43 protein-coding genes, 1 tRNA gene, 3 rRNA genes and 1 pseudogene (1 of these 48 running past the window's edge) are annotated in these 57,671 nt (G+C 42.4%); 22 read left to right on the forward strand and 26 right to left on the reverse strand.

The window, feature by feature from the left end:
* Nucleotides 1-96: 96 nt before the first annotated feature.
* The 6 genes from rrf to J5A56_RS05975 all read right to left on the reverse strand — a co-directional run bounded on the left by rrf (nt 97) and on the right by J5A56_RS05975 (nt 9,345).
* Nucleotides 97-209: ribosomal RNA gene (gene rrf / locus J5A56_RS05950) — 5S ribosomal RNA — on the reverse strand.
* A gap of 214 nt (nt 210-423) precedes the next feature.
* Nucleotides 424-3,325, reverse strand: a 23S ribosomal RNA gene (locus J5A56_RS05955).
* Nucleotides 3,326-3,764: 439 nt separating this feature from the next.
* A 16S ribosomal RNA gene (locus J5A56_RS05960) occupies nt 3,765-5,295 on the reverse strand.
* The 16S, 23S and 5S rRNA genes sit together here, the layout of an rRNA operon.
* A 482-nt stretch (nt 5,296-5,777) precedes the next feature.
* Complete coding sequence (locus tag J5A56_RS05965) at nt 5,778-7,451, reverse strand: AMP-binding protein (RefSeq protein ID WP_021672200.1); 1,674 nt, start codon at nt 7,449-7,451, stop codon at nt 5,778-5,780.
* A 137-nt stretch (nt 7,452-7,588) separates the two neighbouring features.
* The gene (locus J5A56_RS05970) at nt 7,589-8,143 is read right to left on the reverse strand and encodes a helix-turn-helix domain-containing protein (RefSeq protein WP_021672201.1); all 555 of its coding nucleotides are present in this window, start codon (nt 8,141-8,143) and stop codon (nt 7,589-7,591) included.
* A 725-nt stretch (nt 8,144-8,868) separates the two neighbouring features.
* On the reverse strand, nt 8,869-9,345 hold the full coding sequence (locus J5A56_RS05975; protein WP_036920033.1) for an arginine repressor: 477 nt from the start codon (nt 9,343-9,345) through the stop codon (nt 8,869-8,871).
* Nucleotides 9,346-9,678: 333 nt separating this feature from the next.
* Here J5A56_RS05975 and J5A56_RS05980 point away from each other — a divergent pair, with 333 nt between their 5' ends.
* Nucleotides 9,679-10,407, forward strand: coding sequence for a Bax inhibitor-1/YccA family protein (locus J5A56_RS05980; RefSeq protein ID WP_081691295.1), 729 nt, complete (start codon nt 9,679-9,681; stop codon nt 10,405-10,407).
* A gap of 365 nt (nt 10,408-10,772) precedes the next feature.
* Nucleotides 10,773-11,726: a M48 family metallopeptidase gene (locus tag J5A56_RS05985; RefSeq protein WP_036920035.1), complete on the forward strand. Its 954-nt coding sequence runs from the start codon at nt 10,773-10,775 to the stop codon at nt 11,724-11,726.
* Nucleotides 11,727-11,867: 141 nt separating this feature from the next.
* Here the strand turns inward: J5A56_RS05985 and J5A56_RS05990 are convergent, their stop codons facing one another.
* The 4 genes from J5A56_RS05990 to rpmH form a co-directional block, all read right to left on the reverse strand.
* Nucleotides 11,868-12,863: a D-alanine--D-alanine ligase gene (locus tag J5A56_RS05990; RefSeq protein ID WP_021672206.1), complete on the reverse strand. Its 996-nt coding sequence runs from the start codon at nt 12,861-12,863 to the stop codon at nt 11,868-11,870.
* A gap of 163 nt (nt 12,864-13,026) precedes the next feature.
* The gene (locus J5A56_RS05995) at nt 13,027-14,124 is read right to left on the reverse strand and encodes an RluA family pseudouridine synthase (protein WP_021672208.1); all 1,098 of its coding nucleotides are present in this window, start codon (nt 14,122-14,124) and stop codon (nt 13,027-13,029) included.
* Between the two features lie 6 nt (nt 14,125-14,130).
* Nucleotides 14,131-14,910, reverse strand: a complete 780-nt coding sequence (locus J5A56_RS06000) for a PASTA domain-containing protein (protein ID WP_021672209.1) — start codon at nt 14,908-14,910, stop codon at nt 14,131-14,133.
* 217 nt (nt 14,911-15,127) lie between these two features.
* Nucleotides 15,128-15,283 (reverse strand): 50S ribosomal protein L34, encoded by a 156-nt coding sequence (gene rpmH / locus J5A56_RS06005; RefSeq protein WP_004361653.1) that lies wholly within the window; start codon nt 15,281-15,283, stop codon nt 15,128-15,130.
* A 218-nt stretch (nt 15,284-15,501) separates the two neighbouring features.
* Between rpmH and efp the strand changes: the two genes are divergently transcribed.
* The 4 genes from efp (at nt 15,502) to cdaA (ending at nt 19,468) form a co-directional block, all read left to right on the forward strand.
* Nucleotides 15,502-16,068 carry an elongation factor P gene (efp, locus tag J5A56_RS06010; RefSeq protein ID WP_021672210.1) on the forward strand — a complete coding sequence of 189 codons (567 nt, stop codon included), beginning with the start codon at nt 15,502-15,504 and terminating at the stop codon, nt 16,066-16,068.
* Nucleotides 16,069-16,426: 358 nt separating this feature from the next.
* The gene (locus tag J5A56_RS06015) at nt 16,427-17,254 is read left to right on the forward strand and encodes a hypothetical protein (protein ID WP_021672211.1); all 828 of its coding nucleotides are present in this window, start codon (nt 16,427-16,429) and stop codon (nt 17,252-17,254) included.
* 471 nt (nt 17,255-17,725) lie between these two features.
* Nucleotides 17,726-18,568, forward strand: coding sequence for a dihydropteroate synthase (gene folP / locus J5A56_RS06020; RefSeq protein WP_021672212.1), 843 nt, complete (start codon nt 17,726-17,728; stop codon nt 18,566-18,568).
* A 120-nt stretch (nt 18,569-18,688) separates the two neighbouring features.
* Entirely contained in the window at nt 18,689-19,468 is a 780-nt protein-coding gene (cdaA, locus tag J5A56_RS06025) for a diadenylate cyclase CdaA (RefSeq protein ID WP_036920052.1), read from the forward strand.
* Between the two features lie 216 nt (nt 19,469-19,684).
* Here cdaA and J5A56_RS06030 read toward each other — a convergent pair whose 3' ends face one another.
* A complete protein-coding gene (locus tag J5A56_RS06030) occupies nt 19,685-21,430 on the reverse strand; it encodes a GNAT family N-acetyltransferase (protein ID WP_036920037.1) in 1,746 nt (581 codons plus the stop codon).
* 562 nt (nt 21,431-21,992) lie between these two features.
* Between J5A56_RS06030 and pta the strand changes: the two genes are divergently transcribed.
* Both pta and J5A56_RS06040 read left to right on the forward strand, forming a co-directional pair.
* Nucleotides 21,993-23,042 (forward strand): phosphate acetyltransferase, encoded by a 1,050-nt coding sequence (gene pta / locus J5A56_RS06035; protein WP_021672215.1) that lies wholly within the window; start codon nt 21,993-21,995, stop codon nt 23,040-23,042.
* A gap of 111 nt (nt 23,043-23,153) precedes the next feature.
* On the forward strand, nt 23,154-24,359 hold the full coding sequence (locus J5A56_RS06040) for an acetate kinase (RefSeq protein ID WP_021672216.1): 1,206 nt from the start codon (nt 23,154-23,156) through the stop codon (nt 24,357-24,359).
* Between the two features lie 381 nt (nt 24,360-24,740).
* Here the strand turns inward: J5A56_RS06040 and J5A56_RS06045 are convergent, their stop codons facing one another.
* From J5A56_RS06045 to J5A56_RS06065, 5 genes are all read right to left on the reverse strand, one after another.
* The gene (locus J5A56_RS06045; RefSeq protein ID WP_021672217.1) at nt 24,741-25,505 is read right to left on the reverse strand and encodes a UDP-2,3-diacylglucosamine diphosphatase; all 765 of its coding nucleotides are present in this window, start codon (nt 25,503-25,505) and stop codon (nt 24,741-24,743) included.
* A gap of 132 nt (nt 25,506-25,637) precedes the next feature.
* Nucleotides 25,638-25,958 (reverse strand): metal-sulfur cluster assembly factor, encoded by a 321-nt coding sequence (locus tag J5A56_RS06050; protein ID WP_004361640.1) that lies wholly within the window; start codon nt 25,956-25,958, stop codon nt 25,638-25,640.
* Nucleotides 25,959-26,427: 469 nt separating this feature from the next.
* Entirely contained in the window at nt 26,428-27,126 is a 699-nt protein-coding gene (gene radC / locus J5A56_RS06055; protein WP_021672220.1) for a RadC family protein, read from the reverse strand.
* A 74-nt stretch (nt 27,127-27,200) separates the two neighbouring features.
* Entirely contained in the window at nt 27,201-27,587 is a 387-nt protein-coding gene (locus J5A56_RS06060) for a four helix bundle protein (protein ID WP_021672221.1), read from the reverse strand.
* Between the two features lie 131 nt (nt 27,588-27,718).
* A complete protein-coding gene (locus J5A56_RS06065) occupies nt 27,719-28,759 on the reverse strand; it encodes a glycosyltransferase (protein ID WP_021672222.1) in 1,041 nt (346 codons plus the stop codon).
* A gap of 288 nt (nt 28,760-29,047) precedes the next feature.
* Here J5A56_RS06065 and J5A56_RS06070 point away from each other — a divergent pair, with 288 nt between their 5' ends.
* From J5A56_RS06070 to J5A56_RS06085, 4 genes are all read left to right on the forward strand, one after another.
* Nucleotides 29,048-29,827 (forward strand): DeoR/GlpR family DNA-binding transcription regulator, encoded by a 780-nt coding sequence (locus tag J5A56_RS06070; protein ID WP_036920040.1) that lies wholly within the window; start codon nt 29,048-29,050, stop codon nt 29,825-29,827.
* Nucleotides 29,828-29,861: 34 nt separating this feature from the next.
* A complete protein-coding gene (locus J5A56_RS06075) occupies nt 29,862-31,061 on the forward strand; it encodes a 1-acyl-sn-glycerol-3-phosphate acyltransferase (RefSeq protein WP_021672224.1) in 1,200 nt (399 codons plus the stop codon).
* 6 nt (nt 31,062-31,067) lie between these two features.
* Nucleotides 31,068-31,757, forward strand: coding sequence for a hypothetical protein (locus tag J5A56_RS06080; RefSeq protein WP_432757716.1), 690 nt, complete (start codon nt 31,068-31,070; stop codon nt 31,755-31,757).
* Between the two features lie 177 nt (nt 31,758-31,934).
* Entirely contained in the window at nt 31,935-34,559 is a 2,625-nt protein-coding gene (locus J5A56_RS06085; protein WP_081691296.1) for a thiol protease/hemagglutinin PrtT, read from the forward strand.
* Between the two features lie 320 nt (nt 34,560-34,879).
* Here J5A56_RS06085 and kbl read toward each other — a convergent pair whose 3' ends face one another.
* Nucleotides 34,880-36,067, reverse strand: a complete 1,188-nt coding sequence (kbl, locus tag J5A56_RS06090; protein ID WP_021672227.1) for a glycine C-acetyltransferase — start codon at nt 36,065-36,067, stop codon at nt 34,880-34,882.
* Nucleotides 36,068-36,247: 180 nt separating this feature from the next.
* On the opposite strand from kbl, the gene J5A56_RS06095 reads away from it, so the two are divergent.
* Complete coding sequence (locus J5A56_RS06095; protein WP_021672228.1) at nt 36,248-37,201, forward strand: NAD-dependent epimerase/dehydratase family protein; 954 nt, start codon at nt 36,248-36,250, stop codon at nt 37,199-37,201.
* Between the two features lie 398 nt (nt 37,202-37,599).
* On the opposite strand, the gene J5A56_RS06100 is transcribed toward J5A56_RS06095, so the two are convergent.
* Nucleotides 37,600-38,433, reverse strand: a complete 834-nt coding sequence (locus J5A56_RS06100; RefSeq protein WP_231370819.1) for an SPFH domain-containing protein — start codon at nt 38,431-38,433, stop codon at nt 37,600-37,602.
* A 432-nt stretch (nt 38,434-38,865) separates the two neighbouring features.
* On the opposite strand from J5A56_RS06100, the gene glpA reads away from it, so the two are divergent.
* The 6 genes from glpA to J5A56_RS06130 all read left to right on the forward strand — a co-directional run bounded on the left by glpA (nt 38,866) and on the right by J5A56_RS06130 (nt 46,431).
* Nucleotides 38,866-40,464, forward strand: coding sequence for an anaerobic glycerol-3-phosphate dehydrogenase subunit A (glpA, locus tag J5A56_RS06105; RefSeq protein ID WP_021672231.1), 1,599 nt, complete (start codon nt 38,866-38,868; stop codon nt 40,462-40,464).
* A 116-nt stretch (nt 40,465-40,580) separates the two neighbouring features.
* Nucleotides 40,581-41,831 (forward strand): glycerol-3-phosphate dehydrogenase subunit GlpB, encoded by a 1,251-nt coding sequence (gene glpB / locus J5A56_RS06110; RefSeq protein ID WP_021672232.1) that lies wholly within the window; start codon nt 40,581-40,583, stop codon nt 41,829-41,831.
* Between the two features lie 4 nt (nt 41,832-41,835).
* Nucleotides 41,836-43,092, forward strand: a complete 1,257-nt coding sequence (gene glpC, locus J5A56_RS06115) for an anaerobic glycerol-3-phosphate dehydrogenase subunit GlpC (RefSeq protein ID WP_021672233.1) — start codon at nt 41,836-41,838, stop codon at nt 43,090-43,092.
* Nucleotides 43,093-43,157: 65 nt separating this feature from the next.
* Nucleotides 43,158-44,648 (forward strand): glycerol kinase GlpK, encoded by a 1,491-nt coding sequence (gene glpK, locus J5A56_RS06120; protein ID WP_021672234.1) that lies wholly within the window; start codon nt 43,158-43,160, stop codon nt 44,646-44,648.
* A gap of 36 nt (nt 44,649-44,684) precedes the next feature.
* The gene (locus J5A56_RS06125) at nt 44,685-45,431 is read left to right on the forward strand and encodes an MIP/aquaporin family protein (protein WP_036920044.1); all 747 of its coding nucleotides are present in this window, start codon (nt 44,685-44,687) and stop codon (nt 45,429-45,431) included.
* A 46-nt stretch (nt 45,432-45,477) separates the two neighbouring features.
* Complete coding sequence (locus J5A56_RS06130; RefSeq protein WP_021672236.1) at nt 45,478-46,431, forward strand: HAD family hydrolase; 954 nt, start codon at nt 45,478-45,480, stop codon at nt 46,429-46,431.
* Nucleotides 46,432-46,597: 166 nt separating this feature from the next.
* Here the strand turns inward: J5A56_RS06130 and J5A56_RS06135 are convergent, their stop codons facing one another.
* Nucleotides 46,598-47,500: a hydrogen peroxide-inducible genes activator gene (locus tag J5A56_RS06135; protein ID WP_021672237.1), complete on the reverse strand. Its 903-nt coding sequence runs from the start codon at nt 47,498-47,500 to the stop codon at nt 46,598-46,600.
* A gap of 647 nt (nt 47,501-48,147) precedes the next feature.
* Between J5A56_RS06135 and ahpC the strand changes: the two genes are divergently transcribed.
* Together ahpC and ahpF are read left to right on the forward strand one after the other, a co-directional pair.
* Nucleotides 48,148-48,714 carry an alkyl hydroperoxide reductase subunit C gene (ahpC, locus tag J5A56_RS06140; RefSeq protein WP_021672238.1) on the forward strand — a complete coding sequence of 189 codons (567 nt, stop codon included), beginning with the start codon at nt 48,148-48,150 and terminating at the stop codon, nt 48,712-48,714.
* Between the two features lie 127 nt (nt 48,715-48,841).
* Nucleotides 48,842-50,395 carry an alkyl hydroperoxide reductase subunit F gene (gene ahpF, locus J5A56_RS06145; RefSeq protein WP_021672239.1) on the forward strand — a complete coding sequence of 518 codons (1,554 nt, stop codon included), beginning with the start codon at nt 48,842-48,844 and terminating at the stop codon, nt 50,393-50,395.
* A gap of 215 nt (nt 50,396-50,610) precedes the next feature.
* Here the strand turns inward: ahpF and J5A56_RS06150 are convergent, their stop codons facing one another.
* The 4 genes from J5A56_RS06150 to J5A56_RS06165 all read right to left on the reverse strand — a co-directional run bounded on the left by J5A56_RS06150 (nt 50,611) and on the right by J5A56_RS06165 (nt 54,215).
* Nucleotides 50,611-50,811, reverse strand: coding sequence for a helix-turn-helix transcriptional regulator (locus J5A56_RS06150; RefSeq protein ID WP_021672240.1), 201 nt, complete (start codon nt 50,809-50,811; stop codon nt 50,611-50,613).
* A complete protein-coding gene (locus J5A56_RS06155; protein WP_021672241.1) occupies nt 50,801-51,292 on the reverse strand; it encodes a hypothetical protein in 492 nt (163 codons plus the stop codon). The genes J5A56_RS06150 and J5A56_RS06155 overlap by 11 nt, the downstream gene beginning before the upstream one ends.
* A gap of 136 nt (nt 51,293-51,428) precedes the next feature.
* On the reverse strand, nt 51,429-52,022 hold the full coding sequence (locus tag J5A56_RS06160) for a hypothetical protein (RefSeq protein ID WP_021672242.1): 594 nt from the start codon (nt 52,020-52,022) through the stop codon (nt 51,429-51,431).
* Nucleotides 52,023-52,337: 315 nt separating this feature from the next.
* Nucleotides 52,338-54,215: a heavy metal translocating P-type ATPase gene (locus J5A56_RS06165; protein WP_021672243.1), complete on the reverse strand. Its 1,878-nt coding sequence runs from the start codon at nt 54,213-54,215 to the stop codon at nt 52,338-52,340.
* Nucleotides 54,216-54,437: 222 nt separating this feature from the next.
* Here J5A56_RS06165 and dusB point away from each other — a divergent pair, with 222 nt between their 5' ends.
* The gene (gene dusB, locus J5A56_RS06170; RefSeq protein WP_021672244.1) at nt 54,438-55,394 is read left to right on the forward strand and encodes a tRNA dihydrouridine synthase DusB; all 957 of its coding nucleotides are present in this window, start codon (nt 54,438-54,440) and stop codon (nt 55,392-55,394) included.
* A gap of 98 nt (nt 55,395-55,492) precedes the next feature.
* Here dusB and J5A56_RS06175 read toward each other — a convergent pair.
* The 3 genes and pseudogenes from J5A56_RS06175 to J5A56_RS06185 form a co-directional block, all read right to left on the reverse strand.
* A tRNA-Pro gene (locus tag J5A56_RS06175) sits at nt 55,493-55,565 on the reverse strand.
* A 75-nt stretch (nt 55,566-55,640) separates the two neighbouring features.
* Nucleotides 55,641-56,962, reverse strand: a pseudogene (locus J5A56_RS06180) (UDP-N-acetylmuramoyl-tripeptide--D-alanyl-D-alanine ligase).
* Between the two features lie 274 nt (nt 56,963-57,236).
* A protein-coding gene (locus tag J5A56_RS06185) for a ComEA family DNA-binding protein (protein WP_021672246.1) crosses the window boundary here: on the reverse strand, nt 57,237-57,671 show its final stretch. Its footprint extends 537 nt past the window's final position; 435 of the gene's 972 nt are visible here — the last part of the coding sequence; the start codon falls outside the window, past its right edge — the gene reads right to left on this strand; the stop codon is at nt 57,237-57,239.

Genomic DNA, 57,671 nt, shown 5'->3' on the forward strand with positions numbered 1-57,671 from the left:
CCCTTTCAACACATCATCAACACCTAACATTCAACACCCAACAACAAACAACAAAAAAAAAGAGTCCTAAAGATTTCTCTTCAGGGCTCTCGTAAAAGAAGGCGGCTACCTACTCTCCCGCATTGCATTGCAGTACCATCGGCGCAAGCGGGCTTAACTTCTCTGTTCGGAATGGGAAGAGGTGGGACCCCGTCGCAATAACCACCTGATATAACTCTCAACTGACATGTCTTGTTTTCTTTGATATCATAGTTCGTTTTGTTTGTCACTCATCTTTTGATAACAAAGACTCGTCTGTCAGCCGTATAAGGTGACGTATTTCCACAAGCAAAACATATAGAACTGAACTTCTCTTTGGGAAGATTACACAGCTCAAAGTCTGAGTCACCGGTCCCCGCACTCCAATATCGGAGGCGGGAGACCCGAAGAAAGTTTCGGGCAATTAGTAGTGCTCGGCTTTGACGTCACCGTCTTTACACCTACACCCTATCAACGTCATCGTCTATGACGACCCTTATGAGGAGTTCTAATCTTGCGGCTGGCTTCGCACTTAGATGCTTTCAGCGCTTATCCAATCCAGACTCAGATACCCAGCGGTGCACCTGGCGGCACAACTGGTAAACCGGAGGTCTGTCCAACACGGTCCTCTCGTACTAGTGTCAGCACCACGCAAAACTCCAACGCCCACGATAGATAGAGACCGAACTGTCTCACGACGTTCTGAACCCAGCTCGCGTGCCACTTTAATGGGCGAACAGCCCAACCCTTGGGACCTTCTCCAGCCCCAGGATGTGACGAGCCGACATCGAGGTGCCAAACCACCCCGTCGATATGAGCTCTTGGGGGGGATCAGCCTGTTATCCCCGGAGTACCTTTTATCCTTTGAGCGACGGAGTTTCCATACACGTCCGCCGGATCACTATGCCCCAGTTTCCTGCCTGCTCGGCATGTCTGCCTCCCAGTCAAGCGCCCTTATGCCATTGCACTCTATAAGGTCGGTTACCAATCGACCCGAGGGCACCTTTGGAAGCCTCCGTTACGCTTTTGGAGGCGACCACCCCAGTCAAACTACCCACCAAGCAGTGTCCACGCTATCTGCGTGTTAGACCTCAGACAGCCAAAGGGCCGTATTTCAAGGATGGCTCCACGAATGCTGGCGCACCCGCTTCAAAGCCTCCGGCCTATCCTACACATCGGATGACCAAGGTCAATGCTAAGCTGTAGTAAAGGTTCACGGGGTCTTTTCGTCCCATCGCGGGTAATCGGCATCTTCACCGATACTACAATTTCACTGAGATCATGGTTGAGACAGCGTCCAGATCATTACACCATTCGTGCAGGTCGGAACTTACCCGACAAGGAATTTCGCTACCTTAGGACCGTTATAGTTACGGCCGCCGTTTACCGGGGCTTCAATTCAATGCTTCCCATTGCTGGTGACATCTCCTCTTAACCTTCCGGCACCGGGCAGGTGTCAGGCTGTATACCTCATCTTTCGAGTTTGCACAGCCCTGTGTTTTTGTTAAACAGTTGCCTGGACCTATTCTCTGCGCCTCATATTGCTATGAGGACCCCTTATCCCGAAGTTACGGGGTCAATTTGCCTAGTTCCTTAACCATGAATCTCTCAACGCCTTAGTATATTCTACCCGACCACGTGTGTCCGTTTGCGGTACGGGTCGTATGAACATTAAGTTTAGCGGATTTTCTCGGAAGTATGATTACCTGCACTCAACTCTTCCCGAAGGAAGTGTTGTACTTTCGTGGTTCAGCTCAAGTGGTGGATTTGCCTGCCACTCTCATAACCTACACACTTAAACGCCCTATTCCGTCAGGGCGCGGCAGTGTCACTGCTCCGTCTCCACATCACTGAACATACGAGTTGCGGAATATTAACCGCATCTGCCATCGCCTTCGCCGTTCGGCTGAGACTTAGGACCCGACTAACCCCGGGCTGATTGGCATCGCCCGGGAAACCTCGGTCTTTCGGCGAAAGGGAATCTCACCCTTTTTATCGTTACTTATACCTACATTTGCTTTTCCATAAACTCCAGGATCAGTTACCTTCACCATTCAACGTCGATGGAATGCTCCCCTACCGATACTTTTAATATACATTACTATCCCGCGCCTTCGGTATCTGACTTATACCCGATTATTATCCATGCCCAGACCCTCGACTAGTGAGCTGTTACGCACTCTTTGAATGAATGGCTGCTTCCAAGCCAACATCCTAGCTGTCACGGGGACCAGACTTCGTTAGACTAACTTAGACAGAATTTCGGGACCTTAGACGGCGGTCTGGATTCTTCTCCTCTCGGGGACGGACCTTAGCACCCGCCCCCTTACTGCACGATTGCTGTCCATAAGCATTCGGAGTTCGTCAGGTCTCGATAGGCGGTGAAGCCCTCTTGACCTATCGGTCGCTCTACCTCTTATGGAGATCATCGCACGCGGCACCTAAATGCCTTTCGGGGAGTACGAGCTATCTCCAAGTTTGATTGGCCTTTCACTCCTACACTCACCTCATCGGGAAGCTTTTCAACGCTTATCCGTGCGGTCCTCCATCCGGTGTTACCCGGACTTCAACCTGGGCAAGTGTAGATCACTTGGTTTCGCGTCTACCCCATCTGACTTGACGCCCTATTCAGGCTCGCTTTCACTGCGGATGCGCGTCTCATGACGCTTATCCTTGCCAGACATGGTAACTCGTAGGTTCATTATGCAAAAGGCACGCCGTCACTGCGCAAGCAGCTCCGACCGCTTGTAGGCGCATGGTTTCAGGAACTATTTCACTCTCCTAATAGGAGTGCTTTTCACCTTTCCTTCACAGTACTCGTTCACTATCGGTCTCACGGGAGTATTTAGCCTTACCGGATGGTCCCGGCGGATTCGCGCAGAATTTCACGTGTTCCGCGTTACTCAGGATACCACTACGTCTCGTCATGCTTCGGGTACGGGATTATCACCCTCTATGATTGTTCTTTCCAGAACATTCTCCTCACAATCTAAGTACGACAGCGTGGTCCTACAACCCCTGCTAAGCGTTGCCACAAAGCAGGTTTGGGCTGTTCCCCGTTCGCTCGCCACTACTAGGGGAATCATTATTTATTTTCTCTTCCTAAAGGTACTAAGATGTTTCAGTTCCCTTCGTTAGCCTCACTACATTTGTAGTGATAACAGGTCTTCAACCTGATGGGTTGTCCCATTCGGAAATCCTTGGATCAAAGGTTATTTGCACCTACCCAAGGCTTATCGCAGCTTATCACGTCCTTCATCGCCTCCGTGAGCCAAGGCATCCGCCATGCGCCCTTTCTTACTTTCTTCGCCTTCTCTGTAATTCCTTACAGAGAATGTAGCTCATACTTTCAGCTGTTGTGTGATTCTAAAAAATTTGAAGTTGAAAACTTCAATAATTAGAATGCTAATTCTTCCATTTAAAGAAAGAATAGTTCTACTTTACAGTCTTGCTTGTGTCAATATGTCAAAGATCTTGAGCTGTACCTTCTGTTATTCTGAGGCGATGCCTCAGAAGAGTGGACAGCGTGGTGGAGGGTAAGGACTTGAACCTTTATGTGAGCCTAAACTCTAACTCCTACATTTATATAATACAGAGTGCAGTGAGTACAAGAAGAAAAACGAACCAAGGTTCTATTTAACTTCTTATTTCTATTCTATTATTCTATTAACTTGTCAACTCGTCTACATGTAAACTTATTCACTTGTAAACGCGTTACTCGTCAAGTTGATAAACATTCTCTCCAGAAAGGAGGTGTTCCAGCCGCACCTTCCGGTACGGCTACCTTGTTACGACTTAGCCCCAATCACCAGTTTTGCCCTAGGCCGATCCTTGCGGTCACGGACTTCAGGCACCCCCGGCTTTCATGGCTTGACGGGCGGTGTGTACAAGGCCCGGGAACGTATTCACCGCGCCATGGCTGATGCGCGATTACTAGCGAATCCAGCTTCGTGGGGTCGGGTTGCAGACCCCAGTCCGAACTGGGACCGGCTTTCAAGATTAGATGCAATTTGCATTACACCGTCCCTCTGTACCGGTCATTGTAACACGTGTGTAGCCCCGGACGTAAGGGCCGTGCTGATTTGACGTCATCCCCACCTTCCTCACACCTTACGGTGGCAGTGTCTCCAGAGTGCCCAGCATGACCTGATGGCAACTGAAGAGAGGGGTTGCGCTCGTTATGGCACTTAAGCCGACACCTCACGGCACGAGCTGACGACAACCATGCAGCACCTTCACAGAGACCCCGAAGGGCGTCATTATCTCTAAATCCTTCCTCTGCAATTCAAGCCCGGGTAAGGTTCCTCGCGTATCATCGAATTAAACCACATGTTCCTCCGCTTGTGCGGGCCCCCGTCAATTCCTTTGAGTTTCACCGTTGCCGGCGTACTCCCCAGGTGGGATGCTTAATGCTTTCGCTTAGCCGCTGATACCAGGTACCAACAGCGGGCATCCATCGTTTACTGTGCGGACTACCAGGGTATCTAATCCTGTTTGATACCCGCACCTTCGAGCTTAAGCGTCAGTTGCGCTCCCGTCAGCTGCCTTCGCAATCGGAGTTCTTCGTCATATCTAAGCATTTCACCGCTACACGACGAATTCCGCCAACGTTGTGCGTACTCAAGGAAACCAGTATGCGCTGCAAGTCAGACGTTGAGCGTCTACATTTCACAACACACTTAATCTCCGGCCTACGCTCCCTTTAAACCCAATAAATCCGGATAACGCCTGGACCTTCCGTATTACCGCGGCTGCTGGCACGGAATTAGCCGGTCCTTATTCGTATGGTACCTGCAAACAATCACACGTGACTGACTTTATCCCCATACAAAAGCAGTTTACAACCCATAGGGCCGTCATCCTGCACGCTACTTGGCTGGTTCAGACTTACGTCCATTGACCAATATTCCTCACTGCTGCCTCCCGTAGGAGTTTGGACCGTGTCTCAGTTCCAATGTGGGGGACCTTCCTCTCAGAACCCCTACTGATCGTAGCCTTGGTGGGCCGTTACCCCGCCAACAAGCTAATCAGACGCATCCCCATCCATTACCGATAAATCTTTACTTCAAATCTGATGCCGTCATCGAAGACCATGCGGTATTAGTCTGCCTTTCGGCAGGTTATCCCACAGTAATGGGAAGGTTGGATACGCGTTACTCACCCGTGCGCCGGTCGACGTCCAAAGAGTGCAAGCACTCAATGCCGTTTCCCCTCGACTTGCATGTGTTAAGCCTGTAGCTAGCGTTCATCCTGAGCCAGGATCAAACTCTCCATTGTAAAATATGTATTGGTGATGAATGAGGGTGATAGGTGGTGATGAATACCACTACTCCCAAACACGTCACCGAGTAATCTCTGTTTCAGAACGCTTATCCTTAGAATTTAAGTTTAAAAAGCACCTTTTCGCTTGAACTTAAGTTTTGAGGCAGTGCCTCAAAAAACAAGAACAAGGAATTGATCGGTTCGTTTCTTTTACCCATCTATTTGATATAAAATCAAACAGACGCTTCTTGTACTACTTTCTCTGTTTATGTAAATCTTTTCAAAGAACTCTTTCTTTATCGCTTTAGTCAAAGCGCCAGGTGGCGGGTTTTGTAAAGCGAGTGCAAAGGTATAGAGAATTTCTTTTCCCACCAAATGTTTTCAAGAAAAACTTTCAAAAAAGTGCATTTTTCTTCATCATTCATCTTTTTAAAGCATCAAATAAGCCTATACACCTTATATAATATAGATATGCTTACAAAAGAAATAAATTTTTCTTATTGCTTATCACGTTCTCGAATCTCCACACGCCGAATCTTTCCCGAAATTGTTTTCGGCAATGCATCAACAAATTCTATAATACGCGGATACTTATATGGAGCCGTCACATGCTTTACATGGTTCTGCAATTCCTTTACCAACGAATCATCAGCCCTACCCTTCCATTCGTTAGCAAGAACAACAGTAGCCTTCACCACCATACCACGTATTTCATCAGCAACACCCGTTACGGCACATTCAACGACTGCGGGGTGAGTCATCAACGCACTCTCAACCTCAAAAGGACCAATGCGATAACCAGAACTCTTTATGACATCATCAGCACGACCAACGAACCAAAAATATCCGTCTTCATCACGCCATGCCAAGTCACCCGTGTGATAAAGATTATCATGCCAAACCTTTTCTGTCAACTCAGAATCACGATAATATCCTTTAAAAAGACCAATCGGTTTTCCAGCACTGGTATCTATGCATATTTCACCTTTCTCACCTTCTTCACATGGAGAGCCATCTGACTTCAAGAGTTTAATATCATACTGCGGATTCGGCTTACCCATACTACCAGGCTTTGGCTTAATCCAAGGGAAGGTACCCAAAGTCATTGTTGTTTCAGTTTGTCCAAATCCTTCCATCATCTTGATGCCCGTAAGTTCATAAAACTTCTGATAGACAACAGGCTCAAGAGCTTCTCCAGCTGTAGTACAATACTTAAGAGCAGAAAGGTCATATTGTGAGAAATCCTCTTGCAGCATAAACCGATAAATGGTGGGAGGAGCACAGAAAGAGGTAATATGATACCTCTCCATCATACGCATAATTTTCTCTGCCTTAAACTTCTCATGATCATACACGAAAACCGTTGCACCAGCAAACCACTGTCCATAGAGTTTTCCCCATACGGCCTTTCCCCATCCTGTATCAGCCACAGTAAGATGAATTCCACTATCATCAAGATTATGCCAAAAGACACCCGTTACCAGATGTCCCAACGCATAGAGATGGTCATGTGCCACCATCTTAGGCTCACCGCTGGTACCACTGGTAAAGTACATTAACAATGTATCTTCATTAACATTCACACACTCTGGACGAATAAAAGCAGGTGCTTTATCCACCTCAGCAAACCAATCGTGGAATCCTTCGGCAACAGGTTTATCCTTTTGTGCCAAAGAATTGACCGCAACGAGTATCTCTACTGTTGGACTTTTAGGCATAGCTTCCTTAACCTGCGTTGTTACATATTCATCATTGACACATATAATCGCCTTCACAGATGCACACTGATTTCGATAAACGATATCACTTGCCGTTAACATGTGAGTAGCAGGAATAGCCACAGCACCAATCTTACACAGTGCCATCATAGATACCCACCACTGATAATGACGCTTCAAAATAAGCATAACCTTATCACCACGTCCGATACCAAGACTAAGGAAATAGGCTGCAGCCTGATCGGTTTGTTCTTTAAATTCCGCATACGTAGCCCTCAGCTCCTCACCACGTTCACTGGTCCATAACAAAGCCAGCTTATTTGGCTCAATCTTCGCCCACTCATCCATGACATCATAAGCAAAGTTAAATGTCTCAGGAACTACGAAATGCAGATGTTCACGAAAATCTTCCTCTGAAGTAAAATGCGTTTGTGTTAAATATCTTTCTATCATCTTTATCCTTCTGAATTAACATAATCTATAGCTTTTGCTATATCACATAATAAACCTATTAAAAGACACACTCATCTTCTAAAACACACGATATTTCATCGTCCCCATTACCTTAGAGATATTGAATAAATTAAATACTAAAAAATAATAGCCAAGAAGCGCATTGGCACATTATCCAAAGCCCGCATACAATGAGGTTGATTCGCATCAAAATAAATACAATCACCTGGTTCTAAGATAAAACGCTTGTCGCCTAATCTAAGGTCCATACGCCCTTCCCAAACCATATTAAACTCCTGACCAGGATGAATATCCATATTCACAGGAGCATCTTCAGGCTTCGGTTCAACTGTCACAAGGAAAGGATCAGCCCTTCTACCACTGAATCCACTCGCTAAACTTTGATATTTATAAGCATACTTACGCTCAACACTCATTCCCTTTCCTTTTCTCGTAAGGAAATAAGAATTCATACGCGGTTCTTCACCAAACATTAAAGCATCTAACGAAATTCCATACTTATGGGAAACCTTATACAGCTTACTAACTGACAATTCGCTTTCACCTGTTTCCATCTTCAGATATTTCTCCTCAGAGATTCCACAAGTCTCAGCCATTTCTTGTACAGAAATGTCCAAAGCCTCACGTAAGCCTTTTAATCTTTCGCCTATTTGCTTAATCGCTTCTTCCATAATCCAACACTACTTTATCCTATGCAAAAGTAATAAATAAAATCATATCAGCAACAAAAAGTGACACATTTTCAGTATTATGCATATTAAATAAACAAATTTGTACACACATACAGATAGGTTGTGCATAAAACATCTTACCATAGAACCCAAAACAAACTTGCAATCTATTACTCAGAGAAGAAGATATCCACAAGACATTACACAAAAAAAGTTCTTCCGTTAAATATATATACGCTTGTTGTGTATAGAAGAGTTGAAAACTATTCCTTTCTAACATCTAAAAAACAGTTGGTAGTAATTTGAAAAATCATTACATAATTTCAAGAGAAGGTCCTATAAAAACAGTCCAAAACAAGCATAAAAAGAAAAAATGTAACTAACACAATATCAGATGGTTATAAATTCCTCTTAGAAAAGGAGCTTAATTGGACTCCAAAAGGGCGTTAGTAAGACCTCAGAAGGACATCTTTTACAAGCCAATTGGGCATCTTTTCGAAGCCAAAAGACCATGTATAGGTTTCAAGATGACGAAAATATTTTACATACCGTGGCAAACAAAGGAGTAAGTTAGGGTTCAGAAGGCGAGAAACATCGTTATGAATAGATATAAAACTCGCTTTATAAATCCTCTTGATAGAATTTATGAAACGAGCTTTTAAATGACTGACAAACTTTACTAACATAAGTATCCAGCAAGTAATCTTAAAGAGTTTCGTCTGTTCTTATCCAATCTCAGGAATTACATACGACAGTGCTTCCAACACTTGACCGCGTGTAGCACCCTCACGAAGTGCAATAAAGATCGTATCGTCACCCGCAATGGATCCTAATATATAAGGTGAATCAGAGTTATCTATATCGTATGCAAGTGCACTGGCATAACCTGGGCGTGTCTTAACAATAGCCAATTGTCCCGAAATATTCACTGAGACATAACCACTTCGTTGCATCATCTCTGTTGCCTTTCGTGGTGTCGTCACACGACGATACATTGTCTCATTTGGCAGAACATACACATACTTTCCGTTCATAGAAGCAGCCTTAGCCACTTTCAACTGTTTAAGGTCACGACTCAATGTTGCCTGGGTCAACTTGAATCCTTCTTTTTCTAAGACCTTTAACACTTCTTCCTGGGAACTAAGTTCCATACTTGAAATAAGCATTTTCAATGCTTCAAGTCTTCTGTTCTTTACCTTCATAACTGTATATATATTCTGATTTACTTGCAAAAGTATGCAATACCTTTCATATATACAAATAAACATACAACAAATAGTAAGAATTAGTATTATTATACTAAACTTTATGCACAGAAAAGATAGAAGATAAACAAGGATTTCCTACAAAACAGATTTTGTGAAATTAACAAAAAACAATCATCATATTTGCTCATCTCCAACCTTTACCGTATATTTGCAGCTAAATGGCATGGCATTTGTAGGACAAAATGACATAAAGCATTATGCGATAGGGTTGACAGATTGTCGACAAAGAAGAATAGAAATAAAAAGAAAACAAACAAAAGAAAGAATATGAATATGAATTTTGACAATTTTACAAACGTGACAAGTAGCCAGGAACGCGACTTAGAGATGTCACGTGCATTTCCATCATTGATGCGTAAGGTATATGTTTGGATGGCTATGGCTCTTGCCATTACTGGCGTAGTAGCTTATGGTGCAGGAAACTCTCCAGCCCTCATCCAGCTCCTTTACATGGGACGCGGACCACTGCTCGTTGCAGGATTGGTTGAAATAGGTATCGTTTGGTATCTCTCTTCACGTATCCAGAAGCTATCACTTGTTGCAGCAACAGTATGGTTTATCGCCTTTGCTGCCATCAACGGATTTACCTTAGGGTGGATTTTTGCTGCTTTCTCATCAGCTGCTATCACCAAAACTTTCTTTGTCACCGCAGGAACTTTCGGCGCAATGGCATTGATTGGTTCAACAACCAAGAAAGACTTAACAAAGATGGGTGGTATCCTCTTTATGGCACTGATTGGTCTTATTATCGCAGGATTGGTAAACATCTTCTTAAAAAGCACTATGTTCGACTTAATTGTTAGTGGCATAGGCGTTCTTGTTTTCACAGGTCTTACAGCTTGGGACGCACAGAAGATAAAGCAAAACCTGTTGATGGCTCCAGACGCAGGCGAGGGAGCACAGAAGGTTGCACTTCTTGGTTCATTGAGTCTTTATCTTGACTTTATCAACCTCTTCCTTTATCTCCTCCGTTTCCTCGGAAACAACCGAAACTAATAAAGGAAGATTCAAACAAGAAAGGACAATCCAATCGGGTTGTCCTTTCTTGTTGATGATTATTTCTACCTAATAAGATTTATGAGAATAGTTCTACCTTATAGAAGTTAACATCGTTTTTAACCCAAATAACACCCTTTCTAAGTACCTATAGTACAATGTTGAGTGCTTCGAACCATTGATGCTAAGCCTCAACACAACAACAAAAGATGATATATAAGATTACTTCTTGCCGTTCTAATTAATAGTAAGAGGGGACATTAAGAGGCTAATTATTAACAAGAGAAGAAATAATTAATGTTGATTATTTAGAAAATTATATATATATTTGCAAGTAAAAGTTATCATTAATTAAACAATTTCATATGAGAAAAAGTATCTACGGCGTATGTATGAGCGCCTTCCTCCTCTTAGGAACCTTGCCAATGAAGGCTCAGTTCAATATTGGTAAAGCTGCAGGAGGTGCCACAAAAGTTCTTAAAGCAGCCACATTAACAGATGCCGACATGGCAAAATACGTAAAAGAGTATGTTGCGTGGATGGATGAGCACAACCATGTTTGTGATGCCAAAAGTCCATACACTAAACGTCTTAACCGACTCACACAGGGACTGAATGAGGTTGAAGGTATTCCTTTGAACTTTAAAGTATATTATGTTACCGACGTAAACGCCTTTGCTTGCCCAGATGGTAGCGTACGTGTATTCTCTTCTTTGATGGACGTAATGACAGACGAAGAGTTGTTGGGTGTTATCGGTCATGAAATTGGTCACGTTGTGCACAAGGACTCTAAGAAAGGTTTCCGTACCGCATTGCTGACTTCTGCTTTGAAAGATGGGATCGCATCAACTAATGGAACTGCTGCTGCACTAAGCGAGACACAGCTTGGTAGCCTTGGAGAGTCACTCCTCAATGCCACCTACTCACAGAAGCAGGAGAGCAAGGCTGATGGTTATGGCTACGAATTCCTTAAGAAGAATGGTAAGAACCCTTGGGCTATTGCACTTTCTTTCGAGAAGTTGAAGAAACTCGAAGAGGATGCTGGGGTAAAGAAAGATAGCAAGTGGCAGCGTATGTTTTCATCACACCCTGACCTTGACAAGCGTATCAAGACTATGAGTAAGCGTGCAGAGAAGGATGGTTTTACTCGCCCAGAGAATAAGATGCCTGAGAAGATTGTATGCAAAGAGCCTACAACAACAAAACAGAAGTCTAACACTCAGACAAAAACTCGCAAACGTTCTGGCAACCACACTGTTGGCAAAAAGCCAGTAGGTAAGCACCCAGTAGATAAGCGTCCTGCTCATCACAAGAGATAACAAGAGTAGAGTCTCTCTGAATCCACGAACAAATAGACACAAAGTAGAGAGAGTATTAGATGCGTCATAGTCCTTACTATTGCCACACTGATACCCTCTCTCCTTTGCTTTCTTTCAAAAAAGACGTATTCTGTTAGTTTACTAAAATTGATTTTCAACAATATCGCTCAACACTTCTTTAATATCCAAGCCTGCTGCACGTACCTGTTGTGGGATAAAACTGGTGACTGTCATACCTGGAGTAGTATTGATTTCAAGCATATTGATTACGTCATTACCCTCCTTATCCTTTGAAATGATATAGTCGATACGAATGATACCATTAGCATGAAGGATATCATAGATACGACTTGTCTCAGCTGCAACACGCTTAGCGGTCTCATCCGACATACGGGCAGGTGTGATCTCCTCAACCTGACCATTATACTTAGCGTTATAGTCAAAGAACTCATTGCTTGTCACAACCTCTGTTGCTGGGAAAACCACAGCCTTATCTTTCGTCTTATAAACACCTTGAGAGATTTCCATACCATCCATGAAAGCCTCAATCATCACCTCGTCACTCTGCATAAAAGCAACACGAAGAGCTGGTGCAAGCTGGTCAATATTCTTCACTTTTGACACGCCAAAACTACTACCATCGGACGATGGCTTCACAAAACAAGGCATACCAAGTCGCTTTTCAATCTCAGCCTCATCATACTCTTCACCACGACGAAGCAGAATACTATCAGCAACCTTTATACCTAAACCACGAAGATAGTTATTAAGCACATATTTGTCAAACGTTAAGGCTTCAACAAGAACACCACTCGTAGAATAAGGCAAATGAATAAGGTCAAAGTAACCTTGCATCACACCGTTTTCACCAGGCTGACCATGGATAGTGATATAAGCATAATCAAACTCTACGCGCTCACCATTCATAACGAATGAAAAGTCATTCTTATCGATGGGAGCTAAACTACCACCAGGTAATTCGACATTCCAATCGATTCCCTTTACATCTACGATATATATATTGTAACGTTCCTTGTCAAAGAAAGAGTATAATCCCTGTCCTGAACGCATAGAAACATCATGTTCTGATGAGTCGCCACCACAGACGATAGCGATAGTACGCTTTGAATCCTTCATTGTGTCTTTTTATTTTTTACACCCACTCTTTCCTCTTTAAGAACAAACTACTTGGGGATGATTGGGCTATTATTATTTCTTATTTTTATCTGAATATATTTCTTTCTGACATTCTCACAACTTGTTAACAAACATCGTGTCAACTCGTTTACCAGTCCATTCGTCAGCTAACGACCTCATCCGCTTGTCCACTAACAAAACTTCTCCATTTTTCAATGAGTGCAGTTAAGTCAGCTGGCAGTCCGCTGGTGAAGTCCATTTGCTCACCCGTAACAGGATGCACAAAGCCTAATGTTCGTGCATGTAGTGCTTGACGATTGCAAAGTGCAAGACAATTACGAATAAAAGCTCTGTAAGAACCTGATCGCTGACCACGCAAGATCTCCATTCCACCATAACGCTCATCCCCAAACAATGGGTGACCAATATGTTTCATGTGTGCACGTATCTGATGCGTACGACCAGTTTCAAGAACACATTCTATGAGTGTTGTATAGCCGAAGCGTTCAATGACACGATAATGTGTAACAGCTGGTTTGCCTATCTCAGAGTCAGGAGGGAAGACCGTCATGCGCAATCTGTCTTTCGGATCACGCGCAATGTTCCCTTCGATGCGCCCTTCCTCTTCTGTCATGTTTCCCCAAACAAGGGCATTATAGCTTCGATGGGTTGTCTTATTGAAGAATTGCTTACCCAATGCTGTCTTTGCATCAGGTGTCTTCGCAATCACCAAGAGTCCACTCGTGTCCTTATCTATTCTATGCACCAACCCTACCTCTGGATCATTAGGATCAAAGGAAGGCATATCTTTCAAGTGCCAAGCAATGGCATTAATCAGTGTACCATGAAAGTTACCTGCTCCTGGATGTACAACAAGTCCCGCAGGCTTATTGACAACCATCAGAACATCGTCTTCATAGACAACATCTAAAGGTATATCCTCAGCTTCAATCGTATTATCATGCTTTGGACGATCGAGCATCAAGGTGATAACATCCTCTGGACGCACCTTATAGTTGCTCTTTACTGGTACGTTATTCACATGAATAAAACCCGCATCAGCAGCCTTCTGAATACGATTGCGACTGGAATGCTGCATTCGCTCAAAGAGGAACTTATCAATACGAACAGGTTCCTGACCTTTATCTACGATGACACGGAAGTGCTCATACAACTCACCTTCTCTCCCTTCATTAGACTCAGCAGGAAAGAAGTCGTCATTCAGCTCATCGTCGAATATCGTTTCTTCTTCTGTCATCATTGCGCGTTATTCTTTTGGTTTAACAGAAGAAGGATCAGCAGGCAAACCAGACTGCGAAGAAGGACCCGAGCTACCAGAGCCTGATTTTCCATGTCCATCTTTTATCTCATTGCCATTCTCGTCAACTGGAACTTCCACGTATTCCTCAACCTCATCGTATTTAGGCACCTTCTCTTCAACCTCTACTTCTTCATATTCAGGCTCTTTCAAACCCGATGTATCAGAAATCTGACGTGTACCATCGCCCACCTGCAATACAATCACAGCATCTGATGAAACTCTATCACCTGCATTCACATGCTTACCATTAACCAAGATACCATAAATCCAGTCTTTCTCACCTGGGATATATTCAGGCTCTCCCACTTTGAAACCCATAGAAAGCAACTGTGCTTGTGCTTCTCGAAGTGAGTTATTATCAATAATATCAGGGATAACAAGCGATGGAGCACTTGCCGCATTGATAGTTACATAAACCACGTGAGTAGACTTAATACGCTTACCTCCTACTGGCGACTGTTCAAGAATACAGTCAGCAGGAAGTTCCTTCACATATCCAGTATCCGTAACTTCTATCGTCAACCCGACCTTATCCATAATATCCACAGCCTCATCATACTGCTTATGAATAACATTCGGCACAACGATAGATTCACCGTGAAGCGTATAGTAGTCAAGTCCAAACCTAACTCCTATAGACAGTATCGCCAAGAGAATGACGATAGCCAGGATATTACCCCAGATATATGTACTGTTAAATTTATGGAAGAATTCTCTTGCTGTCATTCAACTTATTTACTTTTCTTCTGCCTTGTCAACCTGCTAACTCATTAACTCGTCAACTCCTAATATAAGCAATAACTTGTCAACCTGTTAACTTGTCAACCCATCAACTGAACATTATACTTGGCAAAGGTAGATAAAAAAACGGAAAGAAGCAAAGAATAGTCTCTACTTCTTTCCGTTTTCGCACTAATTCCCTCTAAGGGAAACAGCGTACTTTTTACTTTCCGTGATGTTCGTCAGAAACAGTTAACTTCTTACGACCCTTGGCACGACGAGCAGCCAATACACGACGACCGTTTTTTGTTGCCATTCTCTCGCGGAAACCGTGCTTGTTTACACGACGACGGTTGTGCGGCTGAAATGTTCTTTTCATTTTCTTATCCTATTTTATTGTTATTGTGCGAATTATAAGAGTGGCAAGACCAAACTTGCCATTATGGGTTGCAAAATTACTTAATCTTTTTGAATTAACCAAGAAAACATTGATTTTTACGCCTATTATTTATGTTTTTTTCCATATTTTCTGTAACTTTGCACCGCATTAGTGAGACATCAACGTATAAAAAATAATAAATTATATATTAACAGATTATGATTAATTCACAAGAAATCAAGATTGGAACATGTATTCGTCTTGATGGTAAAATTTGGACTTGCATCGACTTCCAGCACCGCAAGCCAGGCAAGGGAAACACCGTTATGATTACCAAGTTGAAGAATGTATCTGACGGCCGTGTGCTTGAGCGTACCTTTCAGGTTGGTTTCAAGCTTGAGGATGTACGCGTTGAGCGTCGTCCTTACCAGTACCTCTATGAGGATTCAACTGGCTATATCTTCATGAATCAGGAGACTTTCGAGCAGATTCCTATCTCTAAGCACCAGATTACTGGTTCTGACTACATGAAAGAAGGTGATGTTGTAGAGGTTGTTACAGACACTTCTGACGGCACAATCCTCCTCGCTGAGATGCCTGTTAAGACTACGCTGACTATTACACACAGTGAGCCAGGCGTAAAGGGTAACACTGCTACTAACGCAACAAAGCCTGCTACTCTTGAGACTGGTGCTGTTGTTCGCGTTCCTCTCTTCATCAACGAGGGTGAGGTTATCCAGATTGACACTCGTGACGGTAGCTACTTAGGTCGTGTAAACGGCTAAGTCCCGCCTGTCAACAGACAGACAATCATAAAACAGTATATAAATAGGATATGTCGGGCAACTGATATGTCCTATTTTTTATTCTTCCTATATATAGAGTGCTAAAGACTTTCTAAAGATAGAGAAGCTATTAAGTATCTTACAAGAATAGTTTTGTTTTAATTTGCTGTCACTTTTAACATTTCATTCAACCTTACTGTAAACTAACAAGTTAAGCAATGATTTTATGTGATAGCAGTGACAGCAAGATTTGATTTAACAGAAGACTTCACCAACAGTACATATTAGGTAGAGCATATAAAGAGCATTCAATTATCACAGAGATAAACATTTGAACAGATTAATAAACCTATACAAAATGGAAGACTATAACCTACGCCTTGACACAGAAGTTTTCCCTAAATGGAGAGCAGAACTTAAAGAAAAGGAAGAAGCCCCTTTATTTAACACTAATGGAGAACCAATCTTCACATGTGATGGGATTATGTGGAAAAATGATGTTTCAAAAAAGGAACTATACAATAGCTGGGAGAAATCTAATAGACGTATTCTATTCTTACTAAAAGACCAACCATCAAAAACAAATGATGACACTCGTTTCTGGCTTAAGGATATGCAAGAAGACTCTGAAGACAAACGTAAACTAAAAAGCAAGAACCGCAATTTAGAAATTCAATTCCTATGCCGTATAGCTAATCTACATTGGGGGCTTTCTAAGGTAAACGGAGATAAGAATGAACAGTGGTGGCTTTCAGAAATAAAGATGCATTTTGATAAACAGAAAGAGTTTTTCAATACACAACCTTTTGCTTTTGTTGAATGTAAAAAACAACCTGGTAGTACCAAATTAGAAACAAAGGTACTGAAACATCACCTTCACACTTACGGACATCTTCTAAAGAAAGAAATTGAAATACTCAAACCTAACATCATTGTTTGCACTAATTCTGAAATATATGCTACGGGCAGAGGAATGTATCCAACCGATGAGATTCACGAGTTTGATGGACATAAAAGTTTATGTGTACATTTTAATGAAGAGGTAAAAACCACTACCGTTATTCTATGCTCTTATCACCCCAGTGCCAGACATAGCGAAGAAAACAACTATGAGGGAGTCATGTACCACTACAGAGAATTTGTAAAATCAAAGTATTTTGACTACTTAAAACCTCTGTCTGTATAATAAATTATAACAAAACGAATCATTCCTACTTTCTCTACAACAACATGTATGTGCCTCTATCAAGAGTTAATTCACATTATTAATATGGTATCCTAACTACCTAACAACTGTTTCCTCAATAACAGGAGAACAACGAACACGTATTATTTTCATGAACAAAAAGAATTATTTTCACGACAAGAAATATTTTTCTTCATGAAAAGAAATATTTTTTTTCATGAAAATAATTCGAAACTTGCTTATGAACCAACCCGCCATACCTACTAAACAACAAGCCAACAAACACTAATCTTCAACACAAATAACGCCCCATTCCATGTTACTCCTAATCTTTTGTTCTTCTGTTACTATGTCTTAACACGTCCCCTATTACTCTGTTACCATGTCTTAAATTACCCTGTCTCCCCTACTACTTCAAATTTCTTAATTCAAAATTCACGTATATGCTACTTTTACATTACCTTTGCGGATATGGAAAGTATGAACCTTGGGGCAGATGTAAAGCCCATTAACTATACTATCAACGTACGAGGGCAGCTCCTTGACTTGAGCCAACCGCTCGTTATGGGTATCATGAACGTGACACCAGACTCTTTCTTTGCTGATAGTCGTGTACAGACGGAGGAGGCTATCCGCCAACGTGCGCATGAAATAGTGGCAGAAGGTGCGAAGATTATTGACGTTGGAGCTTGCTCTACCCGTCCCGGCAGCGAAGCTATCAGCGCAGAAGAAGAGATGCGTAGATTAGCTTTTGCTCTCCCAATTATCCGAGATGCCGAGCCTGAAGCTATCATCTCTATTGATACCTTCCACGCTTCAATTGCCAGACGCACGGTTGAAGAGTTCGGAGCCGACATCATCAATGATGTTGAAGAAGGCAAAGACCCCAACATGTTCCCTACTGTCGCCGAATTAGGTACACCTTATATATTAATGTCAACAGCTGCCAACCTGCACGATATGCTTATCAACTTCTCACGTGAAGTGCAAGAGCTACGTGCCTTAGGACAGAAAGACATTATTCTCGACCCCGGCTTTGGCTTTGGAAAGGGTGCTGTAGAAGGCAACTATACATTAATGAGTGTAATGGAGCGATTGCAAGTAATGGATCTTCCCTTACTCGTTGGCATCAGCCGTAAACGTATGATTCATCAACTTTTAGGCATAACAGCAGCCGAGAGTCTTAACGGCACAACCGTTCTGAACACTATTGCCCTAATGAAAGGAGCTAACATTCTTCGTGTTCACGACGTTCGTCCTGCCGTTGAAGCTGTAAAAATTGTCGAAACAATGCGCCAGAATGCGGAACAATAAGAAGGATTTAACATATTAATTATAAACCAATAGACAACCCACATTTCCCCCACCATTAGCATTCAAGACCTCCGCTTTATGAGAGGAAACAATGGTGATAAGGGTAGTAACTTTGCTATTATGTTTTTCCCATTTGGAATAAAAGATGTAATCGACATCGTGCTGGTAGCACTGATGCTCTACTATATCTACCGATTGATGAAGGAGTCACGCTCGCTGAACGTCTTTATCGGTATTATGGTGTTCGTTATCACATGGCTCATCGTGAGCCAAGTGTTGGAGATGCGCCTCTTAGGTAGCATCATGGACAAACTTGTTTCAGTGGGAGTCATCGGTCTCATCGTCCTTTTCCAAGAAGACATACGCCACTTCCTTTATAGTCTTGGCGCACATCGAAAAGTAAACAACATCATGAAGTTGTTTAGAAAGAAGGGAGATAAAGAAGAAGTTGACAAGGAGACTATCATGCCTATTGTTATGGCATGTATGAGTATGAGTCGTGGAAAAGTGGGCGCACTGATTGTTATTGAACGTGGTGTGATGCTGGAGGATATCGTTGAAACAGGCGATTTGATTGATGCTCGTATTGATCAACGTCTTATTGAAAATATCTTCTTCAAGAATTCTCCACTCCATGATGGCGCAATGGTAATATCGAAACGCCGTATCAAGGCAGCCGGCTGTATTCTTCCAGTGAGCCACAAGCAGGATATTCCTAAGGAACTTGGCTTGCGCCATCGTGCAGCTATGGGAATCTCGCAGGACTCTGACGCATTGGCTATCATCGTGTCAGAAGAGACGGGTCGTATCAGTGTTGCCCTACGTGGTGAGTTCCAGCTCCGCCTTTCTGCTGAGCAGTTGGAAAGCATCCTTACTAAAGAGATGGGGAATGGGTGTTAGGTGATGGGTGATAGGTGTTGATAATTTGCAAGGATATCAATATTCAAACACGCAAAATTTTTGTAAACATGTTCCCTCCAATGCGCCAAACTTTCTCAAACATGTTCCCCGAGATGCGCCAAACTTTTACACATCATCAATACCTAACATCCATCACACATCATCAACATCCTTCACCTAAAACACATCATCAACACCTAACACCCATCACCCAACTCAATTCAGCATCAAATTCATCTCAAGTTTATCATCCTTAAAGATGTAATCAGTTAATTCCGCGATCGTTAACACTTGCGTGCCAGGCAATGGCAGATTGGTTTTTATAACATGCCCATGCTTGATTTGGAAATAACTATTATTCTCTGGAATATCTGAGTCATTATAAACACGGATATTCTCTGTCCGTTCTGGATGACGTCTTGCATAGAGCTGCAAAGCCTTTTCAGCATTGATGACACGTATCATTGCTGGAACATCTTTCGTTTCTCTACGATTTTTGGAATCAATAGCTAACGAGATACGAAAATCTTCTTTGATAACCTCGAAGCCCTCTTCATCGTGCAGAAGTACGCAATCTCTTGTGCGTTGCCAGCTATCAAAGGTTACGAAATCCATCTTATCAACATCTTCTGGAGCTGGTGTACAAGTAATGTTACACATATAACCACAACGCCCATACCAATCATAAAGCCATTCCTCAGCAGGTATTAGCGTGGCAAACACCACGTCTTTATAGTAAAGACGGAAGTGAGCCTGTGACATCAAATTGTTACCCATATTCTGCTTGCGGTACGCTTCCTTGACACTCACACCACTGATATAAGCCGTTTGCACCTCTTCAGTATAATACTTCAACGTATAAGGAAGTGTCTGAAGAGCCGCTACAACATGCCGATCTATCTGACAGATGACATTATACTCTGGTTTAAAGACACGTGAGAAGTAAAGTTGAACGAAGGGTTCAACGTCATGGAAGGTGTCACGCCATAAAGCTATGGTTTCTTCTTTTATCCTCCCCTGCGCTTCTTCCTGTGCCAAAGGATATTTCTCCATAACCACACTCTTTTCCAAAAGGATGTCAGGCTTATAGGAAAGTTTCGCATAACGTAGACCTTCTAAACCAAGGTCTTCCTCACGATTCATATACTCATATTGCTCTGGAAGATGCTGTGCAAACTCCTGATTGATAATAGAGAATGCTCCTTCGTAAGCAGTATCAGCCTTTTCTACACATACATCAAACACCTTATTCGTAATAGGACCACCGAAGGTGAAAGCTATCAACTTTCCATCCACCCATATCGTTCCTCCGAGTGCACCAATCTCATCCCATAAGTCAAAGACACGTGTCATAGAGCGTAGCTCTTCAGAGAGTTCTTCCGTCTCTTCGGTATCCTCTTTCGTGACCGCCCTCCAGTTTTCTTCTACCGCAATACATTCGGGAATCATGTCCTTAGTAAGGGTACGATATTCATAGTTTGGATAGCTCTTACGGAACTTGTTACAATGATTTCGTTTACCTTGAAGCTTCTTTCCAGACAATGTCGCTAACTTTTCACGCGTATAAAGATAATCAAAGTGGTCACGATCAGGCTTGACATAGAAAGTATCAGGGAAAGTTCTCTCTAAGATATTAGCCATGTAAGAACAAACGCCAAGCATTAGAAAGGGGTGTCCCAATGTGATTGCATCATCTCTCATCTGACGGACAACAGCAGCAAACCGCTCCTGCATAGCCTCATCCCATTTACATTTCCACACAGGAGCCATGTAAGCAAGATGATGTCCTGTATAAAAACGAAAGACCAAAAAACCATCAACTTCAGCTATTTGCGTATTATATAAGAAACGCCACGAAATGATGTTGGCAAAACTTAAATCACAATTCATACGGTCGCCACACAACGTATAGCTTTGTATCAAGTCACGGTCAGTTGTCTTGACATCATGAAATTTAATCATACTAATATTTGCTTTGTTTAGAATACAAAGATATACAGAAAACATTAGACATCCAAAAACAAGGTTGTTTTTATTGTAACTTCTAAAAATCAAAAGCAAATAATCCTTATACAAAATTTCAGCACAAAGAGATAAATGGTATTTATTTTGAGCAAGCAGGGCTACTTATCCTACAAAGACAGCCTACATAGGATATTACAACTTTCTTCTAACAATAAGCTACAGCCTTATTAATGATATATTGCAATACATTTAGACCTTACTTCAATTGTTGTTAACCATCAACACCATCGGTGTTAACCATCCGCACATCTTGTGCAGAGCACCCACACCACATGTGCTACGCAATGACAGGACAGAGAAAAATGGTAGAAAAGGCGCAGCTTTATCACTAAAATAGATAGAAGAAACTAACGCCTTAAATCTACTGAAAATGCTCGTTGATGCCCATAAAATTGTTTTATAAGAGAAAACAATCATTATGTTTGGAATTACAACTTTATTTTGCTATCTTTGCATAGCAAAAACGAAAATTATAATAATTATATTTTAAAAGACATATATGGACTTATTAGAGCAAATCGTTGCACGTGCGAAAGCCGACAAGCAGCGTATCGTGCTCCCCGAGGCAGAAGAGGAGCGTACCCTAAGGGCAGCTGACAGAGTATTAGCTGACGACATCGCCAATCTGATCCTCATTGGAAACCCAGCCAACATCCATAAGCTTGCCACAGAATGGGGGCTTAAGAACATTGACAAGGCTACCATTGTTGACCCAGAGAATAACCCACAGAGCGAAGAATATGCCGAGAAATTGGCTGAATTACGCCAGAAGAAAGGTATGACCTTAGAGCAAGCTCGCGAACTGGTTACCAAGAACAATCTTTACCTTGGTTGCATGATTATTAAGACAGGAGGTGCTGACGGACAGATTTCTGGCGCCCTCTCTACAACTGGTGACACGCTTCGTCCTGCTTTGCAGATTATTAAGTGTGCACCAGGTATCAGCTGTGTGAGTGGTGCTATGCTGATTCTTACACATGAGGAGCAGTATGGTGAGAACGGTATTGTCGTTATGGGCGACGTTGCTGTTACTCCAAACCCAACTGCTGACCAATTGGCACAGATTGCATATACCACTGCAGAGACAGCAAAGAGTGTTGCAGGCTTCCAGAATCCATACGTAGCTATGCTGAGCTTCTCAACAAAGGGCTCTGCACAGGATGCTAAGGACCGTGAGACTGGTAAGAGTGTTTATATCATTGATAAGGTAGTTGAGGCTACAAAGATTGCCAAGGAGAAGTTCCCTGAACTGAAGGTTGATGGCGAGTTGCAAGCTGATGCTGCATTGGTTCCAGCCGTTGCAGCTAAGAAGGCACCAGGTTCTAACATCGCAGGTAAGGCAAACGTGCTTGTTGTTCCTAACCTTGAGGTAGGCAACATTGGCTATAAACTGATTGAGCGACTCGGTGGTGCAAAGGCTATCGGTCCAATCCTTCAAGGTATTGCACGTCCTGTAAACGACCTCTCTCGTGGTTGCTGCGTTGACGACATCTATTATATGGTTGCCATTACAGCGTGTCAAGCACAAGATGCTAAGAAACATTTGTAGAATCAGAAATGATGATTTAGGAGTTCTAACAGTGTCTTAGAAATTCTTAAAGATGATGAAGCCCTAATTAAGTAACACCTATATCATCCTTCTAAAATAATAATTCTTTATATGAAGATATTAGTTTTAAACTGCGGTAGTAGTTCCATTAAGTACAAGTTGTACGATATGGCAGATGAGTCAGTGTTGGCTCAGGGTGGTGTTGAGCGCATCGGACTCGATGAGGCATTCATCAAAGTGAAACTTGACAATGGTGAGAAGAGACAGATTATGGCTGACCTTCCTACCCACAAGGAAGGTGTAGCACTCGTATTCAAGGTGCTTCTCGACCCAGAAATTGGTGCATTGAAGAGCCTTGACGAGATTGATGCCGTTGGTCACCGTATCGTGCAAGGTGGCGACCTCTTTGAGAAAAGCTGCATCGTGACGAAGAAGGTAGAAGAAGGCATTGAGAGTCTTATCGACCTTGCACCTGTTCATAATGCTGGCCACCTGCGTGGTTTGCGTGCTGTTGATGCTCTGATGCCTAACACTCCACAGGTAACAGTGTTTGACAATGCGTTCCATAGCACAATGCCTGACTACGCTTATCTCTACGCCGTACCTTACGATTTCTATAAGAAGTACCACGTTCGCCGCTATGGTTTCCACGGAACAAGTCATCGTTACGTGTCACATCGTGTCTGCGAGATGCTTGGCGTTGACATTAAGACACAGAAAATCATCACTTGTCACATTGGTAACGGTGCATCAATGGCTGCCATTAAGAATGGTAAGGTTATCGATACCTCTATGGGACTGACTCCATTAGCAGGATTGATGATGGGCTCACGTTCTGGTGATATTGACCCTTCTGCCGTTACTTACTTGATGGAGAAACTCGGAAAGAAGCCACAAGAGATGGCAGACTTCCTTAACAAGGAGTCTGGAGTACTTGGTATTACAGGTATCAGCTCTGACATGCGCGACATTGAGAACGCTGACAACGCAGGTGATAAGATGGCTCATTTAGCACTGGAGATGTACACCTATCGTATTAAGAAGTACATTGGTGCTTACGCTGCAGCAATGAATGGTGTTGACATCATCGTTTGGACAGCCGGTGTTGGTGAGAATCAGACAGGTCTTCGTTGGGATGCTTGCAAGGATATGGATTATCTCGGCATAAAACTCGACAAGGAACGCAATATGTGTCGTGGTGTTGAGCAAGTTCTCTCTACCGATGACTCAAAGGTTAAGGTTGTGCTTGTTCCAACTGACGAGGAGATTGTTATTGCACGTGACACAGAAGAACTTGTTAAGAACTTGAAGAAGTAATAAAACAGATATAGGTGTTATAGGCTATTTTATATTATCATAAAATACCTAATAACGCCTATAATTGTATGCTAACGTAGGGAACTGGCAATAAAACCTCCTAAAAATGCGAAAGGTAGTTGTCTCACGACAACCACCTTTCTTTTGACTAAACTTAATCTACAAACCTGAGTTTTAATTTTATATTATGAATGCCTTAATTTACACTTTGGGCTAAAGCCTCTATTATCTTATCTCGGTAATGAATGATAATCCATTCCTCTTAAAGACAATGCAAAGTTACACTTTTGTTTCGTAACCTCCAAATTCTTTTGCGAAAATTTACTCTTTATACAGAAAAAAGGTTGTTTTATCTTTACAAATAGAATATTTTTACATTTCTTAAGGCTTACTTTCACCTTCTACATACTCTTCAAGGAACATGTGTTCACCATCGAAAACGGCATAAGTAAACTGCCATATCCAATCACCAAGAATCAACAAACGGACTTTTCGCGATAAAGTGAGGTCGAGTTCTATATGCCGATGCCCGTAAATAAAGAAGTCGATATCCTTATGCGTTAACATATACTTTTTCGTATACTGTATCAGATACTCCTTATCTTCGCCCAAATAGGGAACCTCCTTCCCATCGGCACGCTTCAATCTACTCCTTTTCGCCCAATTCAAACCTAACTGCATTCCCCACCAAGGATGAAAGAAGTTGAGCAATCGTTGGCAGAATGAATTATGAAACACCTTACGGAGGAAACGATACTTTGGGTCAGGATCACCTAATCCGTCACCATGCGCAAGATAAAAAACCTTATCGTATATCTCAGTAGTTATCGGTTTGCGATGAAGGATAACACCACATTCCTGTTCCAAATAGCCATAAGTCCAGAGATCATGATTTCCTGTAAAGAAATGAACCTCCACTCCCATATCCGTCAATTCAGATATCTTGCCAAGGAAACGAGTAAACCCTTTAGGAACAACATACTTATATTCGTTCCAGAAGTCGAACATATCGCCTAACAAATAGACTGCGGCAGCCTTGTGCTTAATGCTATCCAAGAAGCGTACAAGGCGGCGTTCGTGTGTGCGACGGTGCTCTATAGCGAGTGATCCGAGGTGTGCATCGGAAAGAAAATAGATATTCTTCATATCATTGGTTGTGAGTGAAGTGTGTAAAAGGGACGATGGTTTCATTCGTTATTCTAAGGCTGTGCCTCAGAAGGGGGAACATAATTGCAAAGACTGGACAGACCTATCCTAACAAGGGCGAGTCAAGCAAGCTTACTCAAAGCCTAACTCAACACGTGCTTCTTCTGTCATCATGCTTTGATCCCAGACTGGTTCAAAAACGAGGTTGATGTTTGCTGTCTTGACTCCTTCCACGCTTTCGACCTTTGTACGTACGTCTTCAAGGATGAAATCAGCTGCAGGGCAAGATGGAGAAGTAAAGGTCATATCCATATCAAGGTTACCCTCGTCATCTACATCAATCTTGTAAATCATACCAAGATCGTAAATATTCACAGGTATCTCGGGGTCGTAAACGGTCTTCAACACGTCAACGATTCTTTCTTCTATCTTTGTTTTCTCTTCTATTGTCATAATTAGTGATTCTTTTAATTGAATTATTCTTTTATCAAAGACAGGCACAACAACTACCATAAAAGCTTGCTTTCAAATAGTCGAGCGTAGCCTATCATCTGCAAAGATAGTAATTAAAAACTATAATCACAATAATTCATTGCGGAAAGGTTACGTTCTTTTGTGGGATTACATATAGAAAGTAGTATATTTGCAGTGTATAAATTAATAATAGGCAGATGAACAGTCTTGATAAAGATGTGTGATGCAAGCTATTTAGCACTCCGCACATATGGTGCGGAGCATCAACACAACACGTGCGAAGCATCAACACCATATGTGCGGAGTAACAACACATCAGCTAAAGATGGGAAGAAAGAGCCGATATGGTCATTACAAAGAATGTTATCAGACGTTTATGGCTAACCACCATAAGAAATGTTTACCAGCCAACACAAATAGAACATAGATCTTTTTATCACCTTTCCTACTATAACTTTCCTTCCTCTCGATATGAGAAATACCCTCCATCGGTGAGTATTACATGGTCGGCAAAATGGATATGAAGCAGTTCGCAAGCCTTGTGAATATGTGACGTCAGCATATCATCTTCACGACTTGGGTTCGTACTTCCACTCGGGTGATTGTGACAAAAAGCCAAAACGGTTGTATTCTTCAACAAAACTTCCTTCATCATCAATCGGATATCAACAGGTGCCATAGTAAGTCCACCCACCGAAATGCGCTTGGCTTCGATGAGTCGGAAGTTCTGTTTCATCATTAAAACCCAGCCTTCTTCGATATCAAGGTCTTGTATCGCCGTGTGCATAAACTGGTAGATATTCTCGGCACTATTGAGTATTGGCGCCTCTTCCACTGTCGCTTTCTGCCGTCTTTTACCTAATTCACAAGCTGCGAGGATAGTGATTGCCTTTGCAGAACCAATACCCTTGTATTGCTCTAAGTCGCGAATAGAAAGCTTTCCAAGTGTATTTAGATTATTATTACAGTCATTGAGAATACGCTTCATTAGGTCTACCGCACTCTCTTTTGGTGTGCCAGAACCAATCAGAATAGCCAGTAATTCAGCATCACTGAGCGCACCAGCCCCCAGTCTTTCAAGTTTTTCGCGTGGGCGATCAGCCTCTGCCCAGTGAGTGATAGAGAGTTTGATTAATTCAGAATTCATAATTCACAATTCATAATTATGATTACTATTTTAACTCAGGTGATTTTTCTACTTATTAGAAGTGATTCATCTATCTAAAACCTGATATCAAGTCCACTTCTCATATTCCTCTTTTTCGTTACAATAATAGAAGTTAACAACTTGATTATCTCTATATTATCATTACTCATAGACTGATATCCGACATCATTAATATACTCACCTGCAAAGAGTTTTTCAAGCCAATAATGAGTTTCCTTAGCTTCTTTAAGCGCTATCTCCAGTTTGTGTATAAAATCAGCGGAGCTTTGTGCACTCTGACTTTCTAATATATTCGCACCAATACTGGTTCCACTTCTAAGGAGCTGTTTAGACATAATAAACTCCTTTTTTTCGTCTTTAAGATACTTATATAGACGTATTATTCTATTGCTATAGGCATCAACCTTCTCTAATAGAATATTCTTCTCACGTTTAAGCATAATATCAGATGGTTTTTTAAGTTCAGGTCTAAAATAATAACGGCTCAATTAACAATAAAAGAACCTCCAGTAGTATCTTTTCAGTCCATATCGGTAATCATAATTATGAATTGTGAATTATGAATTATGAATTAACTATAGAAGTTCTTTTCGTATGCGGAGAATTCATCCATACCACACACACAGCGTTTCCACCATGCACTGAGGAAGCCACAACCATAACCAGTGAGTTGAATAAAGGCAGCTTCGATACTTAGAAGACCTATCTTTAAGCTCTTATTTTGCATGGTTGAATCAACACAGATGATAACACTGTACAGCACCAATGGTAGCAACCCCATTATAATGAGAAGACATCCGAATGCACTGACTATCGGGAAACACTGCAAGAATAAACCAAACGAAATCATCAAGACAAGTAAAGCCGTTCCAACAGTAAATACCATCGGCAAGAGATGGACCAGTTTCAGTGATTCAGGGTACTTCTTATAGAGATTGATTCGAGCTATACCAGAATTATAAACCTGCTTCCAGAACTTGCGGAAGTCCGTACGACGCTTGTGCCAAACCCATGCCTCAGGGAACAGTCGGCAGCGCTTTCCAGCCTTAAAGATACGAATCGAGAAGTCGATATCCTCTCCAAAACGCATCTTTGAGAAACCTCCCAACTCCTGATAGACATCACGGCGGATACCCATATTAAATGAACGAGGATAGAACTTGTCAAGTTTCTTTTTACCACCACGTATTCCTCCCGTCGTAAAAAACGAAGTCATTGAATAAGAAATAGCCTTCTGGGTATCTGTGAAAGAATCGTGTGCACAGTCAGGACCACCAAAAGCATCAGCTGGTTCACGTTCTAACTCCTCGCTCACTGCACGGATATATCCTTTGGGAAGTACAACATCGGAATCAAGGATGAGCAGATACTCTCCTTTAGCACGCTCAGCACCATAGTTACGGCTCTGTCCCGGACCAGAATTTTCCTTATAGTAATAATGCAGATCAAGCCTATCAGCATACTTATCGCACACCTCCTTACATGGAATTTTCGAACCATCTTCAACGATAACGACCTCAAAATCCTTTTCTTCCTGGCTGAGCAGGCTCTCCAATAGTTCATCAACCTCATCTGGACGGTTGAAAACAGGAACAATGATGCTGTACTTCATAATGTTGCAAAGATAAACACTTTGTTCGTAAATGACAAGGAATTTGGTAGATTATTCGAACAAGATAGTAGACTTCCCCCTCGTACTTACAGTAATCTAATTAGTAAGACGCAGCTTAGACCACGTATATACACACCGCAGGTGGGTGCAAATAACTGTTAATATTCTGTTAAACGAGGATTTCACCTTTACCCACTGATTTATTTTAACTATATTTGTACAAAACTATACTCATGTGGTAAAGCGTGACAGACATCAACTGAAAGCTACCAAAAACCGATGTTAAATATGACAAAAGAAGAAAGGCAAAATGCCATTCTCGACCAGCTTCTGACACAAGAGTCCGTATTGGTTTCCGATTTGGCAACCTCTTTGGATGTGTCATTAGTAACGATACGAAAAGACTTAACCGAACTTGAAAAGGCAGGAAAGCTCTATCGAAGTCATGGTAAGGCTATTCTCATCAACCCATTTACCAACAATCGTTCGGTAAATGAGAAGGGAAAGTTGAATGTAGAAGAGAAACAACTCATCGGAGCAGAGGCTGTTAGACTACTTGTAAAAGACGACTCTATCATTCTTGCATCAGGAACGACCATCCATGCGTTGGCTTGTAACATCCGTCCAGAGGGTAGACTGACAATTGTTTCAGCAAGCCTGCAGGCCACAATGACCTTGGCTGCCAACGATAACATTGATATTATCCAGCTTGGTGGTATGGTTCGTCACAGTAGCGTATCGGTTATTGGGCAATATAGTATGGAGATTTTGTGTGGATGTTCATTCACAAAACTATTCTTGGGTGTGGATGGTATCGACCTTGACTTTGGTATTTCAACAACTGACATACGCGAAGCAGAGCTAAACAGAAGTATGATGCAGGCAGCACAAAAGACAATTGTCTTAGCCGACTCAAGCAAGTTTGGTCGTCGAGGCTTTGCAAAGATTAGCGGATTGGAGGATGTTGACATCATCATTACCGACTCAAAGATACCGCAGTCTGTCGCCAACAAGATTGAAGAAATGGGCATAGAACTAATCATTGCAGGCCAACAGGGCGTGCAATAAGACATAAAATAGAAACAAATTAATTTTTACGATTATGAAAATACCATCAGAGTTTGATCCTATCCGTCCGTTTGAGCCGGAAGAATTACCAGCTGTTTATGATCGGATTCTTGCTGACAAGCAGTTTCAAATGGTGCTGGCATACCTTTACCCTGATGTTCCAGCAGAGGCGATAGCAAAGAAAATGCACGCTTGCAAGACAAATCTTGAATTTCAAAAAGCGTTCTGCTATCCTTTCCTCCAGCGCCTTGTCACTGAGTTAAGCTTAGGTTGTAGCATAGATGCGGTGAATATCAGCACTCACAATCGTTACACCTTTGTCAGCAACCATCGTGACATCGTACTCGACTCTGCCTTCCTCGACAAGCTACTCATTGATGTAGGCTTTACCACCACATGTGAGATTGCTATCGGTGACAACCTCCTTTCACAAGACTGGGTGCGTGACTTAGTGCGTATCAACAAGTCGTTTACCGTAGAGCGTGCTCTCCATTCGGTTGAAATGTTACGTGCCAGCAAACGTATGTCAGAGTATATCCACTTCGCTATTGCTGAGAAAAACGAGAATATTTGGATTGCACAACGAGAGGGAAGAGCTAAGAACTCTAACGACCTTACCCAACCTGCTATCTTGAAGATGATGACCATGGGTGGCGAAGGCACCATCGTTGAGCGTCTAAAACAGCTCCACATCGTTCCGTTAGCCATCTCATACGAATACGATCCATGCGACTATCTCAAAGCACGTGAGTATCAGTTACGCCGTGACCTACCTTATTGGAAGAAGACAGCAGAGGACGACCTTGAGAGTATGTTAGTAGGCATCAAGGGTTACAAGGGCCACATCTTCTACAAATGTGCGCCATGCATTGACGAATGGCTTGACACAGTAGATGAGGAGCTACCTAAGAACAAGCTCTTCGATGCTATTGCAGCCCACATCGATCACGAGATTCACAGTAATTACAAACTCTACCCTATCAACTACGTGGCATTAGATATGATTCAGGACACACGTGTTTACGAAGAGTATTATACTGCAGAAGACTATCAGAACTTCAATGCTTATCTTGATGGTCAGATTGAGAAGATTGAAATTGAGAATCGCGATGATAAGTTCTTACGCACTTGCCTACTGACACAGTATGCTTACCCTGCAAAGAATTACATTGCTGCATCATCTGAAAGCGGTCGTTTTAAATCGCTGCTAAACCGTCTCACCTTTAAGAAATAACGCTTCGTGGACTGGTTTAGAAAAACAAACCGCAGACTATTGACTATGGTAACGGCACTCGTGTCGTTACTCATAGTCACTGCCTGTGAGCATGACTTCTATGAGACAGGCGACAGCGAACTGTCTTATCTACATACCGATTTTGTTGAAGCAAAGACAAACGAGTTATCAGCTTTCACTTCAGCAATCACTGATGACGGAACACAACTGACCTTAAAACCTGCAGTAAAAGAACAATGGGCAACAAAACCCGACACAACTTACCGTGCCTTACTATATTATAATAAGGTAGAAAATGGCATAACATCGTCTTTTGCCATTAGTCCTGTTGCTGTCTTGCGCCCTCATTTAGCACTTGACTTACCAATTGTGTACACCGACCCTGTTGGTTTTGAAAGTGTATGGATGAGCAAGAATCGCAAATATCTAAATCTTACACTTATTTTGAAGACAGGAAAGACTGATAACAAAAAGGCTGTCCAGGCTTTAGCCATTGCCTGCGACTCCATAAAAAAGATGCCATCTGGTGGTCGCGCATTCTATCTCCGACTATATCATCATCAAAATGGAGTACCAGAATACTACAGCAAACGTGTCTTCACAAGTATTCCTTTGGATGGTTTTAACCAGAAGGACTCCATCTATTTGAATATCAACACTTATAAAGGACAAATTAGTAAGCACTTTGCTTACTAATTATAATCCTTTGAAAAAGGCCTATGTGGCTTTAACACCACAAAGAAAACGATGAAAGATACCCTATGAAGAAGCACAACCCTTTTCGTCATTAACGACCTTTTTCGACTTTTCTCTATGCTAATTGTTTTTTTTATGTACTTTTGCAGAGAATAATTCATTTGGTATAAACCTGATATGATAAAGTCATTATTTTATTTTAACGTCAAAAGGACGATATTCTCAGCACATAATCGTATGTTGCAAAGAGGATTACTCGTTCTTTCCTTCCTATGTTCCGTATCAGCAAACTATGCTGATAACGTTGATTTCAAGACAGCTTTGCGCATTGCCAAAGCGTATGTAAATGTCAGTCAAAAGACAGTCAAGAACTTAAAGACACGTGCGGCAGCAACAGCAACACAACAACCTTACTATGTTTTCAACGATGATGCAGGCAAAGGCTTTGTAGTCGTTGCGGGCGATGATAAGATGGGAAAGGTGTTAGCCTACAGCCACGAGGCTTCGCTTGATATGAACAACCTCAACCCAGAAGCACGCTATCTCTTCGATTCCTATCGACAGGTATATGAAGCATTGGGTAAGAATAAGACTCTTACTACACGTGCAAGCAAAACAACAAGGGTAGAAGATGCAGTTGAACCACTGCTAAAAAGTAAGTGGGGACAGTACGATCCTTACGATAAACTGACGCATTATCCAACGGGCTGTGTAGCTACAGCTGTGGCACAGGTTATGTATTATCACCAATGGCCAGAGAAAGGAAAGGGAACAGCAAGTTATACAGTGACTTATGACAAAACTATACGATCAGCTGATTTTTCACAGTCGCATTACGATTGGGCAAATATGCTCCCAGATTATAAGAATAAGAAAAGTACAGTACAGCAGAGAGATGCAGTAGCTTTGTTGATGAACGATGTAGGAATAGCAACCGCTATGCAGTACACCCCCCATGCAAGTGGTACACAAAGTTATATGGCTGAACGTGCCTTACGTGACTATTTTGACTATGACGCAGCTCTTATAGAACGCTCAGATGAGGGCATTGCCAACTTTGTGGATATTCTAAAAAAAGAAATACGCAACGGCTTTCCTCTTTATATGTCAGGCACAGCATCTGGTGGAGGCAGTGGACATGCATGGGTTTGTGACGGATTTGACAACGAAGACAGGTTTCATATGAATCTTGGTTGGGATGGTCAGGCTGACGGTTACTACTCGGTCACAGCCTTGAGCATCACTTCTACAGGGCAAGAATTTAATGGAAAACCACTTGCTTTTAATCGAAAACTACATGTCATAGCTATACATCCTAATAAGCCAAATACACCTAAATTAGATGCTGACATTGCGTATAAATCACCGAACATTTCCTTTAGACTTGGCAGCGAGATGGCTTTTATAGGCGATGTGCCTACTGTCCTATCTGATAATGTGAAGCTGATGTATTCCAATTTCACTAATCAAAGTAATGAGCCGTTCGAGGGTGAAGTCGGCGTGGGACTCTATGATGAGGAAGGAAAATTGGTAAAAACCTTTCCATATAGTAAGAAAGGGACAGACATATTTACCAAAGCTCATTTCATATATTCTGATGGGAAGATGGTATCTGGAGCTTTCATAGAAGAAGCCATAACCTTTACCCTTGATTTCTCTACACTGACCAATGGCATATACACTCTATCTCCTATTGCGGCTCGATTACAAAAAGATGCAACCTTAGGAGCATGGGTACGAATGAAGAAAGCACCACGTGTTGTAATGAAAGTTGAAAGTGGAAAGATTAGTTATTTAGAGTTACCCTCAAAGACTCCAAGCTATCAACTCGCTGCTGAACCTAAATTCTCCAGCAAGCTAATTACTGGAGAGACAAACAGCCTCCAATTGTATATTCATAAATTGGATGCACAACCCTTTGATGGAAGAGTAAAGGTAGACTTGATCAACAGTAGAAATGAGGTTATATATAGTTCACAGACAACAAGTATTGTTGACTTTGATATGTATGCCACAACGCGGGTAAGATTACCATTCAATCTTCCTTATGGAGTTACTCCTGGTGAATATCATTTGCGGACAACTATCACCAACGTAGACAACCAGATCTGTCAAGTGCATGACAGACCTTTACAGGAACCTTACAAGGTTCAGGTTGAGGATGGAAAGAAGCCAGAAACCTTTGCAAACATACGTATATTCATTCAGGATAATAGTGAAAATAGCATACCAAGCGAAGAGATAAATGTATTAAAAAGTCCAACTTTCAGAATTAACTGTATGGCTTTTCTTGGAAAGAATGTTCATTACAAGAGTAGTTTGACACTGTATCTAATTGATAATCAAACAGACGTATCTATCCCTGTAATGAAGACCCCATTGCAAGTAGATCTCACCAAGGAAGGTTCTATGACGATGATAACAAGCGACTGGATAGACCCTAAAGTTGAGCAACTCATCAACAACCGTCGTTACCGAGTGGCACTGATAGGTGTAGAAGATGGTAGAAACATTGATTTAATACCTTCCTCACTCAAGCCAACATTCATTTCCATTATCAACAATGGTGTAACGAATGGGATAAACGAAACTCGTTTTAAGGATATAATACAATTCTCTGACGGACGCTTATACGTACAACAGCAGGGATTGAAGCGCGTAGAAGTCTATGCTATGAATGGCGCACTTGTAACAAGCAGCACTGCAAATGGTGCCGACAACCTGTCCCTCACCTTGCCAAAGGGAACCTACGTGGTACGTATAACCACACAAGGAGGTCGCTACACAAGCGTTATCCGATAAGCAATCATCCTATAACAAAGAGCGAGTACCTATCTTGGCACTCGCTCTTTTTCCGTCTTTTAGCAATGTGTTCGTGCTCAGCACGTGTAGTGTTGTTGGTAAGCACCATACGTGCTAAGCATAAACACCAATAGTGCTAAGCACTAAATAACCTGAAAAACATTATCCATCGGCTTACAATTTACCAATAGAAAAAAGCTATACTACCCAAGCACGCAAAAGGCTGAACCCCAAATTAGGAGTTCAGCCTCAAAAAACATATCTTAATAAGACTGACTAAACAACAACAATGGCTGCGTAAGTCAGTGCCTACAAGTAGACTATTTCAAGACACCAAGTTCTTTACCAATCTTGATGAAAGCATCAATACACTTGTCAAGCTGTTCACGGTTGTGACCTGCTGAGAGCTGAACACGAATACGAGCCTCGCCCTTTGGTACTACTGGATAATAGAAACCTGTCACATAGATACCCTCATCGAGGAGTTTAGCTGCATATACCTGAGACAACTTAGCATCGTAAAGCATAACTGCACAGATAGCACTCTGGGTTGGTTTAATATCAAAACCAGCAGCCATCATCTTGTCACGGAAGTAGTTAACGTTCTCAACCAACTTGTCATGAAGTTCATTGCTCTCCTTCAACATCTTGAAGACTTCAAGGCTGGCACCGATAATACAAGGTGCAAGTGAGTTAGAGAAGAGGTATGGGCGACTGCGCTGACGAAGCATATCAATGATTTCCTTGCGACCAGTGGTAAATCCACCGAGCGCACCACCAAATGCTTTACCGAGTGTACCCGTGTAGATATCCACACGGTCGTAGGTCTTACAGAGTTCGCTTACACCATGACCAGTAGCACCAACAACACCAGCAGAGTGAGACTCATCAACCATCACAAGCGCGTTATACTTCTCAGCGAGGTCGCAAATCTTATCAACTGGAGCTACGTTACCGTCCATTGAGAACACACCATCAGTAACGATGATACGGAAACGCTGTTCCTGTGCCTCCTGCAAACAACGCTCAAGGTCTGCCATGTCGGCATTTGCGTAACGATAACGCTTCGCCTTACAAAGACGTACACCATCAATAATAGAAGCATGGTTGAGCGCATCAGAGATAATAGCATCCTGATCGGTGAGCAATGGTTCAAAGACTCCACCATTAGCGTCAAAGCAAGCAGCGTAAAGAATGGTGTCTTCTGTCTTGAAGTAGTCAGAGATTGCAGCTTCAAGTTCCTTGTGACCATCCTGCGTTCCGCAGATAAAACGAACAGAGGACATACCGAATCCACGTTTGTCCATCATCTTCTTAGCACCTTCTATCAAACGTGGATGATTAGAAAGACCAAGATAGTTGTTAGCACAGAAGTTCAGAACCTCCTTGCCTTTCACCTCGATTGCCGCACTTTGAGGACTCTCAATTATTCTTTCCTCTTTGTAAAGTCCTGCTTCTTTAATCTCAGCAAGTGCATTACTGAGATGTTCTTTCATCTTACCATACATAACATTAGATTTTTATTTATTAGTAAGCAAAGTAACTTATAAAAATTGAGAAAAAAGACGTTAAGGAGTTTTTTTTTACGTGATAACCTGATTTTTTAATAATTTTAATACCTAATAGTGTGTTATCAACAAAAAATATGCTTACTTTGCACTTAGTTATATTTAAGCTTAACAATATTTATGAAAAATGTATTGGTCATAGGCTCTACAGGTCAAATCGGCTCAGAGCTTACCCGAGAACTGAGAAAACGTTATGGAAACGACGGCATTGTTGCTGGTTACATTAAAGGAGCAGAACCTAAAGGTGAACTGAAAGAAAGCGGTCCAGCAGCAGAAGCCGATGTTACTAACCCAGAGATGATTGCCAATGTTGTCAAGAAATACAACATTGACACCATCTACAACCTTGCTGCATTACTCTCTGTAGTGGCAGAACAGAAGCCACGATTGGCTTGGAAAATTGGTATTGATGGTCTGTGGAACATCCTGGAAGTGGCACGTGAGAACAACTGTGCTGTCTTTACTCCAAGTTCTATTGGCTCTTTCGGTCTGAGCACTCCTCACACAAAGACACCGCAAGACACTGTTCAACGCCCTGGCACCATCTATGGCGTTTCAAAGGTAACCACAGAGTTGCTCAGTGACTACTATTTTAAGAAGTACGGTGTTGACACACGTTCAGTACGTTTCCCAGGTTTGATTTCCTACGTTACACCTCCTGGTGGCGGTACTACTGACTACGCAGTTGACATTTATTATTCAGCTGTTCGTGGAGAGAAGTTTGTGTGTCCTATCAAGAAGGGAACACTGATGGACATGATGTATATGCCTGATGGGTTGCACGCTGCTATCTCTTTGATGGAAGCTGACCCTACACGCCTGGTTCATCGCAATGGTTTCAACATTGCTTCTATGAGCTTCGACCCTGAAGAAATCTTCAATGCTATCAAGCGTTATAAGCCTGACTTTGAGATGGAATACGATATAGACCCACTCAAACAGCGTATTGCTGACAGCTGGCCAGACAGTCTTGACGATAGTTGTGCACGCGCTGAGTGGGATTGGAAACCTCAGTATGACCTTGATGCCATGACTGTTGATATGCTGAAGAACCTTGAAGCTAAGTTGAAATAAGTCTATAACACGAAAAGATAGATTAGCATAAGCTTGAATATAGTACGTATTAAACTACTCTATTAGGCTATAATCTAAACTGTATAAAGAAACAAAGAGGTGGTTACCAGTATGGCAATCACCTCTTTTTATTTATTAAACATGTTCCCTCAGATGCGCACTTTGATTCCTTTGGAGAATTATTTTCATGAAAAAAAATAATTATTTACGTGAGAAGAAATATTTTTCTTCATGAAGAAAATATTTATTTTCATGAAAATAATTCGCACATAAAGCACACTTTTCTGATAAAAGAAAGAAATACAAGCCTTTACAGCAATACTATCATTACCGCCTTAGCCTACTATTATCATCAAACACACGAATGGATTAATATTTATTTCTTTCTGGATCTCTACTTATCGACGAATATTCCACATCGGAGTTTCACCACCTCCGAAGAGAACATCTATGTTTGCACCATTCTTCTTCTCGATAACATCCCATGCACGCAGCTGAATAAACTGTGATGGTGAAAGGTTCAACTCTGTCATATAAGCCTTGTCAGCCACCGCCTTATTACGCTCAGCCTTAGCACGTGCAAGTTCCATTTCGGCACGTTTCTCCTGTGTCTGCTTAGCCTGAATACTTGCAGCAGTCTTGTTCATTTCCTCCAATTGCTCCTTGTTAGGCATCACACGGTCGGTAATTACCTGCTGAATGTCAATAGGGAAGTTTGCTTTTTTTGATAGAGAAGCAACATATTGGCGCATAGACTGCTTGATACGGTCATCAAACTTAGCAAGCACCTCACGGTTACTCATCAAGTCGAATGGTGAACAAGAGGATACATACTCACGTACTTTATTGCGGAAATAAGGTTCAATAAAGTTCTCAAACCAGTTCTCTCCATAGTTTCTCAACAAATCAGGGGTCTGTCCTTTCTTCACTTGAATAATCATATACATATTAACATCAAGTGGAGTATTATCATTTGAGAGCAAATCATCAAACTGGAACTGCATCTTCTGTGGTAAAATATTGAAGTAGACGGCAGTCGTTGTTGGTGCTATCAGTGTGATTGAATTAACTGGGTCGTCAGCAACACGCGTACTACCAAAGAAGATTGGTTTCATCTTCAAGGCAGCTTCTTGGTCGTAGGAAGGATTCACAAATGAGAAAAAAGCAAGACCGGCAATGCAGAGAAAGCCGACAAGTACTGCAGGAATCAATAATTTTTTGGGACTATTCATACCAAAGAAATCTTTAAGATTAAAATTAGAATATTGTTCAACGGAGTGTTTAGAATTAATTTTCATATCAGATGGGATTATAACACTTATAATTAAATATAGAATCTTATCATTGCAAAGATAGTAAAAAATAGAATAGGTAACAAATAATCTTTTCTACAAATACGATTGTTATCCTCTGACTAAGCTACAGATTTAATCCCAAAATTTTATTACAATCACCCAAGAAAACAATAAAACGGAAGCCTTTATATTTCCAAACGAAACAAAAACCATAAAAAACGTTAACAACTTTTGGTATTTTCAAATAAATTACATATCTTTGCTGCGAAAAGAAACAAAAACATTTTGAATAACAGTTTAATTACTTATCAAACCTTTCGTTACGAAACATTGCGAACAATTTTTTAATCAATTACAACTACCTATACAATGAGCAGCGTATTAAACAAAGATTACGATGTGATTATCATCGGTGGAGGTGTTACAGGCGCTGGTACAGCACGCGACTGTGCTATGCGTGGACTACGTGTGCTTCTTGTAGAGAAGTACGACTTCAGTAATGGTGCCACGGGTCGCAATCATGGCTTACTCCATAGTGGAGCACGCTATGCAGTGACCGACCCAGAGTCAGCCTCCGAGTGCATCAAAGAGAATATGATACTCCGTCGAATTGCTCATCATTGCATAGAAGCAACTGATGGACTGTTTATTACACTGCCAGAAGACGACATACAATACCAGAAAACATTCGTAGAGTCCTGCCAAGAAGCAGGTATAAGTGCTAACATTATTTCACCTGAAGAAGCACGTCGCATAGAGCCATCAGTCAATCCCGACTTGATTGGCGCTGTGCGAGTGCCAGATGCTTCCATTGATCCCTTCCATCTTACGACGGCTAATGTTCTTGATGCTCATCGTCATGGAGCTGATATCCTAACCTATCAGCAGGTGGTAGGACTCGTTTTAAACAATGGTCGTGTGGAAGGCGTTCGTCTCCGCAATAATCATACAGCCGAAGAAAGCGAAGTTCGCAGTCGTATCGTTATCAATGCGGCTGGCATTTGGGGACATGAAATCGTCAAGATGGCAGGTATCAAGGTTAATATGTTTCCTGCTAAAGGTACGCTTCTCATCTTCGGTCACCGTGTTAACAACATGGTTATCAATCGTTGCCGTAAGCCTGCAAACGCAGATATCCTCGTTCCAGACGATGCTGTATGCGTCATTGGAACAACCAGCGACCGCGTAGCTTATGACACAATTGACGACCTAAAGATTACACAAGAAGAGGTAGACGTATTGATAAAGGAGGGAGAGAAACTTGCTCCGAGCCTTGCAACGACACGTATCCTTCGTGCTTACGCTGGTGTCCGACCACTTGTTGCTGCTGACAACGACCCATCAGGACGTAGCATCAGCCGTGGTATCATCTGCTTAGATCATGAGAAACGAGATGGGTTAGCAGGACTTATCACGATTACTGGTGGTAAGATGATGACCTACCGACTCATGGCTGAGATAGCAACCGACCTCGCTTGTAAGAAATTAGGTATAGAAGCTGTATGCCAAACAGCCACCCTTCCACTTCCCGGAAGTGAAGGACAAGACACTGACAACAAGCATCATACCTATTCAACTGCCCACTATGCGGCTAAAGGTAGACAAGGTTATCGTGTGCAGGAAATACCCAATCAGAGTGCAGAAGACCGCTCCTTGGTTTGCGAATGTGAGGAAGTGAGTGTCGGTGAAGTAAAATATGCAATGGAGAAGTTGCACGTTCATGACCTTCTCAACCTGCGTCGCCGTACCCGAGTGGGTATGGGAACCTGTCAAGGAGAACTTTGTGCATGTCGAGCAGCTGGTGTAATGTGTGATGCAGGAGACGAAGCAGAGAAAACATTAACCGATCTCCACGACTTCATCAACGAACGGTGGAAAGGTATGCAACCCGTTGCTTGGGGCAGCACACTTGACGAAGCACAGCTTACAGCAGCTATCTATCAGGGCTTGTTAGGACTAAGAAACTGATAACAGGCTTTTGAAAGAAAGTGAAATCTATATTAGGCTAAATTATATAAACGCACAATTAGCAATAGAGTTCTCAAAGATTCTAAACAATCTATCACAATCAAAAACAATCGACAATGAGATACGATACTATTATAATAGGTGGCGGACTCAGCGGACTCACTGCTGGTATCACACTGGCAAGCGCAGGTAAACGTGTTTGTATTGTGTCAGCAGGACAAAACAGTCTGCATTTCAATTCGGGTTCGTTCGACCTGCTTGGCTATGATAACAATGGAAAGGTGGTTGAACATCCGTTGGAAGCGATTGCAGCGCTAAACGACCAGCATCCTTACAAGAAGATTGGAGTTGAGAGAATCGGACTCCTTGCCGATAAAGCAAAGGCTTTATTAAATGAAGTTGGCGTAAAGACGACTGGCGATAGCACACAGAATCATTATCGTTTTACTCCATTAGGAACCACAAAACCTGCATGGCTGACAACAGAGGGCTATGCTGTGAGCCAGCAAAAGGATACTCTCCCTTGGAAAAGTGTAGAACTCTTGAATATACAAGGTTTCTTAGATTTACCAACAGCGTTCATCGCTGCGAATCTTAAGAAGCACGGAGTAGCTTGTCAGGTAAAGTCTTTTACTACCGAAGAGTTGAGCCGTGTGAGGAAAAGTCCTACTGAAATGCGCGCTACCAACATAGCCAAAGTACTATCAGACAAGCTCGCCTTGCGCAAAGTTGCTGACCGTATCAACGCTATCAGTGGAGAGGTAGAAGCACTCTTGCTACCTGCAGTCTTGGGTTTCAGCGATAATGAGAGTCTCAACGAACTAAAGAATATGGTCAAGAAGTCTATTGAGTTTCTTGCAACCCTTCCTCCTTCGGTATCGGGCGTACGAACTACTCACCTCTTGAAGCAACTCTTCAGCCGTTTAGGTGGAACGATATTGGTGGGAGATACAGCTAATAGTGGTATCTTTGAAGGGAATCGCCTCGTGTCTATCACAACCGAAAACCTCCCTGATGAGACACTTTATGCAGACGAATTCATCCTCGCTTCGGGTTCATTCATGAGCCACGGACTGCAGAGTAATTATCAACACGTATTCGAACCAGTCTTCAATCTTGATGTTGATGCTGCAGAAGCACGAAGCGAATGGACAAAGGAAGACTCGTTCGAAGCACAGCCTTACATGGAATATGGTGTGCAGACAGACAAAGACTTCCACGCTATAAAAGACGGAAAAACTATCAGCAACCTCTTTGTCATTGGTTCCCTATTGAGCGGACATAATAATATTAAACTCGCTGATGGTACTGGTGTTTCACTCTTGACTGCCCTTCAGGTAGCCGAAACAATAATAGAAAGGAAATAAGGTCATGCCAGAAGGAATACAACTAAAGAATATCAGCGGTAATAACTTGGAACAATGCTTAAAGTGTTCCATCTGTACAGCCTACTGCCCTGTGTCTGCAGTGGAGCCAGAATACCCCGGTCCGAAACATTCAGGACCTGATTTGGAACGCTACCGTCTCAAGGACAAGAAGTTCTTTGACGATGCGTTGAAGATGTGTCTGAACTGTAAGCGCTGCGAAGTTGCCTGTCCTTCAGGTGTTCGCATTGCTGACATCATTCAGGCTTCACGCATCAAATACAGTACACACGGACCTATCCTGCGTGATAGAATGTTGGCAAATACCGACTTCGTGGGTACGATGGCGAATATGGTTGCACCGATTGTCAACACCACCTTGGGACTGAAGCCTGTCAAGGCTGTGCTCCACAGTGTGATGGGTGTTGACAAACATCGTAGTTTCCCAGCCTATAGCAGTCAGAAGTTTGAGACATGGTACAAGCGTAATGCAGCCAAAGAACAAGACAATTATAAGAAACACGTAAGCTACTTCCACGGCTGTTATGTCAATTATAACTTCCCACAGTTGGGCAAAGACCTTGTAAAGATTATGAATGCGGTCGGTTATGGTGTCCACCTGTTAGAGAAAGAGAAATGTTGTGGCGTAGCATTGATTGCTAACGGACTCAGTAATCAGGCGCGAAAGCAGGGAGAAGTGAACATTAACTCTGTTCGTCAGGCAGCAAAGCAGAACCGAGTTGTCCTCACAACAAGTTCTACCTGCACCTTTACGATGCGTGACGAATATGAGCATCTATTAGATATAAAGGTCGATGATGTGAAGGAAAACATCACACTTGCTACTCGATTCCTCTATCGTCTGATAGAAAGTGGAGATATAAAACTTGCTTTCCGCAAGGATTTCAAGATGCACGCAGCCTACCATTCAGCTTGTCATATGGAGAAGATGGGCTGGGTTGTCTACAGTACAGAGCTACTGAAGATGATTCCGGGACTGAAACTTACAATGCTTGACTCCCAATGTTGCGGTATTGCCGGTACTTACGGATTCAAGAAAGAGAACTATGAACGCTCGCAGCAGATTGGCTCTGGAGTCTTCAAACAGATAAAGGATGTAAACCCAGACTACGTCACTACCGACTGCGAGACCTGTAAATGGCAGATTGAAATGTCAACAGGGTATGATGTAAAGAACCCTATCTCTATCCTTGCCGAAGCCTTGGATGTTGAGGAAACAAGGAAGTTAAATGGCATAGAATAGGCTGATTCTACTAATAACAACGATAAAATAAAAACAAAATAACAACCTTATAAAATACAACCAGCATGGAGAAGAAATTCATCTTAGCCCTCGATCAAGGAACAACAAGTTCAAGAGCCATCGTCTTTGACCACAACGGACAAATAAAGTCTGTAGCACAGAAAGAGTTTACACAGTATTTCCCACAACCGGGATGGGTAGAGCATAACCCAAACGAAATATGGTCTTCACAGGCTTCTGTTATCGCTGAGGCTATCTCTGCCATTGATATTAACGGTCTTGATATCGCAGGTATTGGTATTACTAACCAGCGCGAAACCACTATCGTGTGGGATGTTGACACCGAAGAACCTATCTATAACGCCATTGTATGGCAGGACCGCCGTACTTCTGAGTTCTGTGATGAGCTGAAAGCACAGGACTTGACGGACAAGATTCATGAGAAAACAGGTCTCATTATTGATGCTTATTTCAGCGGAACAAAAATCAAGTGGATTCTTGATAACGTTCCCGGCGCACGCAAACGTGCCGAGATGGGTAAGCTCCGCTTCGGTAACGTTGACTCATGGTTGGTATGGCGATTGACCCGTGGAGAGGTGCATGTAACAGACGTTTCGAATGCTTCTCGTACCATGCTCTTCAACATTCACGACCTGAAATGGGACGAGGAACTAATGACGTTGCTTGACATTCCAATGTCTATGATGCCTGCTGTAAAATCAAGTTCAGAGGTTTATGGTCACACCAAGACAACTATCTTCGCTCACGAAGTGCCTATCTCTGGTATTGCTGGTGACCAACAGGCAGCTCTCTTTGGTCAGATGTGCATTGAGCCGGGCTCTATCAAGAATACATACGGTACTGGCTGCTTCGTAATGCTGAATACTGGTAACAAGCCTGTTATGTCTAAGAATAACCTACTGACCACTATTGCTTGGAAAATTGGTGATAATGTAGTCTACGCTTTGGAAGGTTCTATCTATGTAGGTGGCTCTGTTGTGCAATGGTTGCGTGATGGATTAGGTTTCATCACCTCGTCATCAGAGATAGAAGACTTAGCCTCAACCGTACCAGACAGTGGTGGCGTTTACTTCGTTCCTGCCTTAACAGGTCTTGCAGCTCCCTACTGGGACCAGTATGCTCGTGGTACAATTATTGGCATAACACGTGGTACGACACGTGCACATATCGCTCGTGCTGCCCTTGATGGTATTGCTTTCCAGACTTACGACATTGCTCAAGCAATGGCAAAGGATATGAATGCTTCGCTTACTGAGTTAAAAGTCGATGGTGGTGCATCACGCAATAACCTTTTGATGCAGACTCAAGCAGACCTTCTTGGCATTAAGGTTGTTCGTCCACGTATCACCGAGACAACCGCTTTAGGTGCTGCTTATCTTGCAGGTCTGGCTGTTGGCTTCTGGAAGAATATCAACGATATTAAGAACCAATGGCAGGTTGAACGTTGCTTTGAACCTATTGCTGACAGCGATACTGTCGAAGCAGCTAAAGCAGGTTGGGCTGATGCCGTTGACAGAACACTGACCAAAAGATAAGACCTAACATACAATAACAACCATAATTCAATCCTTATGGAATATTCAATGACAACACAGTTCTTCATGGAACTATTAGGAACACTGATTTTGGTGCTTTTCGGAGATGGTGTTTGTGCTTGTGTAACGCTGAACAAGAGTAAAGGACAGAACTCGGGATGGATTGTTATCACCATTGCGTGGGGTCTCGCAGTATGTATGGGTGTGCTTGTTGCAGGTCCTTATACGGGTGCTCATCTTAACCCAGCAGTATCAGCTGGCTTAGCTGCAGCAGGTATGTTCCCTTGGAGTTCAGTACCAATCTATGCCGCTGGACAAATGATTGGCGGTGTCTTAGGTGCTATCCTCGTATGGATTTTCTACAAAGACCACTACGATGCAACCGACAGTGATGCTGCGAAGCTTGGTACTTTCTGCACCGCTCCAGCTATCCGCAACTATAAATTGAACTTCCTCTGTGAGGTGATTGCGACATTAGTACTTGTCTTTATCATCATCAGTTTCAGTTCAAAGGGTAACTGCTGTGACCCTAAAAACTTCAAGTTCGGGCTTGCAGCTCTCGGTCCTATCCCTGTTACGCTGCTGATTATTGCACTCGGAATGTCACTCGGTGGTCCAACTGGATATGCTATGAATCCTGCTCGTGACCTATCACCACGTATCGCTCATGCCCTTTGCATGAAGGGCGACAACGATTGGGCATATGCTTGGGTACCTGTTCTCGGTCCGATGGTTGGCGGTATTATTGCAGGACTCTGCGGTGCTGCCCTCCTCCAATTATAATCCACTTGTCAATAAAAAATTATCAATAACTAAAAACAATACTATTATGAAGAATTTTAAAAGAACCCTTCAACTCGTAGCTGTATTCCTTTTCATTGGTGCAATACAGCTTTCAGCACAGACCTACAAGTATCAGAAGATTGTAGGATTCACTGATGCTACCAACGCAAAACTTGAGGCTTTCCTCCAGTCAACTATCTCAATGAACATCCGTAAGGTGGCTGTCTTCGATTGTGACGGAACCCTCTTCGGTCAGGTTCCTTACTATCTTGCAGAGGAAGCTCTCTACGAATACGCTCGTCGCAACTATGCTGGCAAGAAGGATGCTAAGTCTGTTGAGAAGTTCAAGTTAGTTGACAAGATGATAAAAGAGGATGCTATCAGTCGTGAGCGCGACCGTATTAAGTTCCTCAGTGGTCTTACTCCAGAAGAGGTACAGCGTATTGGCGATGATTGTTTCCACGAGAAGTATCAGAATAAGTTCTATCCTCAGATGAAGGCATTGCTTGCCAACCTTCGCAACTATGGTTTCGAGACATGGGTCATCTCTGCTTCTCCAGAGTTACTCTACCAGCGTTTCTGTGTTGAAGAACTCGGATTCCAAGAGGATCGTGTAATTGGTGTGAAGTCACTTGTTACGATGAGCGGTGTCGTTACTGACCAGATTGTATTCCCTTCACCACAAGACGAGGGCAAGGCTGAGGTTATAAGAACCTTTATCAAGACTCGTCCACTCTTCGCAGCAGGCAACAGTCGCGGCGATATGGAGATGATGAACACTTCTGTGGGTCTGAAACTCATTCTTAATCCTGATGACAAGACACCACAGAAGGTGATGGGTGGCAAGACTGTTAAGCAGTATTGGGCAGCTGATCCTAACTGTATTACAGAGTACACACGTGACGTTATCGAAGGAAACTATAACTGGGCATGTGATGAATACAACGTAAAACAGAACGCTGCTACAGATGTTTCTGATCCAGCCGTTGTTATCTATTAAAACACATATCTCTCCATATATAGATGTAATTTAATTTTAGTTTTACAGGTTCTATCATTTACTTAGCAAGATTGTTTAAGGATGACAATGAACCCCAGTTACTGTTGAAGTAGCTGGGGTTTACTCTTTCTGTTCTTATTACTTCCCTAAGAGAAGCTGTTAAGGTTTAGCTTTGGAAACCATCTGGTAAGGATTCTTTAATCCTATCTGCAAGCATACGGAGCAACCTATGACGAATGAAGTTAGGCGAAGTCATAAGAATAATTTCACGAGAAGGCACTGGATAAGCAAAAGGACGTACCAAATGATGCTGCTCCTTTGTGAGCTGTGAGAGCGCAAGCTGTGGTATAAAAGTAACTCCCTTACCATGCTCTACGATGCGCATAAAGGTTTCTATGCTTCCTAAGTTATAACTCTTCTTGCTCAATGCAGCCGACTTTAGCTGGCAAAACTTCACCAACTGGTCACGGAAACAATGTCCTTCGTCCAACAACCACAGGTACTCTCCCGACAAGTCAGCAGGACGAATAAACTTCTTCTCAAACAATGGGTCGCTTTCTGCTACGTAAGCAAAGAACTGTTCGCGATAGAGCGGTGTGCAATCCATCTCTTCCAGTCCGTCAACACGTGCTAAGATTCCAGCATCTATATCGCCCCGACGGAGCGCTCTGCGCATCTCCTCAGTCTTCATCTCCGTAATTCGCACATCCATCTCTGGGTGTTCGTTCATCAACTGAGGGAAGAAACGTGGAATAAGGTAAGGTGCGATGGTTGGCAAAACTCCTACTTCAAAGGTACCCGTAAGCACCTGACGTTCCTCGTCAATGACTTGCTTGAGTTTCTTTGCACGTGTAAGCACCTTCCAAGCCTCCTCTATCACCTTCATTCCCGCTTGTGTTGGCTGTATAGGCTGACGCTTACGATCAAAGATTTTCACACCTAATTCGTCCTCCAATTTTTGAATCATCGAACTAAGTGTTGGCTGTGTGACGTTGCAATCATCGGCTGCCTTTGCAAAATGTTTGAGCCGATAAACTGCCATTACATATTCTAATTGTTGTAGTGTCATTCTTCTAATACCATGTATAGACTATGGCAAAAATAGATAAAAAAAGCCGAATAGCCGTGCTATCATCGTGTTTTTATGCTTAATATAGCTCTTTTTCATCCTTTATAGTGAGTGCATACACGCCCAATCACTATAAATAAGTATTAATCTTTACCACCTTATAGGTTTCATATCAGTATTCCTCATCACCTAACAACCATCACCCAACAATCAACAAGCCACCACCCACTAAGTGTGTTAACGCCCCGCACATGTGGTGCGGAGGCTGAACACAAAGCGTGCGGAGGCTGAACACCAAGCATATTAAAGGTTTACAACCTTATTATATATGATTCTATTGACTACAACTTGTGATTAAGTAAGAGTTGTTCTTTGCTTATTCATCTTGCTTTTCAAAGGCAATACGAGTGCTTTCTATTCAGTATTGCATTGTATAGGTATATGTTTAATATTTTTTTTAGTTGAAGGTAATCTTTTAATTTACCAAATAAATGAGTGCAACTTGTTGATAATCAACACTGTTGATAAGCTTGATAGATTTTATTAATCAGCATATAGATTTTATCTATTGGCTGTAATAATTACAAATACTAACTTTGCATTGCAAAACAAAAAATAATTCATCACATAAATAGTTTTAAGAAAATATGGAACCAATTATCAATGCACACGCACCAGAGTTTACCGTTCAGGCTTTTCAGGACGGACAGTTTAAGACCGTTTCAAGCAAGGATATTGAGGGCAAATGGGCACTCTTCTTCTTCTATCCAGCTGACTTCACTTTCGTATGTCCTACAGAGTTGGAGGATTTGGCTGACAAGTACGAGCAGCTCAAGGGTCTTGGTGTAGAGGTATTCTCAGTAAGTACTGATACTCACTTCGTACACAAGGCTTGGCACGACGCTTCTGAGACAATCAGAAAGATCAAGTACACGATGCTTGCTGACCCAACTGGCGTATTGAGCCGTGGCTTCGGTGTATACAAAGAGGATGAAGGTGTGGCTTACCGTGGTACATTCCTCGTAAACCCAGAGGGTCTCGTTAAGATTGCTGAAATCCAGGACAACAGCATCGGTCGTAACGCTGATGAGCTCGTTCGTAAGGTTGAGGCTGCTTTGTTTGTTGCTTCTCACGATGGCGAGGTTTGCCCAGCTAAGTGGAAGAAGGGTGGCGAAACATTGAAGCCAAGCATCGACCTCGTAGGTAAGCTCTAAGACTTAGAATCTGTAATAACTGACATAGAAGTGTCATAGAAGTGTCATAGAAGTTATGGTGGAGAGATAAGTCTTCGAACTTTGTCTCTCCACTTTTTTATAATATAAAGAGAAATTTACAAGCCCTATGTTAGATTCAAACATACTCGAACAGGTGAAAGGTGTCTTTGCTTCGCTCTCATCTGACATTACGCTCAGCGTTACACGCAACAGCAATGACGAAAATTCAGCAGAGTATTCTTCTTTCATAGAAGACTTTGCTTCTACATCTGATAAGATTAAGACTGTTTATCAAGAAGGAGGACAATTCGCATTCAGTATTCTTCGCAATGGTGAAGAGACTGGTATCAGCTTCCGTGGTATACCAAACGGACACGAGTTTACCTCCCTGCTCCTCGCTGTTCTCAATACTGACGGACAAGGTAAGAACCTTCCTGACGAGGCAATTGCTGCACGTATTAAGTCATTGAAGGGTGAAATCCGTCTTCAAACCTACGTTTCACTCACCTGTACGAACTGTCCTGACGTTGTTCAGGCACTTAACGTGATGGCTCTCATCAACCCAAATATCAGCAATGAGATGATTGACGGTGGTCTATGTCAGGACGAAATACAACGTTTGAACATACAGGGCGTACCTTCTGTATATGTCAATGGAGAGCCATTGCATACTGGTCGTGGCGATCTCGGTATCCTTTTGCAGGAGTTAGAGGACAAGGTAGGCACCGATCACGATGAGAATGCTGTGCAGACAGTACGTGAATATGATGTTATCGTACTTGGTGGTGGTCCTGCTGGAGCATCTTCTGCTATCTACTCTGCCCGCAAAGGCTTGCGCGTAGCTATCGTTGCAGAGCGCATCGGAGGACAGGTAAACGATACAACAGGCATCGAAAACCTTATTTCTGTCACAAAGACAACAGGTACACAGCTTGCTGCTGACCTCCGCACGCATATCAATGAATATTCTATCGACGTGTTCGACAACCGCAAAGTGGTTTCTACCAACCTGAAAGAGGCTGTGAAGACTGTTTCTGTTCGTGGTGGCGAAACCTTCACCGCACCAGCTGTTGTGATCGCAACAGGTGCAAGCTGGCGCCGTCTTGGTCTGCCAGATGAGGATAAATATATCGGTCATGGTGAGCATTTCTGCCCTCATTGCGATGGTCCTTTCTACAAAGGTAAGGACGTAGCAGTCATCGGTGGCGGTAACTCTGGTATCGAAGCAGCTATCGACTTGGCTGGCATCTGCCGTCACGTGACGGTTCTTGAGTTCGCTGATACAATGCGTGCCGATGAGGTTCTACAGCAGAAAGTAGTCAGTCTGCCTAATGTTGAGGTCTTCCTTTCTACTCAGACAACAGCCCTCTTGGGTGATGGTCAGAAGCTATCGGGTATCAAAGTGAAGAACCGCACCAATGACGAGGAGCGCGAAATTACCTTAGATGGTGTCTTTGTTCAGATTGGCTTGTCGCCAAACAGCGATGCTTTCAAGGATCAAGTAGAGGTTACTCCTCGCAATGAAATTATCGTTGATGCAACCAACCGTACAAGTCTGAGTGGCGTATATGCTGCTGGTGACGTTACAACGGTACCTTACAAACAGATTACAATCGCTATGGGAGAAGGTGCAAAGGCTGCCCTTTCAGCCTTTGATGACCGTATCCGTGGCGTGATATAATACAACTAATCTTCTCTGACTTGAGTATATGTTGAGTCCGATGAGGCAAGTGTGAGTTACTTTCACCTTGCCCATCGGGCCTTTTTCGGTTAATTCTAAATTCACAATTCAGAATTCATAATTATGATTACTTTGATAATTCATAATGCATAATTCAAAATTCATAATTATGATTACCGATGATATCGAAAATGAGGGAGTATAGATACAAGACTTTAATCGTTTTCTTCAAGTTCAAAAATATCATCTACACGCTTATCGAAAACACGTGCTATCTTCAGACTGAGAACTGTTGAGGGAACATACTTCTCGCTTTCAATAGCGACAACCGTTTGACGAGATACCCCAATAAGTTCTGCTAATTGCGCTTGGGTCATACGCTTTATTGCCCGCTCTACTCTTATACTATTCTTCATTATCTATTCTCCTTTTATGTAGTTCGTAAAGAAAACGGAAGTGAAACAGCAGAAATATGCTGAACATTGATAGCATTAACAACGTGATATAAACCATACCAAAGCAGAACCACGTGAAGATTACAAAGAAAATCGTATTTACTTTCAGTGCCCATACTAATGAACGCATACGGAGATGTTCAACATATTCATCCTCAACTCTTTCCTTTGAAAATGCTATCATATAAAGAGAGATAAAGGTCAAACAGTAGACAATTTCTGAAAACATGTCTTCCTGCGCAAAATAAAAGAAAGTACGTCCCTCTTGTTCAGGAGCAAAGAAACTCAAGTTTCCAATGTGTAAGGTAATAAAACTCAGTCTTTCATCATTAAACCAGTCATTAATACCTAACCAAGAAACCATAATCATGACAAAGCAAGGGATAAAAATAAACCAACCAATCTTCCTAAAGATGTGGGGTAAAAGATAATCTGTTTTCATAAAGTAGCTTTTTAAATTAATAAGACAAGATATCTATCACGCCACAAAAGTAACACTTCCTTTTCTAAAAGTCAAGTAAACTATACAAAAAGATTGCTTTAATAATCTTATATTTAACCTATATTCACATTTAAAGCTACTTTTTCTGGTCTTTTATCTCATTCTTTTTCTGAATAGAATCAGCTTTTAAATCCCGTTGTGTCAAACGATAAGCCTTGAGGATAGGGTCTTCCTTATCCTCTAAACCATCCATTTTCTTGAAAACTTCACGTAGCTTCTCAACATGCTGACGGTCTCTGCGTAACCGTTTATCAAGCATAAGCCCAACATCAAACTCTAATAGAGAATGGGCTGGCTTCTTCTCTAAGATATCTCGCTTCGGCATCTTCTTCAACAGTTCACGCCCGTCAACAACCTGTTTTCCTATCACCACGACCTCATCAAGATAATGTTCAGCGGGAAAAAGAAAGACTGTATCACGCAACACCTCATCTCTCAACAGTTTCTCAGGTGCGTATCCTTTCTTTTTGAAAGTGGCAGTCTGAAATGAATCAGGTAGATTAATGATGCCTTGCCAAGTAGTAAGTCCCACATTCTTTCCATCCGCACTAACCAACACATCACGTATCGGAAAGTGCGTAGCCCCATCACATACCAGAACTTTTTGTGCCTGAACTGACGAGAATGGTAGCAAAAGCCACAAAAAAAATAGAACAAGTCGTATCTGCATAACTATCACTTCGACACAGCAAACTTACACAAAAGTTTTCTCATTTAGCTTCCTCCGTAATTATTTTTATCGTAAAAACACAAGACTGTAACATTGTTTAAGAATGAAAACCCATCTATCATCAAAAAACAAAGCACTCTCTTGTTTTATCAAAACTTGCTTTCCATAATACTAAAAAAGGTATTTACATCGCTACTTTGAGACAGACACCGAATTACTTTCATGAAAAAAAGAATTTATTTTCATGAAAACAAATATTTTTCTTCGTGAAAATAAATATTTTTTTCATGAAAATAATTCGGAAACAGCTTATTCTTACCTTGCTCTCATCGCATTAAGAACGGCAAGAACCATCACGCCAACATCGGCAAAGACGGCTAATCCCATACTTGCCATACCAAAGGTGGCAAGGAGAAGGACCGCAACCTTTATACCAATAGCAAACCAGGCGTTCTCTTTTGCAATAAAGATAGTACGACTGGAGAGCTTGATTGCAAGCGCAATCTTCGAAGGTTTGTCATCCATCAATACTACATCGGCAGCTTCGATAGCAGCATCACTACCCAAAGCACCCATAGCAATACCCACATCAGCACGTGCCAACACAGGCGCATCATTGATACCATCACCGACAAAGGCGATTGTTTCGTTTCCACTCTTCTCTGCAATGAGCCGTTCAACGTGGCTCACCTTGTCGGCAGGGAGCAGTTCTGCATAATATTCCGTCACCTTTGTCTGTTCAGCAACTTGCTCAGCAACTTCCCTCTTGTCGCCGGTCAACATAACAGTCTTACGAACACCTAATGCTTTCAGCTGCTCAATAGCTTCAATGGCATCAGCTTTCAACTGGTCAGAAATAATAATATGACCAGCATATTCACCATCAACAGCAACGTGAACCATCGTACCGATGTGGCTGACACAACGTTTGCAAACAGGTATTTCCATCCCAAGTGCTGTCATCAAACGAGCATTACCAACGCTTACTTTCTTACCATTTACAGTGGCAGTGATGCCCTGTCCTGCCGTTTCTTGTATATTATCTACGCAGCAATTATCCTTCTCTTTAGCATAAGCTGTGCGAAGAGCAATGGCGATAGGATGCGTAGAAAAACGTTCTACGTGGGCTGCCAAATGGAGCAACTCTTGTTCAGAAAGTTTCTCAGGGTGGATAGCCTCAACCTCAAAAGTTCCCTTTGTCAATGTTCCCGTCTTATCGAAAACTACCGTAGAGAGCTTTGTCAAAGCATCCATATAGTTGCCACCCTTGATGAGGATACCCTTATGGGATGCGCCACCGATACCCGCAAAGAAGGTCAGCGGGATAGAGATAACCAAAGCACACGGACAACTTACGACCAAGAAAGTCAATGCACGATAAAGCCAAATACCGAAAGCGGGTGCATAACTATCATAGAAAAAAGGAGGAATAACAGCTAAGGCAAGGGCTGCAATCACCACGATAGGCGTATAGACACGTGCAAAACGTCGGATGAACGATTCGCTGCGTGACTTGTTATCGCCTGCTTGCTCAACGAGTTGGATAATCTTTGCTGCCGTAGACTCGCTGTAAGGCTTGTCAACACGTACTTTCAACACACCAGAAAGGTTGACACAACCTGAGATAACGTCCATCCCCGCACTGACATCACGTGGCATACTCTCACCTGTCAAGGCTACGGTATTAAGACTGGACGTTCCCTCAAGTACCTTTCCATCCAATGGAATCTTCTCTCCTGGCTTCACTATCACCGTCTCACCAATCTTTACCTCTTCAGGACTTACCCTCGCTACCACTCCATTTTGCTCCACGTTGGCTACATCGGGACGGATATCCATCAGCTCAGAGATGGAGTCGCGTGCCTTATCTTCCGCATAATGCTCAAAGAGTTCGCCCAATTGAAAGAACAACATTACGAAGACTCCTTCGATAAACTGTGGTTCAGCACCAGGAAGGAAACCGATGAGCAATGCACCAATTGTCGCAATACTCATAAGGAAATTCTCATCAAAAGGGTCACCTTCCATAACGCCCTCAATAGCTTCACCTAATACATCATAACTGATAACCAGATAAGGAACCAAATAAACAAGCAACACCTGCCACATTGGGAGTGCTACAAAATGCTCAACAAGCCATGCTCCTGCGAGGAGTACAGCCGTAAGAATAATTCTTAAAAGTTTCTTATTCATAACCTTAAACCTATTACTGCATTAATAATCTGCTGCAAAGATAAAGATTATGTTTTGCAACTGGGTTGCAAAGGTGGTTGTAATGAAATGAAAAAACACACAGCTTTTTAACCTTTTTCTTTTCACCTCTCAACCCTATTAGCTTTTAAAACATTCCTTCCTTTTGCTTTTTTGCCTTCTTACTCCTTTACTATTCAAAGCCTTTTCGTTACCTTTGCATCTATGAAAATAGGAACGATAGATTTTGGGGAGCGCCCACTATTCTTGGCTCCGATGGAAGATGTGACAGATATTGGCTTCCGAAAGATGTGTAAACGTTTCGGTGCAGCTATGGTATATACGGAATTTGTGTCGGCTGATGCAGTCATCCGCAGTATCAAGTCAACGCTTTCAAAGATAGTCATTGACGACAGCGAGCGCCCTGTAGGAATACAGATATACGGCAGAGATGTAGCTTCAATGGTTGAAGCAGCTAAGATTGTAGAACAGGTTAAGCCCGACGTGATTGATATTAACTTTGGTTGTCCAGTGAAGAAGGTGGCTAACAAGGGCGCTGGCTCTGGTATGTTGAAGAACATCCCACTGCTACTTGATATCACACGTGAGGTGGTGAAGGCTGTCAACACACCTGTCACAGTGAAAACTCGTTTAGGTTGGGATAACGACAACTTGATTATTACCGACCTTGCAGAGCAACTGCAAGACTGTGGTATACAGGCATTGACGATTCATGGACGTACCCGTTCACAGATGTACACAGGTGAGGCTGACTGGACATTGATAGGTGAGGTAAAGAACAACCCACGCATTCATATCCCCATCATTGGCAATGGTGACGTGACAAGTATTGAGGAAGCGAATGAGAAGTTCGACCGTTATGGTGTTGATGCCGTGATGATTGGTCGTGCTACCTTTGGTTGTCCGTGGCTCTTCAATCAAAGCGATAAGCAGTTGACTATCGATGACAAGATTGATATTCTTGAAGAAATGCTACGTATTAATGTGGAGCGTATTGACGAACATCGTGGCATCTTGCATACTCGTCGTCACTTAGCCGCATCGCCTATCTTCAAAGGAGTACCTGACTTTAAGCAGACACGCATCGCCATGTTACGTACAACAAAGATGGATGAGCTGATGGCTATCCTTGAAGATTGCAGGGAGAAGCTAAGGGAATGATAATTAATAAGGCTTATAGGCCTAATTAGGCTAATAAGGCTAATTAGCCCAATAAAACCAAAAAAGGAAGAAACCGAGTGGCTTCTTCCCTTTTTCAGTCGGGATGACCAGAGTCGAACTGGCGACCCCTACGTCCCGAACGTAGTGCGCTACCAACTGCGCTACATCCCGATTGCTGTATAAGCAGATGCAAAGATAATTATTTTTTCAGAACTATCGTAAACTTTCTTTCTTTTTTCTTGCCTGCTATAACAAGGCTGGAAGTTCAAAAGTTTGATTCCATTACTACCTTTTATCAAGATATAATGGTCTTCAGGACGCTGACGAGCTATCTCTGCTTTTACTTCCTCTATGTCATTGAACTTACGGAAATCAGTTTGTGTTTTGCCAAATTCCTCTCCTACTAACCACACATTACGAATATCCGTAGCCTTTAATAGCTCTACAATCTTCTGATGTTCTTCTGCAGAAGCCTCTCCAAGTTCGCGCATATCACCGAGAATAGCCATCTTATTCTCTACATCCATCAGCTGGAAGTTCTCTATCGCAGCAGCCATACTGGATGGATTAGCGTTGTAAGCATCCACAATAAGTTTGTTATGTGCCGTCTCTGTCAACTGTGAACGATTGTTATGAGGCACATAATTCTCCAAAGCATGGTTGATTTGCTGTGGCGTAACACCAAAGTGAAGACCAATAGCAATGGCTGCCAACATATTATCTAAGTTGTAAGAACCAATGAGATGGGTCTGGACTTCGTAGGTGGTAGGTGATGGGTGGTGGGTGTTAAGGCTTGATGATTGCCATTCAAACTTCAAGCATGGCGCACAACTAACAACATAACCCTGTACGTCAGCAGTATCATCCTGTCCATAAGTTATGATACGATTAAACTCACGTTGTTTTGCCATCTCTATCAAGTCAGGATTGCTCTCATTAAGAAAAAGCAGACAATCATGCGCTTTGAGGTAATCATAGAGTTCACCCTTCGTCTGCTTTACGCCCTCAAAACTACCAAAGCCTTGCAGATGAGCACGTCCGACATTGGTAATCAAACCGCAAGTTGGCTCTGCGTATGTAACCAGTTTCTCAATGTCACCAGGATGAGAAGCACCCATCTCGATAACCGCAATCTCGTGTTCAGGACGAATATCAAGTAAGGTGCGAGGCACACCCACATCATTGTTATAATTTGCCTCAGTATGATGAACATTAAACTTCTCAGCCAAGACAGCAGAGATAAGTTCCTTGCTCGTTGTCTTCCCGTTTGTTCCTGTAATACCAATCACAGGGATTGAGAACTGACGGCGATGTTCGCGTGCCAATTCCTTATAAGTAACAAGGGCATCATCAACGAGGATATAACGCTCGTCACCTGCCTTTGCATATTCTTTCTCGTCAATGATTGCATAGCTACAGCCTTTTTCCAAAGCTGCTTCAGCAAACTTATTCCCATCGAATGAGGTTCCCTTCAATGCCACGAAGATACTTCCTTCAGGACAGTTACGACTATCGGTGGTCACGATGGGATTCGTTTGGTAAATCTTATATATATCTTGTATATCCATTGCGTTTACTTTATTCTTAGTGCAAAGGTAAGCTAAATGAAAGACAATGCAAAGCAAAGAATGTCTTTTTTTATTCTTAGAAATGATGTTACCAATAGTTAGCGGGGTTGATAAGTTTGCTATTCGATGTAACCTTGATTTCACCCTACAACATATTGCATAGCAATTAGTGCTCAGCACCATTGGTGTTTACCATGAGCACAACACGTGCGAAGCATCCGCACGACATGTGTTAAGCATTCGCACAACGATAGAAAACCAACAGAAACATCGCTTAAAATGCTACATATGGGCGCAAACGCTCGATAGTTTCAGGGGTAAAGTCCTTTAATAGGTGAAGTTGTGATAGATTCGTTAGTTTTCCTTTCAGCCTTCGATAATCGCAGATAGCTCTTGCTTGATAGAAATTCATATAAGGATGCTTACGAAGTTGTGTTAGCGTTGCAGTATTAAGATTAATCTTCTCCGTATGTGGATTAACCACGGAAAAGTAAGGCAAGGCTTCTTCAGGAAAGCCATCTATCTCTTGTAACTGTCCGACCACAACGTATCCACCTAAACGTTTACCATAATTGACAATCGCACGAGCCCACCCAGAGCCAATACCAGGCACCTTCTTTAGTTGGCTTGTGTCAGCTGTAGCGAGGTTAATATGCTCACCCACCTTTAGTTTCAACGGATAACGGAGGGTATCACGTTCATTACCTTT

This window comes from Prevotella melaninogenica, from assembly GCF_018128065.1.
Taxonomy (GTDB): Bacteria; Bacteroidota; Bacteroidia; order Bacteroidales; family Bacteroidaceae; genus Prevotella.

What these genes read in the sequence shown, in the direction of transcription:
- J5A56_RS06070 (WP_036920040.1), top strand. Translation starts at nt 29,048, where the DNA reads ATGACAAAAGAAGAAAGGCAAAATGCCATTCTCGACCAGCTTCTGACA.
- J5A56_RS06095 (WP_021672228.1), top strand. Translation starts at nt 36,248, where the DNA reads ATGAAAAATGTATTGGTCATAGGCTCTACAGGTCAAATCGGCTCAGAG.
- J5A56_RS06040 (WP_021672216.1), top strand. Translation starts at nt 23,154, where the DNA reads ATGAAGATATTAGTTTTAAACTGCGGTAGTAGTTCCATTAAGTACAAG.
- rpmH (WP_004361653.1), bottom strand. Translation starts at nt 15,283, where the DNA reads ATGAAAAGAACATTTCAGCCGCACAACCGTCGTCGTGTAAACAAGCAC.
- J5A56_RS05985 (WP_036920035.1), top strand. Translation starts at nt 10,773, where the DNA reads ATGAGAAAAAGTATCTACGGCGTATGTATGAGCGCCTTCCTCCTCTTA.
- J5A56_RS06125 (WP_036920044.1), top strand. Translation starts at nt 44,685, where the DNA reads ATGGAATATTCAATGACAACACAGTTCTTCATGGAACTATTAGGAACA.
- radC (WP_021672220.1), bottom strand. Translation starts at nt 27,126, where the DNA reads ATGAATTCTGAATTAATCAAACTCTCTATCACTCACTGGGCAGAGGCT.
- J5A56_RS06085 (WP_081691296.1), top strand. Translation starts at nt 31,935, where the DNA reads ATGATAAAGTCATTATTTTATTTTAACGTCAAAAGGACGATATTCTCA.
- cdaA (WP_036920052.1), top strand. Translation starts at nt 18,689, where the DNA reads ATGTTTTTCCCATTTGGAATAAAAGATGTAATCGACATCGTGCTGGTA.
- J5A56_RS05965 (WP_021672200.1), bottom strand. Translation starts at nt 7,451, where the DNA reads ATGATAGAAAGATATTTAACACAAACGCATTTTACTTCAGAGGAAGAT.
- J5A56_RS05970 (WP_021672201.1), bottom strand. Translation starts at nt 8,143, where the DNA reads ATGGAAGAAGCGATTAAGCAAATAGGCGAAAGATTAAAAGGCTTACGT.
- J5A56_RS06060 (WP_021672221.1), bottom strand. Translation starts at nt 27,587, where the DNA reads ATGCTTAAACGTGAGAAGAATATTCTATTAGAGAAGGTTGATGCCTAT.
- J5A56_RS06165 (WP_021672243.1), bottom strand. Translation starts at nt 54,215, where the DNA reads ATGAATAAGAAACTTTTAAGAATTATTCTTACGGCTGTACTCCTCGCA.
- J5A56_RS06100 (WP_231370819.1), bottom strand. Translation starts at nt 38,433, where the DNA reads ATGAATAGTCCCAAAAAATTATTGATTCCTGCAGTACTTGTCGGCTTT.
- J5A56_RS05990 (WP_021672206.1), bottom strand. Translation starts at nt 12,863, where the DNA reads ATGAAGGATTCAAAGCGTACTATCGCTATCGTCTGTGGTGGCGACTCA.
- J5A56_RS06150 (WP_021672240.1), bottom strand. Translation starts at nt 50,811, where the DNA reads ATGAAGAATAGTATAAGAGTAGAGCGGGCAATAAAGCGTATGACCCAA.
- J5A56_RS06045 (WP_021672217.1), bottom strand. Translation starts at nt 25,505, where the DNA reads ATGAAGAATATCTATTTTCTTTCCGATGCACACCTCGGATCACTCGCT.
- J5A56_RS06075 (WP_021672224.1), top strand. Translation starts at nt 29,862, where the DNA reads ATGAAAATACCATCAGAGTTTGATCCTATCCGTCCGTTTGAGCCGGAA.
- J5A56_RS06135 (WP_021672237.1), bottom strand. Translation starts at nt 47,500, where the DNA reads ATGACACTACAACAATTAGAATATGTAATGGCAGTTTATCGGCTCAAA.
- dusB (WP_021672244.1), top strand. Translation starts at nt 54,438, where the DNA reads ATGAAAATAGGAACGATAGATTTTGGGGAGCGCCCACTATTCTTGGCT.
- J5A56_RS06155 (WP_021672241.1), bottom strand. Translation starts at nt 51,292, where the DNA reads ATGAAAACAGATTATCTTTTACCCCACATCTTTAGGAAGATTGGTTGG.
- kbl (WP_021672227.1), bottom strand. Translation starts at nt 36,067, where the DNA reads ATGTATGGTAAGATGAAAGAACATCTCAGTAATGCACTTGCTGAGATT.
- efp (WP_021672210.1), top strand. Translation starts at nt 15,502, where the DNA reads ATGATTAATTCACAAGAAATCAAGATTGGAACATGTATTCGTCTTGAT.
- ahpC (WP_021672238.1), top strand. Translation starts at nt 48,148, where the DNA reads ATGGAACCAATTATCAATGCACACGCACCAGAGTTTACCGTTCAGGCT.
- glpC (WP_021672233.1), top strand. Translation starts at nt 41,836, where the DNA reads ATGCCAGAAGGAATACAACTAAAGAATATCAGCGGTAATAACTTGGAA.
- J5A56_RS06030 (WP_036920037.1), bottom strand. Translation starts at nt 21,430, where the DNA reads ATGATTAAATTTCATGATGTCAAGACAACTGACCGTGACTTGATACAA.
- J5A56_RS06050 (WP_004361640.1), bottom strand. Translation starts at nt 25,958, where the DNA reads ATGACAATAGAAGAGAAAACAAAGATAGAAGAAAGAATCGTTGACGTG.
- J5A56_RS05975 (WP_036920033.1), bottom strand. Translation starts at nt 9,345, where the DNA reads ATGAAGGTAAAGAACAGAAGACTTGAAGCATTGAAAATGCTTATTTCA.
- pta (WP_021672215.1), top strand. Translation starts at nt 21,993, where the DNA reads ATGGACTTATTAGAGCAAATCGTTGCACGTGCGAAAGCCGACAAGCAG.
- glpB (WP_021672232.1), top strand. Translation starts at nt 40,581, where the DNA reads ATGAGATACGATACTATTATAATAGGTGGCGGACTCAGCGGACTCACT.
- ahpF (WP_021672239.1), top strand. Translation starts at nt 48,842, where the DNA reads ATGTTAGATTCAAACATACTCGAACAGGTGAAAGGTGTCTTTGCTTCG.
- J5A56_RS06000 (WP_021672209.1), bottom strand. Translation starts at nt 14,910, where the DNA reads ATGACAGCAAGAGAATTCTTCCATAAATTTAACAGTACATATATCTGG.
- J5A56_RS06160 (WP_021672242.1), bottom strand. Translation starts at nt 52,022, where the DNA reads ATGCAGATACGACTTGTTCTATTTTTTTTGTGGCTTTTGCTACCATTC.
- J5A56_RS06065 (WP_021672222.1), bottom strand. Translation starts at nt 28,759, where the DNA reads ATGAAGTACAGCATCATTGTTCCTGTTTTCAACCGTCCAGATGAGGTT.
- glpA (WP_021672231.1), top strand. Translation starts at nt 38,866, where the DNA reads ATGAGCAGCGTATTAAACAAAGATTACGATGTGATTATCATCGGTGGA.
- glpK (WP_021672234.1), top strand. Translation starts at nt 43,158, where the DNA reads ATGGAGAAGAAATTCATCTTAGCCCTCGATCAAGGAACAACAAGTTCA.
- J5A56_RS06015 (WP_021672211.1), top strand. Translation starts at nt 16,427, where the DNA reads ATGGAAGACTATAACCTACGCCTTGACACAGAAGTTTTCCCTAAATGG.
- folP (WP_021672212.1), top strand. Translation starts at nt 17,726, where the DNA reads ATGGAAAGTATGAACCTTGGGGCAGATGTAAAGCCCATTAACTATACT.
- J5A56_RS05995 (WP_021672208.1), bottom strand. Translation starts at nt 14,124, where the DNA reads ATGATGACAGAAGAAGAAACGATATTCGACGATGAGCTGAATGACGAC.
- J5A56_RS06130 (WP_021672236.1), top strand. Translation starts at nt 45,478, where the DNA reads ATGAAGAATTTTAAAAGAACCCTTCAACTCGTAGCTGTATTCCTTTTC.
- J5A56_RS05980 (WP_081691295.1), top strand. Translation starts at nt 9,679, where the DNA reads ATGAATATGAATTTTGACAATTTTACAAACGTGACAAGTAGCCAGGAA.